Source organism: Paenibacillus sp. 01T443 (assembly GCF_056398325.1).
This window is the reverse complement of record NZ_JBFTPE010000004.1, coordinates 288,113-345,783: the sequence shown is the minus strand read 5'-3', so window position 1 is coordinate 345,783 and position 57,671 is coordinate 288,113. Positions and strand designations below refer to the sequence as shown.

Sequence of the window (57,671 nt, the reverse complement as noted above, 5' to 3'; positions counted from 1 at the left end):
AACCGTGAACCGGAATATCTTTTGGAAAAAGCGGATGCTTGCGTATTAATTTGACGCTGTGCATAACGCCTTCATCCGGGCTCGCAAAGCCTTTCAAAAATTTATCCATGCGGATACCTGAGTTTTCCAGTGTTTCTATGGCGAGCGGGTCGATCCCATGCTCAACAAATTTGCTGACCAAGCCTTCCGTATCCAAGTTGGTCATGCCGCAGCCGTGATGGCCGATCACGAACACCTCGCGTGCGCCCAGCTCATATACGGCGACAAGAATGCTGCGCATGGCGCTGCCGAAGGGCTGTGTTAGGATGGCTCCCGCATTTTTGATAAACTTGGCATCGCCGTTTTTGAAATTCAAGGCTTTGGGCAGCAATTCTACGAGCCGTGTATCCATACAGGTTAGAACAGCAACTTTCTTATCGGGGAATTTGTCAGTCAAATAAGTCTCATACTGCTTTTCCTCAACAAACTGCTTGTTAAACTCCAAAATACGTGGAACGATGGACATCTCATTTCCTCCTAGCCACTATTTATTCTATCTATCTATCTATTTATTAATATTATTCATAGAAAGCGGCTGGTAGTCAAATGATCATCTAATGAATTATACCGCTTTGCTTCGCTTTTTCCAACATTTTGGCGGTATAACGGTTGATCCATTTTTTTAACGCAAGCCCGAGCAGAAGCGCGGCGCCGGCAAACACCGCCAAAACGATCAAATCACGTGCCACAATATCCCACAAGATGCCGCCGACCGCCTCCCGCATCATGCTGATCGCATAGGTGAAGGGCAGGAACGGATGAATCGCTTGAAAAAAGGGCGGCGTCACCTGTATCGGAAACGTACCGCCGGAACCGGCGAGCTGGAGCACAAGCAGAACGATGGCCATCGCTTTGCCCACATTGCCGAATATTGACACGAGCGTATACACGATCAGCATAAACACGGTGCTTAGAATGATACCGAACAGAACGAACCATAACGGATCCGCGACATACGCCTTGAGCAGCCAAATGTCCCCAAGCGTAACAAGGAGAGACTGCACAATGGCTATCGTTAGAAAGGTGAGGTATCGGCCCAAATAAATGTGATAGCTCCGGTATGCAGTCTCAGCAGGATGAACGTCCACCGTCAGCAGTGACACAAGCAAAAGTGCTCCGACCCAAAGGGACAGCGTGGTGAAAAACGGCGACATCGCCGAACCGTAATTAGGAATCGGGAACAGGCGGTTTTCCTTTAATACGACCGGCTCCGCAAAAAAAGCCCCCTCGCGCTCCGCATCGTTTTTGAGCAGATCGATCAGCTCTTCCAAATTGCCTTCCTTCTCAAGCTCCCGTATTTGCTTGGCAAAAGCCTTGATCCTTTGCTCGGCTTCCGGCAAATTTGCTTGAATCTTTGCAAGCTCCTGACCACCTAGCTCAAGTCCCTTTGCCGCATCTTTTACTATTTTGACGACACTTGGAATGGCCTTGTTTGCTTCCGCCAGTACCGATTCAGCCTTAGACGCGGCTTGCTTCGCTTTATCAGCAGCTTGCTTGATGCCCGGCAATATCTCGCTATCATATCGGCTCAGCACATCGGTTAGATTCGCAGCTTCTTCCTTGGATAAGGCGCTTAGACGATCAATTAGCGTTTGTGCGGGCTTCTCGCCTTTTTCGATTGCAGCGCGGATTTGTTGTACAAGCGTAAGCTGCTGCTGAAATCGGCTATTCACTTGCTGAAGCTTCCCTATTGCAGACGTGAGCTGCTTGCTTGGGGCCAAATCGTTCAAGCGTTCAAGCAGATTAATCATCCCGTCTGTCACGGCTACAGCGCTGGTTAGGCGTTTCTTTGCAAGCTCGAGTGTCGTTTGGACTACTGCGGGATCCAACGAAGAATCCTGCAAAATGGCAGCGAGCTCCTCCATCGCATGAGCCGTCTTGAGCAGCAGCTGCAAATCCTGTTTGATAAGCGGACCTGCGGTATCGAGCGCCGATGTGCTTTGATCGAAAAAAAGGCCAAGCTGCTTCGTGAATGCCTCGCCATCCTTGGCAAGCTGAGCAGCCTTCGGAAGCTCTGTTTGAACGGTGCTGACGATTTTTTTTGATTTTTCGATATCCTTAGCTGCTAGGGATACCGCTTCGTTAATTTTCGGGATAAGCGTTTCCAGCTTAAACACGGTATTTCGCACTTGCTCGATTGCAGGCTGGTTCGCCTCAAGCTCCACGCCGATTTGGTTAAAGATGCGGAATATCGTTTCATTGGCGGTTTTAACGAAGCTGGCCCGAACCTCCTCAATAATGCCGCTTGCCCCCTTTTGTGCGATTTTGGGCGATACCGCGTTAATCTTTTCGTTAACAGCGTAGTCGAGCTCGGCTTGCTGCAGGTTGTCGGAGAGAACGGTGGCCATTTTGGCAGAGAAATCTGCTGGAATGGTAATGCTGGCATAATAGTCGCCATGCTTCACGCCGTCCATTGCTTGCTTCTCCTCCACAAACACCCAGCCGATCTTTTTGTTCTCCTTCAAGGAGGCAATGATTTCGTCCCCGGCATGGATGGGAGTATCACGGAGCACGGCACCTTCGTCGTTGTTGACGACAGCGATGGCGAGCGAGCTTGTCTGGCCGTAAGGGTCCCAGGATGCTTTGATATTGAACCATGCGTATAAGGAAGGCAGAAAGGCTAGACCGATTATTATGATAGCAGCAGCGCTGTTTCGAAAAATACCGCGAAGATCCTTGGCGTAAATCGCAAAGATATGCCCCATGTTTATCCGCTCCTAAAAAATGCTTGTCTTAGTATAGCTGGATTGGCTCAAATCTACACACGAAATAGATGACGCATTGGAAAGGACGTGGAAAAGGGCATAGAAAAGGCAGCAGCTTCGGCGGTTACGCGTTAGCTGCTGCCATTACATGTATACCTCGACGAAACGAGCTTTTTTCCCAAAAGGACGGATGCAGTCGTTTTCGCTTTGATTAAGGTTTTGCGGTTTAGGCGCGTTCTTCGTTAATAATTTCGGCCAGCAGCTCGAAGGAGCGAAGACGAGCGGAATGATCATAGATTTGGCTGACGACAATTAACTCATCAGCGCCTGTCTGATCGATGATCGCGTTCAGCTTTTCTTTGACGGTTGCTTTCGTGCCGGTAATCGTGAAGCTGAGCTGCTTGCGCACCATCATCTTTTCATGCTCGCTCCAGAGTCCGTCCATGCTGTCCACGGGCGGATTCAGCTGTCCCATGCGCCCGCGAATCAGATTAAGGAACGCTTGCTCCTGCGAGGTAGCGAGAAATGCGGCAGCTTCGTCTGAATCTGCGACAATGACATTCAGGCCGGCCATGGCATAAGGCATAGCGAGTACATCCGAAGGACGGAAGTTATCGCGGTACAGCTTTAAGGCCGGAAGCAGGAAGTCCGGCGCAAAATGGCTGGCAAACGCGAACGGAAGCCCATGATGCCCGGCGAGCTGAGCGCTGAAGCCGCTGGAGCCGAGCAGCCAGATTGGGACGTTGAGACCCTCGCCGGGAACCGCTCTAGGCATAACGCCTCGGGATTCCTCGCTTGGATTGAAGTAATGGCGCAGCTCGTTCAGCTGCTCCGGGAAATCCTCGCCATTGCTGCCAAGACCGCGTCGCAGCGCACGTGCTGCAACCTGGTCGGACCCCGGCGCTCTCCCAAGGCCTAGATCGATCCGGCCGGGATACATCGACTCGAGCGTGCCGAATTGCTCGGCAATAACGAGCGGAGCGTGGTTCGGGAGCATGATGCCGCCTGAGCCGACGCGGATTTTTTCTGTGCCGGCCGCCACATAGCCAATCACAACGGAAGTCGCGGAGCTGGCAATGCCGGGCATGTTATGATGCTCGGCGACCCAGTAACGCTTATAGCCCCATTTTTCGGCATGCTGGGCCAAATCAAGCGTGTTGCGGAAGGATTGAGCCGGTGTCCCGCCGGTTATAATGGGAGCGAGATCGAGTATGGAAAAGGGAATATCTTGAATAGGCATCGTAGATTAACCTCCTGAGAAATGCGTGAACAGAGGTTCTGTTCCGCAGTATAGCGGTCAATATATAAAACCCCAACGCCGGGTAAGGGCGTGGGGCTGCGAGTTAAACTTCTTATTGCGGATTTGTTGTCCAAATGCCAGCGCTTTTGATAAATACGCGGTCTGGCAGCTTCAACGCGGCGAGAACAAGCTCAGCCATATCTTCGGCCTGCATCATGCGATCCTCGTCGCCGATTTTGAGGCCGGCATTCGATGCCAGCTCGGTGTTGACAGTGCTTGGCGTCAGCGCGGTAACTCGGATATTTGACTTGCGAACCTCTTGCATAAGCGCCTCGGTCATGCCGATCACCGCAAACTTGGATGCGCAGTAAGCGGAGCCGGTTGCAAAGCCGCGCTCGCCTGCCGTCGAAGCGATGTTAATGATGCTTCCGCTGCTTTGCTCCAGCATGGTCGGAAGCGCGGCGCGCGTTACATAGTAGGTGCCAAGCACATTCGTTTGGATAATGCGCTCCCACTGCTCATGGTCCATATCAAGCAGGGTGCCGAACGTTCCGATTCCTGCATTGTTGATGAGGATATCGATAGAGCCAAGGCTCTCTTTCAGGGCGGCAATAGCTCCGTCTACTTCTGCTTTAACGGCAATATCCGCGGATGCAACGATAACCTTTACGCCATAGGTGCTTGCAAGCGAGGCTTGCAGCGATTCCAGATCAGCGCTAGTCCGAGCAATAATACCTAGATTGACGCCTTCTGCGGCTAATGCGACAGCAATAGCTTTGCCGATGCCTTTTCCGGCGCCTGTGATAATAGCAGATCTATTTTTTAATTCCAAGTTCATCTCTCCTCTGTAAGCTGTGAATTTCTTCATTCGTATGTAGCGACATCGATATGATATCCTTTAAACCAAGTATTACATACGTTGATTTAATTATTATGCTACACCATACTAAAATCAAGTAGCAACTTTATAGTAAGATAGTATCATTTTTATATTAAAGGAGTCGTTTGTCTTGGGAGATCAGCATTTTAAAGAAACGGTAGAACTAACTCTGAAGGTAATCGGAGGCAAATGGAAGCCGGTTATTCTTTGCCATCTGACCGAGGGCACACATCGATTTGGCGAGCTGAAGCGGGAGATGCCGTCCATTACCCAAAAAATGCTTACGCAGCAGCTGCGGGAGCTAGAAGAGGATGCCATCATCGATCGCAAGGTTTATGTGCAGGTGCCCCCTAAGGTGGAGTACTCTTTAACCAAGTATGGCCTATCGGTGAAAGAGCTGCTGAACGTCATGTCGCAGTGGGGTGAGCAGCATCAAGAAAGGCTTGCAAAGCTGAGTGAATAAGGCAGCAACACTCCTCATAGTACCCATTTGGGTACTACGTTCCATAAAAGTGCGTACTGTTTTTTTTAACTATGAGGATCTAGAATAGGGGCTGTCGGGAAAACAAAACCTATGAGGAGTGTTGGATACATGAAATTACAATTAGCGCTTGATTTAGTTGACATACAGGGAGCAATCGAGGTTGTGAGGCAAGTAGAGTCTTACGTAGATGTTGTAGAGATTGGTACTCCAATCGTTATTAACGAAGGTCTGCATGCGGTAAAAGCATTGAAAGATGCGTTCCCCAATATGACTGTGCTTGCCGATCTTAAAATCATGGATGCAGGCGGCTATGAAGTTATGAAAGCATCGGAGGCCGGCGCGGATATCGTTACGATTCTTGGAGTTGCCGAGGATGCGAGCATCAAGGGCGCGGTGGAAGAGGCCAAAAAACAAGGGAAACAAATTTTGGTCGATATGATTGCCGTGAAAAACTTAGCAGAACGCGCTGCGCAGGTTGATTCGTTCGGCGTCGATTACGTCTGCGTACATACAGGCTATGATCTTCAAGCGGAAGGCCAAAATTCCTTCGAGGATCTTCGTACGATCAAATCCGTTGTCAAAAATGCGAAGGTAGCCGTTGCCGGCGGGATCAAGCTAAGCACGCTCCCTGAGGTTATCGCAGCGGGCCCTGATCTTATTATTGTAGGTGGCGGCATTACCGGACAAGGCGATATTCAAGCTGCGGCCTCCGAGATGCAGCAATTGATCAAACAAGGGTAAGCGGGATGAAGGCGAACATTCCTGCGCTTTCAACAATAGTGAATGAGCTGCGGTTTGCGGCGGAGCAGCTTGATAAGGGGCAATTGGAGCATTTGGCCGATGCGATCAGCTCAGCCGGCCGCGTATTTGTAGCCGGAGCCGGCCGATCGGGGCTGATGATGCGTGCGTTCGCGATGCGCCTCATGCATCTTGGACTCGATGTGTATGTCGTGGGCGAGACGGTTACCCGCAGCTTAGGCAAAGGCGATTTGCTGCTGATCGGCTCCGGCTCGGGCGAGACGAAATCGCTTATTCCTATGGCGGAAAAGGCGAGGAGCCTTGAAGCGATAGTAGGTGCTTTAACGCTATCTCCAGCATCGACCATCGGGAGACAGGCGGATTTTGTGGTAAAGCTGCCGGGAGCGCCGAAAGAGCAATCGGAGCATGAGGCCTCGACCGTCCAGCCGATGGGCTCGTTATTTGAGCAAATGCTGCTTCTCGTATGCGACGCGGTTGTATTGAGACTGATGGATAAGCAGGAGCTGAGCGGTAAGGCGATGTACGGCAATCATGCTAATTTGGAGTAAATTGCAATAATCAACGATTATAAAAAAGGAAGAGGCAATCTCGGAGGGGCAATACGCTCCTCGTGATTGTCTCTTTTTTTGCTGCGGCTGGGGTTGCTGCTAGTGGGCTGCATTGTCGTTCGCGCACTAGAATAACATTTGATGTGTGCAGCCTGGCGTGCGTTGTAGTTTGTGCTCAATAAAGGAAGCTTGTTTCGTCTGCCGTGTCGTTTGAGCAATAGAGTAACATTTGGGTATATGTAGCTTGGTGTGCGATGTAGTTTGTGAAAGGGAATGATGCGTCAGCGGGGGCAGCAGTTGGGTGGGGTCGATGCGACTGGGGTTATTGGTGAGTCTACATAGCAGTTTGTGCAACAGAACGGGAGGAAAGCGGGGAAGTTTCGGTTTACGCTGCAGTTTGTGCAATAGAATGGGGTAGAAAAGTGGTTGAGACAAAGTTTGAAGTCGAATCTGCTGCACTTTCTGCAGCGTAGCTGGCGTGTTTGCGTAAAAGGAAGGTTCCTGATGTAGAAACTACACTGTACGCCATGAGTCTAACTGATCTAGCTGCGGATGAGGACAAAGGTTGGCTCAATAAAGGAAGCTTGCTTCGTCTGCCGTGTGTCGTATGAGCAATAGAGCAACATTCGAGTAGAAGCAAAACGGCGTGCGTTTTAGTTTGTGGAAGGGAATGATGCGTCAGCGGGTGCAGCAGCTGGGCGAGTTGCTCTGGGGTTATTCGTGAGTCTACATTGCAGTTTGTGCAACAGAACGGGAGGAATGTGGGAAAGTTTTGAGGTACGCTGCAGTTTGTGCAATAGAATGTGGTAGAAAAGTGGTTGAGACAAAGTTTGAGGTCAAATCTGCTGCACTTTCTGCAGCGTAGCTGGCGTGTTTGCGTAAAAGGAAGGTTCCTGATGTAGAAACTACACTGTACGCCATGAGTCTAGCAGCGGATAAGGACGGATAAAAACGGATAAAGACGGATAAAGACGGATAAAGACGGATAAAGACGGATAAAGATGGATAAGGACAAAGGTGAGCCCTAAGAAGGAAGCTTGCTTCGTCTGCCGTGTATCGTATGAGCAATAGAGCAACATTCGAGTAGAAGCAAAACGGCGTGCGTTTTAGTTTGTGGAAGGGAATGATGCGTCAGCGAGTGCAGCAGCTGGGGTTATTCGTGAGTCTACATTGCAGTTTGTGCAACAGAACGGGAGGAATGTGGGAAAGTTTTGAGGTACGCTGCAGTTTATGCAATAGAATGGGGTAGAAAAGTGGCTAAGACAGAGCTTGAGGCCGAATCTGCTGCACTTTCTGCAGTGTAGCTGGCGCACAGCCGAGATTGTAGGGTTTCTGTTGCAGAAACTACACTGTACGCCAACGTTTAGCTAGCTGCCTGCGCAACTCTACGCTGCCCTGCGCTGCCTATTCTCGCAAGCAAGCGTAAGCACCGAATGAGTATTAGCGGTGAGCCGCTTCGCCTCTTCCAACCCGCAGGAGCGGCTCGATGGCAAACGCGATGCGGAAGCGGAGGCTCTCTGCCGGATCTTTGAGCTTGATGCCCATCAGCTTCTCGCATTTATCAAGCCGATAGATGACCGTATTACGATGAACAAAAAGCTGCTTCGATGTCTCAACAAGCTGGCACTGCGTGTCGTAATAAACATTCAGCGTACGCATCAGCTCCTTTTGCTCGTTCTCTTCGGTCGAAGAGAAGCACTGGAACGTCTCCTCGTAAAACTGCTTCAGCTCATCGTAAGGAATCATCCGGAACAAATAGCTGATATCCTTCGACTGATACGATTGGATAAATCTCGTTTTTTTCATTTGATAACCGATTTGCAGCGCCTTGACTGCCTCGTTATACGAGAGTCCGATATCGAGCACATTTGTTACCGGATTGCCGATGCCTAGCGAGATGCTGAGCTGGGACTGCTCGTAAAGCTGGGTAGTCATCGCAGCCAGCTGCTTCAGAAATTGGGATTCCTCCCATACTTTTTCCCTAATGAAGACAAGCATGCCAAACAAATCATTTTTCGTAAACATGACAAAAACCTCGCCAAGCATGGAAAAATGGCGTTTGATAAGCTCATATTGCAAATCCCGCTCGGAAATAAGACGCTCGTCGGCTAAGGACGCAGCGTTTTTTGGCATGCCTGCCTGAACGCCGATTTGCTCGTCCTTGCGTGCGGCCAGCATCAACCATGTTCCCTGCTGCCTAAGGCCGTATTTTTTGCCGCGATGGAGCGCCTCCTGCTCGGAACCGATAAAACCGTCGATCAAATCGGAGAAAAACTCATTTTTGTAACGGCGCGAGCGTTCCTTTACCGCCTGCCGCTTCGTCATCTCCATGCCAATGACATTAGAGGCTTGCTCCAGCGTTAAACCGTATTGATTGGACGCAGCCTGCTTAGGCTGGAAAGCGATGAGATATCCCTCGTGCCTATAGGTGAATATGGGATACAGCTCCATATAGCGATAGCCGCGTAACGCAGGATCGAGCAAGCAGAGCTGCGCTGCGGCTTGTATGGCGGGAAGCCCGCTCAGCATGGTCTCGGCGGCAGAAATAAGCGGCTGCATCCGCGGCTGCTTGAAATGCTGGGATTGCGCGGTAACCTGCAGCTTGCTGCTCAGCAATAGAATGGGCGAGTTTAGCAGCTGCGTGAGCGCAGTGATAATCTCGGGAATGCCGTCTCCTTTCATAATCATCGCGGAAAATTGTTTGTGAATCGTGAGGGAGTATTGTAATTCATCATTTTTGTTATCCAAAATGACACTGGTCGAGCGCTGCAGAATTTCCCCGAGCGAATGCTCCACGGAAGAAATCTCGATGATCGGAAAGTCGATCCGATTGGCTTCTTCTATGACCTCCAGCGGTATATCAAGCGCAAAACGTTTCGTTTTGACCGCCAGCCCAGAGCATTTCAATTGATCCATTTTGGCCATCAGCTCTAGGAGGGTCTCCGGCTTTTCCTTCATAAAGTAACCGTTCGTAAGCAAAAGCTCGCCAGGTCTTAGGAAATGGATGATGTCGGGGGCATCCATGATGTTAACGGTTTGAACGGTACGTGATAAGCCGTTATGTCCAGCGATAATTTGTGATTTGGAAAAAATGGCGTTGGAAAGCAATTGCTCAAGCAGCATTCTCGTCCATCCTCTCATTTTCGTTAATGATATAAAAACTAACATCAAATTTGAAGGTTGTAAAGGGTATGTTGGACGAATAATCCAAATGTCATATGAACCTTTGGACTTATTGAACAATGACAGTGAGCACCTAAGAAGTTATGCTTCTTTCAAGGGATTCAATGTTAACTAACATTACATAAGGGGCTGCGGGCGTAACCGAATGTTTCGTCTCGCTGCACAAATGACAATGCATAAACAGAGGTGAGGCTGTTGCTTGATCTACTTCTTACAAAGGTGCGAATGCAAAATGAAGCGAGGCTTATGGATGTTGGCGTCCGGAAAGGCAGGATTGCCTATTTAGCGCCAAGCAGCGGAGAGAGTGCACCGGATGCGGTCCGTATTGAGCAGGGGGCTGGCGGTATGCTGCTGCGGGGGTTCGTGGAACCGCATATTCATCTCGAAAAGGCCTATTTACTCTCTCGGATGGAGCATGAGGCGGCATCCTTGCAGGATGCCATTCAAATGACTGCGGATATGAAGCATGGCTTTACTAGGGATGATATGCAGGCGAGATCGCTTGCTGTTATCCGGGAAGCCGTTCGCAGCGGCGTTACCCACATGCGCTGCCATGCAGAGGTTGATCCGATTCTAGGGCTTTCCGCCTTCGAGGCTGCGCTGGAGCTTAAGGAGCGGGTGAGGCCGGTGCTTGATTTGCAAATCGTTGTTTTCCCGCAGGAAGGAATTCTCAAAAGCCCCGGTACGGCAGAGCTCATGGAAGAAGCGCTGCGCCTTGGCGGTGATGTGGTGGGAGGCATTACGTACCAAGATGCGGATTTGCAAGCCCATCTGCAGCTCGTGTTCGATATGGCGGAGAAGCATGGCAAACCAATCGATTTCCATGCCGATTTCTCGGATAACCCCGAGCAGCTGGCCATTGCCGAAATTGCGGACAGAACGATTGCGTCAGGCATGCAGGGGCTTGTCTCCGCGGGGCATGTGACTTCGCTAGGATCGCTCGAGCATGGGCGAGCGGTATCCGTTGCAGAGCTGATTAAAGAAGCGGACCTGCATATTATGAGCCTTCCAGCCACGGATTTGTTCATTAACGGCAGAGGAGACCGGGAGAAAGCACGGCGCGGGCTTACGCCGGTCGGTCTGCTGCTTGAGAAGGGCGTAAATGTCGTCATCGGTGTCAACAACGTGCGCAATCCGTTTACGCCGTTTGGCAAAGCCGATCCGCTGGAAACGGCATGGCTGCTTGCAGTTACCTCGTATATGGGCGGGGATGCCGACGCCCGTCAGCTGATTCATATGCTCACAAATGGAGCGGCTAGGGCTCTCGGTTTAAGCAACGATGGACTCCAAGAAGGTTCGGAAGCGGATATGGTGCTGTTCTACGTACCGACCGAGCGCGACATTCTTCTCGATAAGCCGGAGCGCCGAACGGTATGGAAACGAGGAGTTAAGGTAGCGGATACGAAGGTCGCAAGCCAATTACATGGGCTTTTATAAAATAAAAAATAGAGGAGTGGGTTTTCGGATGAAGAAGCTATCGGGCAAAAAATGGACGCTTTGGTTACTCGTTGTAGTCATGATGTGGGTGCTGGCCGCATGCGGAGGCGGCAGCGGCAAAGAAACAGAGGCGGCAAATGCGCCTGCATCGAGCGATGGAGCGGGAAGCAAGGAACCGATTTTGATCGGTATGTCTACGGAAGCAACTGGCGATAACGCGATGAACTCGGTCAACCTTTACCAAGGCGTTCAAGTAGCGGTCGATCAAATCAATGCAAAAGGTGGTATCGATGGGCGTCTGGTCGAGCTGGTCGTACGCGATACCGAGCAAAACCCGACGCGCGGCATCAGTATTATCCGTGATTTTAGCCAAAAGGAAAAGGTACTTGCCGCAATTGGCGGTTTTCACAGCACGGTGATGCTGGCGCAGTCGCCGATCATTATGGAAGAGAAGTTCCCATTCATGGTAGCTACCTCCAACGTTCCTGCATCGGTTGAATCCGGCATGCCATGGACGTTCGGCGTTCGGATGAATGCTAATATTACGGCGCAATACGCACTTAAGTTTATTAAAGAGCATTTTAACACGACGAATATTGCAGTCCTGCACGAGAACGGCGGCTACGGCAAAGGCGCGGCAGCGGCAATGACGAAGGTGCTTGATGCCGAAGGGCTGAAGCCGGTGGCAGTCGAGTCCTTTGATAACGCGAAGGATAAAGACATGACGGCGCAGGTTAACCGGGCGAAGGAAGCGGGAGCAGAGGTTATTTATTTGTTCGGCCAAGGCGCGGCTAACGGTTATGTATTGCAAGCGATGGATAAGCTCGGCTGGAAGGTTCCGATCGTAGGCGAGAACGGCATGGCAAACAAAGGTGCGCAAGAGGTGGGCAAGGAGCTGGCAGAAGGCACGTACGCCATTCAAACAGCCAACTTCAACGTGGATCAAACGCGTGAGACAGCAAAAGTGTTTTTGGCAGACTTCACAGCGAAATTCGGACATATTCCAACGACCTTCGCTTCTGCTGCCCAAGGCTATGACGGTGCGATGATGATTTTCCAAGCGATTGAGAAAGCAGGTTTGACGGGTGATTTGGCACAGGACCGTGAGGCGGTCAAAAATACGCTCGAAACGGGACTCGGCTCGTACAGCGGCGTCATCAAGGATTGGGACCAAGCATTTACGCCTGAAAACCATGACGCGGTCGACGTAAACTCGTATCTGATGTGCGTGTGGAAGGACGGCAAGCTGGTTATTTCCGACAAGCAATAAGTCATTTATACAAAGAAAGAGGGATGGACATGTCGCTTATACTCCAGCTCGTCATTAGCGGGCTCTCGGTCGGATGTCTATATGCCTTAATTGCGCTCGGCTACAGCTTGACGTTTGTGGTGAATGGAACGCTGAATATGTCGCAAGGACAGCTGGTCATGCTTGGCGGGGTGCTCATGTTCGGTTTTGCCGAGCTGGGGCACCTGCCCTTTCTCGTTTCATTCGCGCTTGCTGCGCTAATCGTAGGGCTTCTGAGCTTAGGTATAGAGAGACTTGCGATCCGCAAGTTTGACAAGGGCGCGAATTCGATCGAATGGGTGCTCAGCACGATAGCTGTAGGCATTATTATTCAAGACGTCGCGCTTTATATTAACGGACCGGACGAAGGCGTAACCCCTTCTCCGGTGGGCGACGAGATGCTTCGTATTTTTGGCGCAGGCATCTACTGGAAGGAATTTATTTTTCTGCCGGTCGTCGGCATCCTGCTGGTGCTGCTAATCTTGTTTTACAAAAAATCGCATTGGGGCTTATGGCTGCGGGCGACGGCGGACAACCGGACCGCGGTTGAGATCATGGGCGTTAGCAGTAACAAGATCGTTGCGGTCGCTTATGTGCTGAGCGGTCTGCTGGCCGGCATCGGAGGCGCTCTAATGTCTACCAATTATGCGGTTTCGGTTGATATCGGGCTGCCGCTCGGGCTTAAGGCCATATCCGTTGCGATCTTGGCAGGCGTAAACAATCCGAAGGGGATCGTTGCCGCAGGTCTAATTTTGGGCATATCGGAGGCGTTCATCGGGCAGTACATTTCGACGGCTTTCCGGGAGATGTTTGTTTACGGCTTGGTTATTCTCGTGCTGTATTGGAAGCCGATGGGCCTCTTCAATGCACGCAAAACGATTGTAAAAGTGTAATTTCGGAACGTCAGGGGGTGCGCAGATGAATCAACTTATAGAGCGAAGCTTTGGCTACCGCACGGCCGCCGGATGGGTGGCCGGACTCGCAGCCGTAGGGCTGCTTGCAGCGGGGCCTTGGATGGTCGACACGTATTATCTAAATCTATTGTTTATGATAGGAATCTTCGTCATCACATGCACGGGCATGAATATTTTAATCGGCTACTGCGGCATTGTTTCCATCGGCCATGCGGGACTAATGGCGATTGGCGCTTACATGTCATCCTCTCTCAGCACCAAATACGGTCTCTCGTTCTGGACCGTGGCGCTGGTCGGCATGCTGGTCTCCTTAATTATCGGGAGCCTTATCGCCATTCCCACCATTCGGGCAGGCGGCGTCTACTTATCTATGATTACAATCGCCTTCGGCGTCGTTATTCATGAGGTGCTTATCCGCTGGGACAGCTTCTCAGGCGGTCCGCTCGGCATTTCTGGCATTGCGAAGCCGCAAGTTGCCGCGTATACGTTCGATCTGAAGAGCATGTATATATTCGTGTTGGCTATTGCTGTCTTTGCGCTGCTGCTTACTCGCAATCTGCGCCGCTCTTCTTGGGGAAGGGCGATGATTGCGACGAAGGAGAATGAAATTGCCGCAGCATCCCTCGGTATTCGCAAGTTTGCGGTGCAATACGCGGGGTTTGCGATCAGCTCCGTGCTAGCTGGCTTGTCGGGTGCGATCTATGCGCATACCAATAGCTTTATCAGCCCGGATACGTACAATTTTCAGACTTCCGTTCAGCTGGTGCTGATTGTTATTTTGGGCGGGGCGGGCAGAGTGCTGGGACCGGTTATCGGAGCGGCTATTATCGTGTTTTTGCCTGAGGTGCTCGACATGGAGAAGCTGCGAATGGCACTTTACGGCGGCATTATGTTCGCTGTGCTGTACTTCCTGCCGAAGGGAATTGCTGGTACGGCTGCAGGATGGCTGGCGCCGCTGCTGAGACGATTTTCCCCTAAAGGAGAAAGGTCTTCGTCCAGGAGAAACGGCGAGGAACAGCAGTTGTTTGCCGCATCGGTGCGCACAGAGAATAAACGGATGCTGGTGCTCGAAGGGATCAATAAGCATTTTGGCGGGTTGCATGCCTTGAAGGATGTGAGCCTCACGGTAGCCTCGGGTACGATCCACTCGCTGGTAGGCCCTAACGGTGCCGGAAAAACTACGCTGCTCAACGTAATATCCGGCTTGTACAGCGCCGAGCAAGGCTCGTTCGCGCTGCATGGTGAGACGCTCATTCCTAAGTCGCTGTCTTCGGTGGCTCAGCGGGGCATTGCCCGAACGTTTCAGCATTCACGGTTATTCAAGGAGCTTTCAGTGCTTGAGAATGTGATGACGGGCATGACCAAGCGGGAGCACAGCAGCTTAGGAGCATCCCTGCTCAGAACGCCGAAGCAGCTTCGCACGGAACGGCTTATGGAGGAGCGCTCGCATGCGCTGCTTGACCTCATCGGGTATGAAGGGGACAGGAGTATGCCGGCGAGCCAGCTGCCTTACGGACATCAGCGGATGGTAGAGATTGCCCGAGCATTAGCGACAGCGCCAAGCCTGCTCCTGCTGGATGAGCCTGCGGCTGGAATGACGGCTGCTGAGATTGAACAGCTGGAGCTGCTGCTGCGGGGGCTCGTTAAGCAAGGCGTGACGGTCATTTTGATCGAGCATCATATGGATTTTGTACAGCGTGTATCGGATACGGTGACGGTGCTTGATTTTGGCAAAATTATTGGAACGGGCAGTCCGGAGCAGATGCTGAGCGATCCGCGCGTCATTCAGGCGTACCTGGGCGGAGAGGAGGTGGCCGCAAGTGTTGAGCATTAAAGGTCTGGACGTTCGATATGGAGCTATCCATGCATTAAAGGGAATTGACGTGGAGCTGGACAAAGGCGAAATTGTTGCGGTCATCGGCTCAAACGGCGCGGGAAAAACGACGCTGCTGCAATCGGTGCTTGGCCTTGTTCGTCCGGGTGCAGGAGTCATTGAGCTGGAAGGCAAGCCGATTACCCATCTTTCGGCGAACAAAACCTCTAATCTCGGCGTATCTCTCGTCCCGGAAGGGCGCGAGGTATTCGGTACGCTGTCAGTCGTCGAAAATTTGCGAATGGGGCTCAAAAAGAAAATCGGATCCGTATCGAAGCAGCAATTCGATAAGGAGCTTGAGCTGGTATTCGAACGGTTTCCTCGTCTGCATGAGCGGCGAAACCAGCTCGCTTTTACGCTAAGTGGGGGCGAACAGCAAATGCTGGTCCTCTCGCGGGCGATGATCAGTAAACCAAAGCTGCTGCTCCTCGATGAACCGTCGCTCGGGCTTGCGCCCATTATCGTAAATGAAATTTTTGCCACCATAAAAGAGTTAGCCAATGACGGTACCGCGATCTTGCTAGTTGAGCAGATGGCACACAAGGCGCTGTCCATTGCGAAGCGCGGTTATGTCGTAGATAATGGAAGCATTGCGCTGCATGGCTCGTCCTCCGCTTTGCTCCATGATGACCGTATGATCAAGGCATATTTGGGCGCGCATTAACTAAATGATGAAGCAGAGGGTGACGAACGTGTCCATAACACAAATTAATCGCATTCGTATAAATGAAGGTTTGTTTGATATCTCGTTAGATTTGGAAAAGGGGATCATCTCGCGCATAACGCCGAGCCAAAACGGTTCGGCAGGCGTAAATACAGGCGGCGTAAAGGATGCCGAGGGTTTGCAATATCTACCGGCAACGACCGATATGCATATCCATTTGGATAAGCATTTTTTGGGAGAGCCGTGGAAGCCGCTGCAGCCGTTCATAACATTGCCCGGGCAATTAGCGTTCGAGAAGGCCATGCTTGCTTCGCTGCCGACGACAGTAGCGGAACGCGCCAGTCGTCTCATTGATTTGCTGCTTAGCTACGGAACGACTAAAATCAGGACTCATGTCGATGTTGATCCGCAAATCGGAATTTCGCATTTGGAAGATGTGCTTCAGGTAAGAGAGGAATACCGCGGCATAATGGAAATCGAAATCGTTGCTTTCCCGCAGCAGGGACTACTGCGCTCGGACTCTGTATCGGTTATGAAGGAAGCGCTTCGTGCGGGCGCGGAATATGTCGGCGGCGTCGATCCTGCCGGTCTGGATCGTCAGGTTGACCGGAGCTTAGATGTGACATTTGAACTGAGCGCTGAATTCAATGCGGGCGTTGATCTCCATTTGCATGATCCGGGACACCTCGGTCTGTATACGATTAGCCGCTTTGCAGATTTGACGGCACAAGCGGGCAAATGCGGCAGAACGGCAGTTAGCCATGCGTATTGCTTGGGACAGGTAACTGAGGCGGAGTCGAAAGAGCTTGCGCAGCAGCTGAAAGCAAATGATGTGGCGATTATTACGAGCGTCCCGCTCGATAGGCCGATGCCGCGCGTTGACCAGCTTGTGGCAGAGGGCGTAACCGTTCATGTCGGATCAGACAATATTCTGGATGCCTGGAGTCCGTTCGGCAACGGCGATCTGCTTGCGAGAGGCTCGAAGCTGGCTGAGAAATTCGGTTGGATACTGGATGATAAGCTGCTGCAAACCTATCCGCTTATTTCTGCGGGCCCGTTAACGCCCAAGGAGGGGGATGCTGCCAGTTTCATTCTGGTTCCGGCAGCGAATGCAATACATGCCATGGCTTCCGCTCCTCTTCGCGAAGCCGCGTTCTCCGCAGGCAAGCTTGTAGGCGGAAAATGGGCCGAAGCGGTAAAAGAAATTTCTTACCGCTAGAGGCGGGATGCTGGTCTTGTTGAGGCGGGTAAACGCTCGTTCATACTATGTTCATTATTTTTCTGTATGATTGTCCTTTCGTAATAAGCTATCGAAGAAAGGGAGAAACGTAATGAACCTATCATCTGTATCGAGCAGCAGTCAATCCGCTTACGCCTCATACTCGTCAGTATCGTCGGACACGTCAAGCCTGGAAAAGCAGCTATCGAGCCTGCAGTCCGAGCTCAAGAAAGTGAATGACAGCAAAGATGACCAAGCGGTCAAAGAGAAAAAGGCGCAGGTCATCCAGCAGCAAATCCGGCAATTGCAGCAAGAGATTGCGAAGGCAAGCTCTGCTGGCGGCGAAGGCCTGTCTGGCGTTCAAGCGAGTGTTCAAACAGCTAAACCTGCCGTAGGAGCAGTAGCGAATTCCTATCGCATGTTCGACATGCGTGTATAAGTCATACATCCATTGGATGGGCGAATGGGCTGAATGGGTTGAATCCCGAGCAGCCCATTTTGGCTTGAGAAGAATGGCTTGATATTCGTTTGGCGGGAAAGACTAGCAGAGACATCTATTCTTTCGTTTGACATAAAACCAAAAGGTGTCATATAATCGGAATGCGAAACCAAATGGTTTCGCATTTATGAGGATATAAGCTTATACTCACCTAATGGAGGTTATCAAATGGAAAACAATAATACGCAAAGCACTTTGCCGGATATCAGGCAAACGCTTGTACTGAACGCCCCGATTCAAAAGGTATGGGACGCGGTTGCTACCTCTGAAGGCATTGCTGCGTGGTTCATGCCGAACAATTTTCAAGCGGAGCTGGGCTACGAGTTTCATTTGGAGGCAGGACCTTTCGGAAATTCTCCTTGTAAGGTCACAGTGCTTGACCCTCCTAACCGTCTAACCTTCGAATGGGGCAAGGACTGGTCCTTGACGTTCGAGCTTAATGATATGGCTGGAAAAACGGAATTCACGCTTATTCATGCAGGCTGGGATGCAGATAAGGTTACTGAATTTGGCCAACCTCACGAGGAAGTGCGCGGCAAAATGTCGGGCGGCTGGGTTGGTCTCGTGGGAAATCTGCGCAAGTACGTAGAGGCCTAATATGGCTGAGCCCGCACCAAAGCATGACGTTTTTCAAGCTATTGCAGATCCAACGCGCCGTAAACTGCTGCATCTGCTAGGCGATGAGGAGCTGCCGGTCACGGTGATTAGCGGCCATTTTACGATGAGCCGGACAGCGGTATCGAAGCATTTGCGCGTGCTTGCCGATGCCGGGCTTGTGAAGGATCGGAAGGTCGGACGTGAAACGCGATACCGGCTCGATCCGGAGCCGCTGCTTGAGCTCAAACGATGGCTGGCTTATTATGAGCGCTACTGGGAAAATAAACTGTCGGCGCTTAAGCGCTTCGTGGAAACCGAAGATCCCTCGGATGCGGACTCATTTGGCCCGCTTAAGGCAGTGGATCGCGATTCCAGCGATTGAAAGCAGGAGCAGGTTGCTTTCAAAGATGAACTACAGTGTAATTTATACAGCAGAAACCCCCAAATTCCATGGAGTTTGGGGGTTTCTGTCGATTATGCTGTATAAAATGCAATGCGACCTATCGGTTATCTTAAAAGCTGCAGCATGTGTTGTATAAACTGCATTGTTCTGTGTCGATTGTTGCTGCTAGCCTGGTATCTGTCGCACTAATTGCATTAACTGTGATGCAGCAGGCTCGTTTATGCTTTACCGGCAGCCGGTGATACACAAAAGCGGGCGCGAACATTATTCGCTCATGAGTGAGCGTGTAGGCAGAATAGAGCAGAAGCTTCATGCTGGCGCCGGCCTTTATTATCTCAGCAGCGACAGGTCGAAGCTCGGCACGAGTCCTTCCTCAGCCGCACGGCCAAGCAGGGCGGTGATCGCCGCGTAACCGTCTTCGCCCAAATCGGCAGTGAACTCATTGACGTAGAGATCGATATGCGACTCAGCTACATCAGGTGAGAGCTCTTGCGCATGCATCATAATATAGGGCTTGGACTCCGCTGGGTGTGCCCAGGCGTACTTGACGGATGCGCGAATCCATTCGGTTATCGCATCGGTATCCAGCGAGCGTTTTGCAATGATGGCTCCGAGCGGGATCGGCAAGCCGGTATCGGATTCCCACCAGCTTCCAAGATCAGTCAGCATGCTCAGGCCGTAGGTAGGATAAGTGAAGCGGGCTTCATGGATGACAAGTCCAGCATCGATTTGGCCGTCGCGAACGGCGGGCATGATTTCGTGAAAGGGCATTACAATGATTTCGCCAACTCCCCCCGGAACATGCTTGGCTGCCCATAAGCGGAAAAGGAGATATGCGGTCGAGCGTTCACTGGGAACGGCTACGCGTTTACCGGACAGGGAGGCGGGATTAGGAGCTTCTCCCTCGCTGTTTTTCGTTAAAACGAGCGGACCGCAGCCTCTGCCGAGCGCGCCTCCGCAAGGAAGTAGTTTATAGTCGGACAGTACCCATGGCAAGGCTGCGTATGATATTTTCATCACCTCGGGGCCTTTGGACTGTGCGGCCCAATTGTTCGTAATATCAATATCAGCATATGTGACGTCCAGCTCTGGCGCACCTTCGATAAGGCCATGTGTCCAGGCGTGAAAGACGAATGTATCATTCGGACAGGGTGAAAAAGCGATGTTCATGATAGTACCTCCCGTATGGCTTTACTTGCTGCTTCTAATGAGGTTAATGCTTCGCCAATACGCCATGCTGCGCGATCACGCGGTCCAACCGCATTTGAAATGGCGCGTATTTCAGTGACAGGAATGCCGAACCCCGCGGCGGCAACCGCGACGCCATGGCCTTCCATGCCTTCGGCAGCCGCGCCGTTCACGCGCGCCGCAAGAGCGGCGGTGGTCGCGGCGGTGCCGGTCGCTGTCGTTACGGTGAGAATAGGGCCGATGCAAACGGTTAAGCCGGCAGAATGAATGGCGTCGAATACGCGGTTATTCCATGCTTCGCTTGCTGTAATGCGTGCCGAACCGAAGCCGAGCTCGTCCAAGCTGAGGAAGCCCTCCGGCGTCTCTGCTCCTAAATCGGCGGCGACGATAAGATCGGCCACGACAAGCGAGCCGATCTCGGCTTGTCCTACAAAGCCGCCTCCAATGCCTGCGCTAATGACTAAGCGGTATTCTGAGGCTGACGGAGCAAGGGCTGCTGCGGTTCGAGCCGCAGCAGCAGCTGTGCCCACTCCCGCAGCAATGACATCAATGCCCGGAATGCCTTGTAAGCCGCGAAGTACGGCATCGCGTTCAGCATCTACAGCCGTCACGATCAGCACTCGCTTGCACTTGGCCGTTCCGGCCGCGTTTTCTTTACCGTCATGTATAGTTGAATGTAGGGTCATGAGAACGAAAAGCTCCTTTATTAAAGCTGCTGACTCGTTGACTAGTCTATCTTTATCGTATCATCCGTCTGATAAAAGATGCAAATGGGCTGCTAGCCGATTGTGATTTTTCCTTCGGGGAAACGATATAGCTCTTTTTTTGAACGTGTATTGAGAGCAAAAGCAAGCGTGACCGGTCCAAGGCGGCCCACAAACATGAGCAATATAATAATGATTTTGCCGATTTCGCTTAAATGACTCGTTAATCCAGCAGACATGCCTACCGTACAGTAAGCAGAGGTCGCCTCAAACAAAATAGCGAGAAATGATCCGGTCTCCGTTATGGACAGAAGCATCGTCGCTCCGCAAATAATCGAGAACGCAATCATGGTGAACATGATGGCTTGATGAATTTGCTGTTTGGCAATACGGTAACGGAACAGCACGACATCATCTTTCCCGCGAATCATCGCAATGATTGATCCGATCAGAATAGCAAAGGTTGTTACCCGTATACCGCCGCCCGTTGAGCCTGGCCCCGCGCCAATGAACATGAGCAGGATGAGGAAAAACTGTGTAACCTCCCGCAGCATGCTGGGATCTATCGTACTCAGGCCTGCAGAACGCGCGGTTACGGATTGAAATGAAGCACCAAGAAATTTGCCGACTGCCGATAATGGCTGCAGCGTTTGAGGATTGGAGAATTCAAGCGCAAAAATAACAACGGCTCCAATGACCGTAAGAACTCCGGTTACCGATAGAACGACCTTGCTGTGCAGACTGAACTTTCGGTTTTTTGGATAGGTTACGAGCTCCGAAATCACGATAAACCCAATCCCTCCGAAAAAAATAAGCAGCATGGATACGATATTAACAAAAGGATCCTCCACGTAATGAATGAGGCTGCTTGCCCGCTCGGGAAATTGGGAGAATAGATCGAAGCCGGCGTTATTAAAGAAAGAGATGCTGTGGAATATGCCAAAATAAATCGACTGTCCGACAGGCATTTCCAGCATAAAATAGCTGCTGAGCATTATCGCGCCGGATAACTCGATGACGAGGGCGTAGAGCAATACTTTACGAATCATGCGCACGATGCCTTCAGTGGAGCCATAGTTCATCGATTCCTGAAGCACAAGCCGCTCTCGAAATGAAATCCGTTTGCGAAACAGCAGCGCAAATAAGGTCGCCATGGTCATAAAGCCCAGTCCGCCGACTTGGACTAGTATGATTATGACGACCTGACCGAAGGTGGAGAAGTGCGTACCGGTGTTCAGTACGGTAAGCCCTGTAACGCAGGTGGCGCTAGCCGACATAAATAAAGCATCCAAATAAGAAATAGAAATATCATTTGTGTAGGAGATCGGTCGTGACAGGAGCTGGGCGCCAATCAGAATGATCAAAATAAAGCCGAACGTCATGACTTGCGGCGGGCTTGGTCGAAAACGCAATTTGTTGCGCAGGTCAGCTGCTTTAAGCATAATTCACCCCACCTATCTCTTTCATGCTAGTATGGTTATTTTACTTGGTTTGCATGTACACCGTCCTGGTTTGAGAGATGTACAGCGTTCCGTCCGCTATGCTTCGAGCGGTAAAGGGCGATATCCGCCTCGCTTAGAAGCGCCTCCAGCGGAATATCCGCGGTACGCGCTTGCGTAATGCCAAAGCTGGCGGTGATCGTTATCGCTTTAGCTGAGCTATAGAGCGGATTACCCGCAATTTCTGCACGCAGCTGCTCAGCGGTTTGTCCGGCTTGTTCAAGTGACATATTCGGCAAGCTGATGGCAAATTCCTCGCCGCCATACCGGCCGAATAGAGCATTAGAGGGGAGTATTTGCTGACAGATCATGACGATGTGCTTGAGCGCGAAGTCTCCAACGCTGTGGCCATAACGGTCATTGATTTGTTTGAAATGATCGATATCAAGCAAGATAAAAGAGAACGGCGTCTTTGTAAGGTGGGCGGCAGTCAGCAGCTCCCTGCTTTTTTCCATGAAAAAAGTACGGTTATAAATAAACGTGAGCCCGTCAATTTCCGCGAGACGGCGCAGCTTATTTTGGAGAAGCGTGTGTTCCGTTACATCAATCATAACAATGGTTCTGCCCGCAATCTGTCCATTTGATTTAAGAAGCTTTGAGGATCGTATCCGATAGTAGGATGTTTCACCACCGCGCACCCATTTCAGTTCCTGCTCACGATCCAAGGTATCGTCTATGCCGAACGAGAAAGCACCGGTATCCACACCGCGCTTCCAAACATGATCCAGCCGTTGGCCGATCGACTTGGGCGTAAGCGCCGGAATGATTTTGGTTGCGGCTCCGTTAAAATCCATGATTTGGTTTTCTAAATTAAGCACGAGCACTCCGTCACGCATGCTCTCGAATATATGCTCCCGAGCAATAGGAGCAACGGTAAGCAGCGATGTCGAGAAAATAGATGTAACATACAAGGTTGATGTGATACACATCAATATCGGTACGGGGTCCATGCCAAGCGGAGTGAGCCCGAGTACATAAGCAAGCGCTCCCAGCATGGGTAGAGTAATGCAAATGGCGAGCGTTACGATTTGCTTGCGGTAAATTGATTTGGTCTTCCGCCAATAACGCCACAATAAAAATAAGCTGGCAAACATCGACCCGGAGGTGTAGCTGCCGTGAATGTAATACCAGATGCCAGGCACTACATCAACCATAGGGATAGCGACGTTTGGGTGCAGATACAGATCCTTATAAAACAAATGATGAAATTCATTGGTAGTAACCATGAGCAGCGTGATAGCTGGAATGACGAAAAAGATCCATGACTTCTTGAATGTGTTGAATTTTTCAATGCCGACATAATGCATGACCAGCAGCAAACTGCAGGGGGAGATGAACGGCATGCCAAGGTACTCAATATTTAACCAAAAACGGATCTCGCGAAGCGAACCGCTGGCAAGCTCGAATGCAAAGGCGAAGGTGTATACGGCGGATAAAATGGTCGACCACATAAATACTTTCATGCCTGTGAACTTTTTCTTGTTGTTGTAAGCATATATGGCAAGCAGCACGCTAAGAACGCCGGAAATAATGACAAAAGTAATATACTGGGAAATAGGGGTATCCATAGTCATCAACATAAGCGGCTCCAATGTAGCGGAATAATAGAAAGTTATAGCTTCAGCCTGGCGTTAGCAAGCGAACAGGCTACGGACACATTTTACCATATGAGCTCGTTCTTCATCAAAATAATATAAATTTCGCGATTTCAGTCTGCTAGATTAGAATAGACTGTCGAAATTTGTGAAAGTAAAACTAAGGTTTGGATAATAAGGAGCTTGAAACGAGGAAGGGGAGCAGAGAGGATCAGCAAAGAATATATTCCTCTTGATTTAAATGAAGAAAGTTGACGCCAAGCTAAACTTGGCGTCAGCTTCTTGCCTTTTGTAGTTATTTCGCTTGAATAGGCAGTGTAATCTCAACGCAGGTACCCTTGCCAATCTCGCTTCGGAAAACAATAGATCCTTTATGGGCAGCGATGATTTGTTGGCTGACCATGAGGCCAAGGCCGTTGCCGCTTGCCTTTTTCGTAAAGAAGGGCTCGCCCAAGCGTATCAAATCATCCTCAGCAATTCCGCAGCCCTGATCAATGAACTGCAATATAATCGCATTTCTATTATTGCTTTCAAGCTTGATGGAAAGCACGCCGCCTTCTGGCATGGCTTCAATTCCGTTTTTCATAATATTGACGAAAACCTGCTTAAGCTGGTTCGCCTCGCCTATAACCTCGGGCAGCTCGGCGCCGGCGAGCAAAGCATGCTGAACATTGCTCATCTTTGCTTCTGAATCGAGCAGCATCATAATATCGCCGACAAGGGTAATTAAGTTTACCGGCTGATAATGAGTGGCCTGCGGCTTAGCGAATACGAGAAACTCGCTCACGATCATATTAATCTGATCAAGCTCGCCTAGCATGACCTCGAGATGAGAAGGCGTTAAAGAGCCAGTCTGCTGCTGCAGCTGCACAAAGCCCCTCAGGGTCGTCAGCGGGTTACGCACCTCATGAGCAACGCCTGCCGCAATTTGTCCGACCACCGACAGCTTCTCGGAGCGTCGTATGATTTCTTCAGTTTGCTTACGGGACGTAATATTCCGTGAAATGGTGGCGATCGCAATAATGTCGCCCAGCTCATCGCGTATTGGAGATACTGTAATGCTTAAATCAATGAGCTGACCGGATTTGGTATATCGGACGGTTTCAAAGTCGGTTACGGAGCCGCCTCGAAGCACGTTAGCCTCCAGCTCATGCTGCGAGCTGAGATAATCGCTTGGCACATTATCTAGCGGCCTGCCAAGCGCCTCCTCCTCACTCCAGCCGTACATTTTCTCGAATGCTTTGTTCACCTGAATGACCTGGCCCGCTAAATCTGCAACATGAATCGCATCCGATGTATGATTTACGAAAGATTCCAGGTACTGCTTCGTGTTTCGCAGCTCTTCAGCCGTATCCTGGAGCTGAGTGGTATAGCTGTACAAATTATTGCCCATTGTATCGATGCGTGAAGCAAGCAGGCCTAACTCATCATTACTGCGGATTGTAATGATTTTACTGAAATTTCCTGTGGCGATCGCATTTACTTTATTCAATATTTGATTCAGGCCGCGAATCATAAAGCCAGCAATAAAATAACTCGCAAACATCGTTACCAGAACGAGACATAGTGAGATAAGCGATTGCATAATCAGCTGGCGTTTAAGCGGCTTCAAAATAGATTGATGGTCGAAGCTGATACAGATGACATAGGTCTTGTCGATGGTAATCGGAATAAAGGTTTTCATGACTTGCTTGCCCATGATATTGCTTTTCGCCGTAACCGTCTTACCGCTGTCCAGCGCTTTTTGTATATTAACGGAATCATTCTCTTGGTCTTTGTAGGTGTATTGTCCAAAGGGAATGTCGCGTACGTCCAAATTGTATACAGGAATGCCTTTTTTCATTTTTATGATTGGACTTTTTCCGAAAAACTGCGGATCGAAGCCGGTAATTTCCAGAATATCCTGCTGATCGGCAATGATCTTATTGACGATGGAATTCGTCCCGATCGAATTGTCGAAATCGAGAAGCACTTGCGCATTCACGTAAGGATTAATCATATAGTTCGTCGTTCCGTCGTAATAGTCGCCCCATTTCCTTATTTTTTTAGGGTCTGAGGTGGAGAAATTAAACGGTCCCGACCAAAAGTTTTCCAGCTTTTGCCCTTGGGGAATGGTGACGTTATGATTTTCAAAAAGTTGCAAAAATGCCCTATGCCAATAGTCCCACGTTTTGGAGCTCATATTAATCTCATTGGGGTCGGATGATTTTAAAACGATAACATCGTCATCAAAGCGTTTCCAAAGTGTAATATGATCGACGCCAAGCTTGCGGCTTAGCTCGACGAGCTGTTCGTTTTTAACTTTATCAATATCGGGATCAAGCTGCTCCTTGGCTGCAATAGCAACGTTTCTCAGCTTCTCGCCGATGGAATCCTCCATGGATTGCCGGGCGCTTTCCGATGCTGCAATCGTGAGGCTAATTTGCTTGGCAATATTGTTTACCTGCTGCTCGAGACTGGTCTGCACCTCAGCTTTGGAGGAAAAATAATAGATAGATAAGCTCAGTGCCAAAATGACGGCAACAATGATTGAAATTGAAAATGATAGTTTTGTTTTAATGGACAATTGGATATCCCCCCGGGGTTCTAAGGTGCACATACTACAATTAGACACGGGATGACAAAAATCCTGTTTATCTGCATAGAAAAAAGGAGAAACCTGTCCGGTTCTCCTTTAATTGACTTTTGTATTAGATTATTCGCGCGTGAACTGTTCCTCGAGGAGATATTCTTCTGCTTCTTCATACGTTTCAAAGGCAGATTCGAGGTTAAGATCGGCATATAAATACCATAGATCTTCTTCGAAAAGCAGCGTTAACACGGCGTTGTCCGGTCCGATCCAGCGCTGTTCCAGGGCTGGTTTTTTCTTTTTCTTCTTTTTCGATTCCGGTTTCTCCGGAGGTGCTATAGCGAGGGAGCTAATCGATTTTTCGATAATCGAGCGAAGCTCTTCCTCCGTAAAGTCCCTAATATTGACGAGGCCTTTGTCATCGGTTGCTACACCAGGCACCAGGCCGGCGAATACATAGCCGTTTCCGTTCGGATGCAGATGGTGCACGACCGACTTTTTCTCATGGGCACTTTCTTCATAGTGGAAGTTGGTGCGGCCTAGAGAGACGTCCTTCCGTACCAATTCGGGAAAGGCTTCGATAACAGCGAGCTTTTGTTCAAAAGACAGCATATGTTTCCTCCTAAAGTTTGCGAAGCAAACCACTTCGTAAGCATGGGCTTAGTTTGCGAAGCAGCTGTTGCGATGCTTGTGATTATACCACATTGCAGGAGGAAGCTGTTAGGCGTCCTTCTTCTTCATTAGAAGAAGCATGGCGCCGGCAAGAATGAATGCGATGGCGATAATCGGCTGGCTGAGCACGAATTTGTTGTAGAAGGAGCCGATTGAGAAAACTGCGAAGAAGAGGAGCGACAGCACGCTCAAAATGTTGATGGGGATAAGCAGCCATTTGTTGCGGTTTCCGAACCAATAAAATTCGAACAAGCCGACGGTAACGGCAAGAATAAAGCCTGGCCACATGTATTCCCAATTATTGAAGAGCATGGCGATTTGGCAAATGACGCCTGCGGTAAACAAAATGCCGCCAGGGATAAGCAGCCCGGTTCCTTTTCTGCCGATCATCGAGAAGTATAGCCAGTGGAAAAAAAGTCCGAGCGGAATAACGAATAACGATGGCCAGAAGTAGGCAAATATTTTGCCAGGGCCGAAGGTTTCGCCTTGGTTTAGAAATAAGCAAGCACCGAGCAGCAGGAGGACAAGCCCGCCAATTGTTCTTAAATTCATTGTTCAAAAGCACCCCTATCCACGTTTTATTAGCTGCATTCAGCATAGCATATAATGAAAATGACTGTCCTCCTGCTGTAGGTAAAATTGCAAACTGGACTAAAGTCCAGTTTCATCTACTCCGGATGGTTCGGGGTAGCCGTACCGACCTCGAACGGCGATGCAACGCCCTCGTACATGAGATGCATCGTCATGCCGGCGGCCGCATGCGTAAGGTTATGGCAGTGGTCCATCCAGATGCCGGGGTTATCCGCGCGGAAAGCGACCTCGTAAGATTCGCCCGGAGCGACATCGAGCGTATCGGACCACCAGAGGCTCCCGCTTACAGTCTCATTGTTGCGTGACAGCACCAGCATATGATGGCCGTGCAAATGCATCGGGTGCTCGACGGAGCTGCGGTTAATAATGGTTGTTTTCACAAGTTCGCCCTCCTTCACGACAAACATGGGCGTATTCGGAAAGACTTCGCCGTTAATCGTATCGTAGGCGGCAAAGCCTCCGTTATAAAAGGCAAAGCGATTGTCTAATATCATCATAAACTCGCGATCAAACTTGCTGTTTCTATTAAAAGGAGCGTCTGCTGCCGCAGTCCCGTAATGGGTGGGATCAAAGGTTGTTACAGCGGGACGCTCCGGAATGTCTCCGCTACCATCATTGCTCATTAGTATACCCAGGGAATTGCCATTCCCTACCCGTAGGAAGACAGGATGGTCAGGCATGATAAAGGTGACATCATACCGGCCGCCGGTGAGCAAGTCGAGGCTTTGGTTTTGCAGCTCTGTCGGACCAGTCAGGTCGGTGCCGTCTATCGCGGTTACTTTGAAAGGAACCCCCGTTAAAATATAGTTTTGCCGGACCCAATCATCTGTATTGATAAGGCGAAGCTTAATCGTCGTGCCGGGTGCGATTGTTTTTCGCTGCACAGCCTGTTCAGATCCGATCGACATGCCTGCGCCGCGCCAGTTGTGCGTGATAACTGTAATGTCTTCAACATCCACGGAGACCGCTTCCTGCGGTTCCACGATAAGTGCGCCGAACAGACCTTTCTCAACTGCCGTTTTGGAGTTCTGATGAGAATGATACCAGAAGGTCCCCGTCTGCTCCGCGATAAAACGATACGTAAAGGTTTCCCCGGGCATTACTGCATTTTGAGTAGCGCCGGCGACACCGTCTTCGGCATTTGGCACATCCAGGCCGTGCCAGTGCAGCGTTGCGCCGTCCTCGATATCTTTGTTTATGAGTGTAACTTCGACGAGCTCTCCTTCCCTCATACGGAGCTCAGGGCCAGGGATTTGACCGTTATAGGTCCATGCTTCTACCTGCTTGCCGGAGCGGAGAGTAATGGTCGTCTGCTCGGCAGTGAGCGTGAACTTGCGATCGGGTATGCCCGTGCGCGGTCCAGTCAGCTCAGTGACCGGAATGGAAGGGGCTGCTCCAACCTCTTTGCTGGCTTGATTCATGGCCGTATGAGGCGGGTGATCTTCAAGCGTATGTCCCTGTGAAGCGTGGCCTGCTATTCCGTAATCTGCTTTTCCTGACATCATGCTTAGTGTCTTAGGCAGCCGGCTGCTCTCCATGGCCGTAAGGAACGGAATGCTGCTGACGGCTAAAATGGCAAGGAGCATGCCGGTATGCGTCAGCCGGCGCCGCCATGGGCGGTAGACAAGCGCTGCCTCCGCTGCAAGCTGGTTGCGGCGGGATTGCAGCATCCACAGCAAGCAGGCAACGAACAATAATAGGGTAGCCGGCATGGTAATTGCTGTCCAATGGAAGGGGATGGGCGGCACGAAAGCAAAATAAAACAGCGCAACAGAGCACAATGCCGCTAGTTGAAAGGGAACGATAAATATCGGATCGGAAGCTTGGCGGCGGCGTGCGACATCAGGAGCATTTTCCGAGCGTCCCCCCGTCCGCTGCAAGAGCTTACGGAGTCTGGGGAAGGAGTAGAACCAAATGAGGAGGACAGGCAGCAAGGCAAGCGGTGTGCGAACAAGCAGCCGGTCCATCCAAAATAAAGGATGCGAAGTAGCTGCAAGAATGATATCAGCAGCAGCCATTACAGCAGCGAGCAGGCTGAGGCTGACGGACCAAAAAATAAGCTTGCGGGTTTTGCGGTAAAGCTGCTTCTCCGATGGGTTATAAATAAGCTTTGACGCTTTCCCGGCGGCGATAAAGGAAAAAATAACAAATAGCATTAAAGCGCCGAGCTCCGAATTAATGAGTAGTGAATACATCGAAATAGCCTCCTGAAGAATTGTTTTTCTGCGTTTGTGGGCTCTATAGAAGAAACCGTTTACTAGTCGTATTTCATCTTATTTAGTTCGCGAGAATTGAAAAACCGCCGTAGGTCTGAACGAAGTCCTAGACCTGTGGCGGGGGGATATTCGTCGAATGATCGCGAATGGAATCGAACGCTACAAAAAGCGGAAATACTTCTTATAAAGCGACATTTTACACCCCTTGTTTAGTTCTATGAAAGCGCTATTATTAAGGTAATAAGAAGTAGGAGGTGAATAATATGAGCCAAGAGGAAGAAGTAGTTCAAGAAGGCGCGGAAGAGACCGCAGAACTCATTTCAGAAGAGGCTCCAGCGGAAGAAGCAGTAGAAGCTGTTGAGGCTGAACTGGAAGAAGAAGCGGAAGAAGCTGCTGCTGCAGTAGAGGAAGATGCTGCAGAGGAAGCGGAAGAAGAGGCGGCTGAGGAAGAAGCTGCTGAAGAAGAGTCTGAAGAGCAATAATGATATCTATCATTTTAAATTATAAAGAGGAAGACTGTTCGGAGGCCGTTTTGACGGCTTTAGAATAGTCTTTTTTTATATATAAGACATTCTGTTTTTACTTATCAATATGCTTATATATCTCATCGAAACGAGCTTTTGCCGTCGAAAAAAGACGACTGCGGCCGTTTACGCTTGTAGATCTGAATTCTAGTTTTACAAGTATGCGTTTACATCGAAACTACCAACATTTTATTCGTGTAAAAGCACATTTCTAACGTGCAATAGCCCTCTCGATATGCTACGATACCTTGTGCTTTACTTTTCCTATTAGAAGAAGGTGACAACATGACAACGGCAGAAGCCGGTAAAGGACAAGGGCAGCAGGAGCAGAAGGGCATTAATTTGTTTTTCCTAACATGGCCTATATTTTTAGAAATCTTTTTGTTTATGCTCATGGGAATCGCGGATACGCTCATGCTTAGCGCAATTTCGGATAATGCCGTATCCGGCGTCGGGGCATCCAATCAATATTTGCATATCGCCATTTTGCTGCTGGAGGTCATCGGTAACGGGGCGTCGATCGTCGTTGCGCAATATATCGGGTCTCGAAAGTTTATAGAAGCCGCAAAAATATCAGCTCTTGCCGTAACGCTCAATCTAGCAGTCGGGCTGCTTATAAGCTTAACGTTCGTGCTGTTTGGCGGTCAATTGCTGCAGACATTGAATTTGCAGGGCGAGATCCTCGTCCATGCCAAAAGCTATCTATCGATCGTAGGCGGGATGATTTTCCTGCAAGCGATTATTAACTCCATCTCGGCGATTATTCGCGTGCATGGCTTTACGAAGGAAGCGATGCTTGTATCGCTTGGCATGAATGTCGTTCATATTATCTTTAACTATTTGCTCATATTCGGTAAGTTCGGCTTTCCGGAGATGGGCGTACAGGGTGCGGCGCTGTCATCCGTCATCAGCCGCGCGTTAGCGCTGGTCGTTTTCTTCTGGATGCTGTATCGAATTATGTCGGTGAGGGTAGAGCTGCACTACTATTTTACCTTGTCGAAGGAGTATATCGCTAAAATTTTGAAAATCGGCATACCGTCTGCTTTGGAGCAGGTGATGTACCAAGCCTGTCAGATCGTATTCTTATATTATGCGACTTATCTTGGCGCAGCCTCGCTTGCAGCCAAAAATTACGCGAATAACATTTCGATGTTTACTTATTTGTTTGCCTTTGCGATCGGCATGGGTACATCGATTATCGTCGGCCGGCTTGTCGGGGCAGGCGAGCAAACGACAGCCTATCACCGGGTTTGGAAAAGCGTACGCTGGGCAAGCGGTGTAACTTTATTCGCTGTGCTGCTCGTCATCGCGTTCCGCGAGCCGTTGATGCGAATGTTTACGGATGACGAGGAGATTATCCGGTTAGGGATAAACGTTCTGCTGCTGAGCATTGTGCTGGAGACAGGACGTACAATCAACATTGTGCTCGTCAACTCCTTGCGTGCAACGGGGGATGCCAAATATCCGCTCTGGATTGGCATGTTCTCGATGGTAGCGATGAGCCTTCCGCTCGGTTACTTTTTCATCTTTGTATTGGATTTAGGTTTGGCTGGCATTTGGCTGGCGATTGCCGCGGATGAATGGCTGCGCGCGTTTATTATGTTTTTCCGCTGGCGCAGCAGAGCGTGGGAGAAGCATGCGCTGGTCAAGCGCGAGCATAAGGATAAGCCGGCGGTTCTGCAAGGATAGACGGCTATAAGCAAAAGGGACATCAGGAAGCTGTTTTACTTCCAGGGTGTCCCTTTTTTTATTATACATCTACGCGAAATATTGCTGCAGAGTACGGCATAAGCCGCTTACGCTTGAGCAAATATGGCCTTATGGATTTACGGGGAAAACGCAAAAATATATTTGACAATTTTGTGTCTAAGCAATAATATATGATTATACATAACAAAAGTTAGTACATTGTAAAAAGTAAGTAAATTATAAAACACGTATTCATAGGAGGAGATTTAACATGGTAAAATCACAATGGATCGTTGATGCAACGCACAGCAGCATTGATTTCTCAGTAAAGCATATGATGATCGCAAAGGTAAAAGGCTCTTTTCACGCTTTCGAAGCGAATATTATTGCTGACGCCGATGATCTGACTTCTGCAGACATTCAGCTGACAATCGACCTTAATAGCGTAGACACACGCAATAAAGACCGTGACGCACATCTTCGTACACCGGATTTCTTTGACATAGAGAAACATCCGTCTCTCGTATTTACATCGACGACTATTACGAAAACAGATGACGGCGAGTATTCCGTTGTCGGCGACGTGAGCCTGCATGGCGTAACGCGCTCTGAGAAATTTGCCGTTAGCTTCGAGGGCGCGGGCAAAGATCCATGGGGCAATGAAAAAGTAGGCTTCAGCGCTACGGGCAGCTTTAAACGCAGCGATTACGGCTTAACTTATAATGCTGTATTGGAAACGGGCGGCGTCCTTATCGGCGATGAAGTGAAAGTCTCGATTGATATTGAAGCGACTCAACAAGGCTAATTTTAATTTAGCTATCATTAAATATAAGAAAGTATACCTTATACGATGCTTATATTTCACCGCGAAACGAGCTTTTGCCGCCAAGTACGGCGTAAGCCGTTTACGCTTGTAAACGGCTTATCCGGGCGATTGCTGGGATAAGCTGTTTTTTTGCTTTATTTGTCCCCTTTATACTGCTGCAATTAACGAAGAGAGCAGCGACAGCCGTTTACGCTTGCTGGAAGGCGCTTTCAGCGTTAGGATAAGGAAAGGACGAGCGAGTTAGGGGAGACATGCAAAATGGAGACTAATGCTTCAAAACATATACGAAACATCGGAATATTCGCACATGTTGACGCGGGGAAAACGACCACGACGGAGCAGATTTTATTCCACAGCGGCCGAATTCGGTCGCTTGGCAGCGTTGATGCGGGCACGTCCCAGACGGACTTTCTGGAAGTTGAACGCTCCAGGGGAATCTCAGTACGCGCTGCGGCTACCCGCTTTTCTTGGCAGGGCGTGACGATTAACCTTGTTGATACACCCGGCCATGTCGATTTTTTATCCGAGGTGGAGCGATCACTGCGCGTCATGGATGGGGCCGTCCTTATCCTTTCGGCGGTTGAAGGCGTACAGGCTCAAACGGAGGTCATTTGGCATGCCCTGCGGGAACGCAACATCCCAACGCTTATTTATGTAAACAAGATGGACCGCATTGGAGCTGACCCGCAGGGGACGTTAAAGCAAATCAGGCGTTTGCTGTCCCCTCAGGCAGCACCTGTTCAAGCGCCTCTCGGTATAGAGGACAGCTTTAGCGGCGCGCTGAGCGTGCTCGACTTAGCAGCTGACGATACGGGTGATGCGCAAGGCTATTTGCAGCTGCTGGAAGAAACGGTGGCTGAGCGGGAGGAGTCGCTGCTTCTCCATTATTTGGACAGCGGAACGCTTCCTAGGGAGGAGCTTATTCAAAAGCTGCCCTCACTGACGCAGAAGGGGGAGCTGTATCCTGTTCTTTTTGGCGCATCAAACAGAGGAATAGGGATTGAACCGCTGATGCAGGCGATGGTATCGCTCCTCCCCCCGCCGTTAACGGTCTCGAACGGCCCAGTGTCGGGCGTTGTATTCCGAATTGAACGTGATGCGGCAATGGGGCGGATCGCCTATGTGCGTTTATATAGCGGCGTTTTGCGCAATCGTGATTCCGTTCGCAATGAGACGCAGCAGCTTGAGGAGAAAATTACGCAGATCCGCAAAATCGACGGGCAGAAGGCTGAGGATGTCGGACTGCTGGAAGCAGGCGATATTGCTGCCGTTTGCGGCTGGAACCAGGCGCGTATTGGCGATATTATCGGCTGCGCGGATTATGTTCCCGGTGAGACGCGGCTGGCTGTGCCGCTGCTAACCGTTCAAGTGAAGTGGAGCAATGAGGCGGAATACCCGGCAGTCGTCGCAGCGCTGCAGGAGCTGGCGGATGAAGACCCGCTGCTGGATTTGCAGTGGCTGCAAGAGCAGCGCGAGCTGCATCTCAAGGTGATGGGTCCGATTCAGATCGAAGTTCTGACCCATCTGCTGAACAATCGGTATGGCTTGAAGGTTGAATTCGGTCAGCCCTCCGTCATTTACAAAGAAACGCCTGCCCAAATAGGCGAGGGTTTTATTGCTTATACGATGCCCAAGCCATGCTGGGCCATTCTGCGGTTCCGCATCGAGCCTGGCGAACGCGGAAGCGGGCTAACCTACAGCGCGACGGTCCGTTCGGAGCGTCTGCTCGAACGCTATCAGCATGAAGTAGCCCGCAGTGTGCCTGAAGCGCTGCAGCAAGGGCTTTTTGGCTGGGAAGTAACAGACTTAAAGGTGACTCTCATTGAAGGCGAGCATCATGTATGGCATACACATCCACTCGATTTTGCTCTGGCGACGCCGATGGGCATTATGGATGGCTTATCGCATACTGGCGTGAAGCTGCTGGAGCCGATGCTCTCGTTCCGTCTTTCAATTCCGGAGGAGACGGGCGGCAAGCTTATGAATGAATTGATTCTCATGCGAGGCGAGTTTGATACGCCGGTCGTCAGGCAGGAGAGAATGGAGATCGAAGGAACGCTGCCGGTAGCAACGTCACTTGATTTTCCCGCAAGATTCGGTTCGCTTACGAAGGGGAGAGGCGCCTTAGCGACCTTCTTCGCGGGCTATCGCGAATGTCCGCCAGATGTGAAGGCAGAGAGGGTACGACGAGGCGTAAACCCGCTGGACCAATCCAAATATATTTTAGCCTTTCGAAATGCGCTTGCCAGCAATTAGCCGCCGGCATGCGAATAACCGCTGCAAGCACAGGGGTGATCATGTTAAATCAACCACCATAATGTTTGGTGTTTACTTACTTAAACCAGTCCAAAAATGAAAAGAGAAACCCAACGTTTGAAATAACGTTGGGTTTCTCGACATTCTGAATGCCTAAATTAGAGGCATTTTTTGCTTGGTACTAACATATTTTCGATGCGGAAAGTTCCCAGATATCGAACTGAGTAGTCGACGCATGAGCCGTCTTCCCATACAGCCGCACTCCCGTGCTTTGCTCCAGCGTCGGATAAACCCTGGCTGACAAGCATGTCGTTTCATTGCAGAATACCTCAACCGTAGAATGATCGACGAAGACATGGAGCTTCAGCTGCCCCTCTTCTGCCTCGTAATTGCCGGTGATTGGCATACTGTGAGGAAGTGGCGACAAACTTGAATGGCTCCGGTCGATCGTTATTTGTTGAGCGATAGGATCAACAACAATGCGCGTCTCTTCCTGGCCGTCTTCGGAGCGCAGTACGCCAATGCCGAAAGAAGATTCTGCGCCAGTGAGGTCGAACTCTGCAATCAGCTCCAATGCCCTTCCTTCGATGCCTGTCCTCAGGCCATCGCCTTCTGCAGAGAGGTCAGCCTGTCCGGAATGCCGTCCGCGCAGCTTCTTAAATTCAGGGATGGGCCTCATTGCGAGCTTTCCTGAAGCTGTTAATTCAAGCTTCCGCGGCAGTGCCTGTACGCCCGACCAACCTGCAGCGCCTTCGAAATCTCCCCTCGCAACATCAGGCATCCACCCAAACAAGATACATCTTCCTTTATCATCTATAAGCAAATTAGGCGCATAGTAACCTTCCAAGCCTGCATGGTCGATCGTCCCCTTCGTTTCGGGAACAAACTGATAAGAATCCGTGAGTGTTCCTGTTAAGTATTTCACAACTCCGCCCGGAGAATAGATGAGAATGTACCTGTCATCCTGATGATAAACCAGAGGACATTCACACAGAGCGACCTCAGAATCTATATAAAGAAAATTTAGGAATGACCAATTAATTAGGTCGGCCGATTTGTAAATCGTGACGCAGCCTTTGCCTTCGTACGCCCCTCCGGTAACCATGAACCAGTCCGCGCCTTCCCGCCATACGAAAGGATCGCGCCATTCCCTAATAGCTGCACCACCGTGAATCCCGGACGTGATGACGGGATTTCCCGGATGCTTCTTCCAGCTCAGCAAACCATCAGTACTCGTTGCCATCCACTGTTCGGCGCCCGTGGCCGGATTTCTCTCGCCCTCGCCGATACTCGTATAGAAAATCTTGGCTTCAATCCCGTCATATAAGGCGCAGCCGGAGAAGCAATGTGTTTCGCCAAGTTCCGTAGAAGGGTAAAGCGCAATCGGAAGATGCTCCCAATTCACCAGATCCACGCTTCGAGCATGCCCCCAATGAATGGTTCCCCACTTGTCACCGTAAGGATTGTATTGATAGAACAAATGATAATGGCCCTCGTAAAAAATCGTCCCGTTCGGATCGTTCATCCAATTTCGTTCTGGCATAAAATGATATGACGGCCTATAAAGATACTTTTTCATTCTAAATTCACCTTTCCTCGGCTAAATAGCCCATAGCCACAATTAGCGTATCGAGTTTTTATCAATATTTACCTGGGAAATATATTGTGTATTATGAATGGAGTAGATGACAATATTTAGGTTTGCAAGTGGATTGTATAACTTTAAATCGAAAAATGTCAACGCTTTCATTCGCTTTTTGTGTTTGTTTCAAAAAAATATCCAGATCGTCTTGTGTCAACAAAACGTCTGGACCAATAATTTTATCCGAAATCAGCTTCGTTATGGATTCGCCTCTATCGTATCGGCACCGGATTAACGGCAATGATACCGTAAACCTGAGGCTCCTCCGCGGATGCGCCGAACCAAAGCTCACCTGATCCGACCATTACGCCTTGGTCTCGAACAAATAGATCATCGACCTTTTGGGCCGCCAATGCATCCTTTACGGATGGGGTTATGATCTGATCGTATTTTTCTATAAACTCTTCCTTGGATTTAATCGCAATTGGCGTTTCTCCGTTTACTCGCAGCGGCAGCAGGATAAGCTCTGCTACGGCAGCCTTCTCATCCGCGGCTACAGCCGCTTTTGCAATCTCGAACATTTTGATAAAAGCTGCAGGATCGTCAATGCCCGCGGCTGCGAAGGGATTTCCCTCCTCATTCATAGCATTTGCCGCTTCAGCTTCATTCGTAGGCGCGATTGTTGCGATGTCTTCATTAGTGTCGTCAGACGCCAGTTCACTCGTACCTGTTTGTCCGCAGCCAGCCAGTAATATCATGACTATGCCAAAAGCGGCAAAAGCCGTGAAACCCTTTTTCCTGCGTTTAGCATGCGGTAGTGTCGTCACTGTATTCGGCATAATGACCTCCTTCAAGATAGGCAGACTTATTCAGTCTGTCATTTCTCTTTTCACCGTATTGTAAACCAGACCTCGTATTTTCAACCATAAATCGTAAAAATTCCGCCTCAGCATCCTCGCGTGCTTTCTCTTAGGGATACTAGGTAATACTAAGTGTGACTATAATTCGAAAAGCATGAGAGTACGCTTGATAAGTGTTGGAATGCATCGAAGAAATGCAATACCGGTCGAATGCCGTCGGAATATCGTGGCGGACAAGATTCGCCATAAAATGCTGGACATTTGAAACAGATAAAAGGGCTGTGCCCTCGCTGTAAGCACGCAATTGCGCTTAAAGTGAGGGTACAGCCCTTGTTGTTGTTGTCTTGTAAGTACGCATTGGCTCTTAAGGGAATAACTGCTTAGTTAGCGGTTTTGAACACATATAGGTCTTTACAGTGAATGAAGCTGCCAAGTTAGTGGTCAGTCAGCACAAATATGCGTATGCAGCCTTAATTCGTCGACTTTAGTTACCTCTTACCCGTGCTGCTAGCTCGAGGAAGGATAGGGCTGCGCGATGGATACGGTCGTTTATCCCTTGGCCGCTTCCTTCGTAGCCGGCTAATCCGTCAGCGAGCTCGTTTCGCTGCGCGCCGCCGATGGAAACCCAATCCGGTGAGTTGATTCCGTGGAGATTCCGCACGATGGATTGCAGCTGCAGCAGCGAGCTTGTGCCGACGGCGCCTCCGGCGGAGCTCATGGACAGCACGGCTTTTCCGCGGAAGTGATCCTGTCCCAGGTAGTCCAGCGCATTTTTGAGTACGCCCGAAATGCTGCCGTGGTACTCGGGCGTTGCCAGCACTACTCCATCGGCCTGCAGCATGGCTTGCTGAAGCGACTGAACGGTTGCATGGTCGTAGCCAATTCCTTCAGGCGAATAAAAAGGCAGCGGCGTTTCAAATAAATCAAACAGCTGGACATGATGGCCTTTTTGCGAAATCAGCTGTCCCACATTTACCGCGAGACGGGTGCTGGTTGCGGATTTTCGGTTGCTTCCTGTTATGATTACGATTTTCATTAAAATCTTCCTTTCGTCATTCCCTTTGATTGACTCTATCGTATCACTTCGAATATGAAATAACGTCCATATTAGGACGGATTTTCAACCTGAAAGAGCATTCAACCATTGGTTGAATGCTCTACGACTATAGTCTTATAAGTTAAATAAGTCCCTGCTTCACCGCAAAAATAGCAGCCTGTGTGCGGTCGGTCAAGCCGAGCTTGCTCAAAACATGGCTGACATGGGTTTTTACTGTTTTTTCTGAGATAAAGAGCTCCTCCGCAATCGTACGGTTGCTTTTGCCAGATGCAATCAATCTTAATACCTCATGCTCTCTGGCTGTCAGCTCAGCCAAGGCATTATCCGCAGTGGGGGATGTTTCTTGCCCCGCCTCGGCATATTGGTTCATCAGCTGACCTGCTACGTCTGGGTGGAGCTCCACCTTGCCGTTATGAACGTTATGGATGGCGCGAACAAGCTCCTCGGGTTCGATATCCTTGAGCAGGTAGCCCTTGGCACCAGCGCGAATGGCTGGAAGCGCATGGTCCTGATCGGAAAAGGAGGTAAGGATGATGACCTTTACATGGGGCTGCAGCAGCTTGATTTGCTTCGTCGCTTCAATACCGCTCATACCTGGCATATTAATGTCCATTAATACGACATCCGGCTGCAAGACTCCAACTTGGTCCAATGCTTCTTGCCCGGTAGCCGCTTCGCCGATAAGCTGAATATCCGATTGGGTGGATAAAAAAACCTGAAGGCCTCTGCGCACCATGACGTGATCATCAGCCAAAAGCAGTTTAATCGTCATTTCTCCGTCCGCCTCTCCGTTGCATCTATTTATAGCGGGAGCACGACCTCAATCGTTGTGCCTCTTCCTGCCTTGCTGCTCAGATGAAAACGTCCGCCAAGCAATTCAGCCCGCTCTCGCATCGTTGATAATCCGAATGATTCCTTACTGGCGCCCGCGCCGCTTTTCTTAATGCCGCGGCCAAAATCCGTAATGTTCAGCCTAATTTCATAGGGGTCCGCCGCCAGCGTTACGTTAACCTTTGCCGTGCCTGCATGCTTGGAAACGTTATTCAGCGCCTCTTGGCCAATTCGCCAAAGCGCTTCCTCGGCAGCATGGGGCAGCGATGCGGCAACGGTCGTCTGTCCGTTTACTTGAAGGCCAAGCCTAATGCCGTACTCCGCCAATGCGGTTACGATTCCCTTCTCCACAGCTGCGGGTCGAAGCTGTACAATAAGCGCGCGCATTTCCTTTAAAGCGTCCCGCGACAAGTTTTGCATGTCCTTCACAGCAGCCGTGGCCGTCTCGAGGTTATTCCTGTTTAGCAGGCTCTCCACGCCCTTGGCCGTCATGCTTATAGAAAACAGCATTTGGGATACGGAATCATGCAAGTCGCGCGCCAAGCGGTTCCGCTCTTCCAGCCGCGCCAAATCGAGCCGGACGACCTCCAGCCTGGCGTTTTCAAGCGCGATAGCCAAATGCTCAGCTACGGCTTCGAGTACCGCACCGTCGACTTGATTGAGTCCGCAGCTTTCGTTATGGCCAATGACCAGCACGCCGCATGCGGCAGTGTCGCCGAACGCGACGGGGGCCGCCATAAAGGATTGAAGCGGCGAGAATAAATCCCGCTGCTCTAGGTTTTCCGTAAGGACGGATACGCTGGATGCCGTTATTTCTTGGTAGCCCTGCGCACGGCCAACCTGCCCGAGCCATTCGGCCTGAGCAAGCGATATATGCGTATTAGGCGTCAAGGATTCATGGCCAAAGCGCATGCTGCGCAAGACAAAATGGTCATCGCAGCGCTCAAGCAATGCCGCAAACGGCCAATTAAAATGAGCGCCTACCAGCTGCATGGCATATAAATTCAGCTGGCAGCCAGCATCTCCTTCGCTGAGAGCGATGGTTAAAGAACGGCTGAACCCGCCGAGCCTGGAAAAGAGCTCCGCTCGCCGCTGCTCGGCCTCATGCAGCCGGATCCGCTCGACGGCAACGCCTATTTGATAGGCTACCGCCTGCAGCAGGGCAAGCTCCTCGCTCGTGAAATGCGCCTTCCCCGGAGAGCCTACATTCAACAAGCCGAATTCCCGCTCGCCGATTCGCAGGGGAACCGTCGCATGGTGAGTCAAGCCGCAGGTATCGCCTGTTTGGGTCCTTTTGGCCGTTTCCAGCCTTTTGCAGCTTAAGATGTTAACCGCATTTTTTAGCCGGCCATCCTGATAGCGGTCCAGACACCAGCAGGAACCGCATTGCATGAGCTGCTTCTCTTTGTACAGCAAGGCAGGCGGTAAATTGCGATCCGCGACGCATACATATTCATGGTTTGAACGAATGAGAAAAATCCAGCCAGAGGCAAGCCCGGTCACCTCAAGCAGCTTCCCCAGCACCGTGTCCAGCATATCATTAAGATCATTCGACTGATTTAACGTTTCTGCTATCGTTTTGAGCGTGGTAAGCTCCTGCACATGAGGATCATTGGTCACGTTATCCACTTCTCCCATCCAGCCTTTATTGTACGTGTATTATTCGTGGGCAAGCAGAGCAAACCCTTCTCGTAAAGCATATGTATACGATAAGCCGGAAATATTATAATCCGCGCGTTTACTTGTTTTCCTTCCGAATCCTGTGCTATAGTACTATAAATTAATAATCGGATCACGCCTATGAAGAGAATCCAACTCGGAGGCGTTCTCGTCAAGGGGAGGGATGCGCCTTCCCCCTAAGTTTACCGGACCCGCCCGTTACCGCGGAACAAAGAGGATTGAACAGCAGAATCTGTTCAGTCAATTTGGGTGGCACCGCGAGTAAAAAACGCTCCTCGTCCCATAGGGATGAGGGCGTTTTTTGTATTTTCATAAAAAAGGAGCGCGGTGTCATGTTAGACATGAAATGGATTAGGCAAAATGGTGAGCAGGTTCAGACGGTGGCGGATCAGAAGGGAATTCGGCTCTCGGTTGCCGAGCTGCTGTCGCGGGATGAGAAGAAGCGATTGCTTCTTCAGGAGACGGAGGCTTTGCGGGAGACGCGCAATAAGCTTTCGCATCACATTGGTATGCTGATGCAGCAAGGAGCGGAGCAGGAGGCAGCGGAGGTAAAACAGAAGGTAAAGGATACGAATGAGAAGCTGAACGCCGTGGAAACAGAGCTTGCGAGCGTCGAGCATCATTTGGCAGAGCTGCTGGTGCTGGTTCCTAATATCGTCTCGCCTGATACGCCAATTGGACGCTCGGATGCGGATAATGTGGAGATGAGACGGCTTGGCGATGCGCCAAGCTTCGCTTTCGAGGCAAAGGACCATATGGCGCTCGGCGAGCTTCACGGTATGATCGATGTTCAGCGTGGCGTCAAGGCGGCGGGCAGCCGCAATTATTACCTCAAGGGAGCGGGCGTTCTGCTCCATCGCGCGGTTCAGCAGCTGGCTGTTGATTTGCTGCTGCAAAAGGGCTTCACGCTGCTTGATGTACCGTTAATGGTTCGTACGGATGCGATGAGCAACACCGGTTTTTTCCCGCTGGGCGAGGATCAGACCTACCGTATCGCGAACGACGATAAATGGCTGGTCGGCACCTCGGAGGTACCGATGATCACTTATTATGCCAATGAAATCGTAGAGACTGAGAAGCCAATCAAGCTTGCCGCGGCATCGACCTGCTTTCGCAGCGAGGTTGGCTCGGCAGGCAGGGATGTTCATGGCTTATACCGCGTTCACCAGTTTGCGAAGGTTGAGCAGGTTATCCTATGCGAGGCAGATCCCGAGCTGTCGGAGGCGATGCTGCAGGAAATAACGGCGAATGCCGAGGAATTGCTGCAGTGCCTGGAGCTGCCATACCGGGTTATGGCGGTTTGTACCGGTGACATGTCGCAAAAAACGTATAAGCAATATGATATCGAAACGTGGATGCCAAGCCGCGATGCGTACGGAGAGACCCATTCGTCGTCGAATTTGCATGATTTTCAAGCACGCCGCTCGAATATAAGGTACCGAGCCGGGGACGGGACATTGAAATTCTGCCATACGCTCAACAACACGGCAGTAGCCAGCCCGCGCATATTGATTCCGCTTCTCGAAAATCACCAAGAGGAGGATGGCTCGATCCATATACCGGCGGCTCTTCAGCCCTACATGAACGGTTGGAAACGGCTCGTTGTCAGCTAAGTGAATAAAAAATGCGGTAAGGAACCATGCAATAGCATGCCGTCCTTACCGTATTTTTTTTCGCGAATGGCTGTTACGCTCCGACTTTTGGCAGGGGCTTGCCGAGGGCGACGAGCCCGACGCCCTCGGCGCATACGCCGTATTTCTCCCACGGGCAGGTTGTGCATAGCCGGCTAATGTCTTCCGGCACCATGGTCTCAGCTACCCGGCTACATAGAGCTTGCCAGCTTTCCCTTGTGCCTGCAATGAGCCCAAGCTTCGATAATACCGCTTCATCCAAGCCGTAAACGGTGCCCTCGCAGTGGTAGGCTTTGTCCGGCGGGTAGGCTCGGCAAACATCGTCAGTACCGATTATAATTTCGATTTCCGTTTGAGGCTCCTGACGGAGCGTCTCATAGATAGCGGTCATATTAACGCAAAAATCATCAGAATACCCCATGCCTCGGTAACCAAGCAGACATAACAGATGATGCCCGCGTAATCGAATCGTCATCAACGTACCGCTCCTTATCTAAAAAACCTATATGTTAACCATGTTATCATAACTTATGGTTTACATATAGGTTTTATTCGCCGACAAGCGCCGCACCGGCTATTTAGTTAGATATCTTTCATGAATGATTTTCAGATGATGAAGCTCATGTCCGGCAATGATATACGCGATAGCTCTCGCGGAGACGCTGCCTCCGTTAGATATGCCGATGCGAAGCCATGCTTCGTCTGTCAAACCGCGCAATAAAGTAAGCGTGGACTTGCGAACGGATATGTAATCTTCAATGATCTGCGTTAAGCTCCAGTCCTGAAACGAAGCGGCGGCCATGAATTCATCCTGATCATAGCCGGCGAGTGGCGTCTTGTCGCCGCGTGCGGCCCGAAGCAGCCGATAAGCCATGACACGTTCATTGTCCGAGATATGGCCGATTACTTCCTTCAGCGTCCATTTCCCTTCCGCATACCGGTAATTTGCCCGCGCTTCCGGAATATCGGATAACAGCTCCGTAGTGCTTGCCAGCTGCTCTGTTAGCAATTCCGTTACATCGCCTTCAGCTACCAAGCTAATGTATTGCTCATGATAAGGAAAGTATTCTTCAGTTGACGGTCGATTTGTCATACGTCCAGCCTCCCATTCATTTTGAAGAGTATAGCATAGTATCTTCCAAATGGATTTATTATTTTACATGTTTCGCCTTTTATCGCGATATTGCCCGGGCGTAATGCCCTCCTGCTTGCGGAAGGAGCGGATGAAGTTTTGCGGATTATTGTAGCGAAGCAGCGCGGCGATGTCCTTGATGGGCATATCGCTGTCCGCAAGCCATTTCTTCGCCATTTTAAAACGATACATAGATAAATATTCGCTAAAAGAATGGCCCGTTTCCTTGCGGAATACGCTGCTCAAATAGTTGGCATTATAGTGCAGGCGCGAGGCGCATTCCTCCAGCGTCAGATCCGTATCATATTGATGCTGGACGAGATCGATAATTTTCTCCGAAATATTGTGATATTGCTCTTCCTGCCGGTCCTTGAATATTTTGATCATTGGATAGACGGCCTTTGTCCAAAACCAATCCTCAATTTCGGCTGAAGTGTGAAGCTCGAGCAGCTCTTTGAGCAGCGAGCCCTTCATCGGATGAATCTGGCTCAGGCTTACTCCTGATTCCTGCATCACAATCAGCAGATTATTGAGAAGACGGGCAAGCGGAATTTGATATTCCTGAGGGGACAGCTCGACTGCAAATACCGCCTGCAAAAAGGCGCGAAGCAGCTCCTTTGATTTATCCTTCTCTGCCAGCTTCACAGCATCCATCAGCTCATTCTCGATGTGCGCCGGATAGTTGAGATTCAAATAATGTTTACCCTCGTTCACATTATCGTACTGTATGATGATGCCCTCGCCCAATTTCATTCGGTGCTTAAGCGCCTCAAGACCTTCCCTGTACGCCATTGCCAGCGAGGAGAAGGAGTTAAAGGGCAGGCTCATGCCAATGCTGACCTTCACGTTGAGGCAGCTCGCAATTTGCTGCTGCAAATGCTCGGTAAGCGCGTATTTAGCGCTGCTAAAGGCTTCTAAGTCATGCGCTGTGCTGCCGATGATGGTCACAATGGTTTGATCCATGATAATTGGCGCAAGGCGCTGCTCGTACGGGATCAGCTCCTCGATCATATTATGAACCGCGAACAGTAGCAGCTCCAGATCATTTTTGGAATAGCGGCTGTTCTCGAGAAAGTCGATCTGCAGCGTAATCGCAGCCATCGTCTTCCATTCGGCCAGCTGTGTGCCATAACCAAACTGGATCAGCTTCTCATTCATTTCACTCTGCTTGACCTGGCCTTGAAAGGCCTTCATGAAGAAAAAGGTGCGAACCTGATGTATATGCTGCCGCAATTCCTTCTCAAGCTCGGTCTTGGATTGAAACAGATGCGTTACGCGCTCGCCTATGACTTGAAATTCATTTGTTTTCCGTTTCTGAATGTCCGTCAGCCGCTCGCCGATTTGATTCAGCAGCACTTGTATCGGTGAATACATGCGTCGCGAGCCGATCCAAGCCAGCAGCATCGAGAGCAGAAGCATGAATAAGCATACATATAGCGTATACGTCCCGATTTTATTGGATTCTTTCGTCATGCTTGCAATGGAGGTTGCGGATAAATAGATCCAGCCATTGAGCTCGGAGCGGTAATAGGTTACCGAGTATTCCTTCTGGTCGACAGTTTCCGTATATTGTCCGGAGGGCTCGGTGAACTGTCCTAAACGCAGCCCGCTTGCCGTGACAGACTTACCGACGAGCGTCTGGTCCGGGTGAAGCAGAATGCGATATTGGTCATCCAAAATCATAATCGAGGATAAGGGGTCATCATCGCGCTCTAACAGCTCCTGCAGGCTGCAAGTCGGAATGTTGGCAAGCGCCAGACCGTATTTTTCAAGTCCGTTCGTTGGAAGCCTCTTCACGAGGCTGATGCTGTAGCTGCAAGCAGCGCTCCCTGCGGATTCCTCACTATAAAACCAGCGGGAGGGATTCAGAACCCAAGAGGTGCCATCGGGCACTTGCATCAAGCCGGACAGCTCCTCATAATAAGCGTATTGCTCGAAGGGGTAGAGCCCTGAATTTTTAATCATCCAGTTATGCCGCTCGTTGATCAGCACAACATCCTCCAGCTTCGTATCGAAGGACTGCATATGCCGGATTTCATTGCGCAAATCATCGTACATCACAAATTCATTTACGGTAAGCGGCTGGTTCATCGCTTTTTTCAGCACCGTCGAGTTAATGACCTGATTCAGCGTGTGGTTGACAGTCGTCAATTTCTGCTCTACATTTGAGTTAATTTGCATAATCAGCTGCATTTTTCCTGCATTTACATTTTTCTGTATCTCATTGGATGAGGTCACGTAGGAGAAAGCGCCGATAAAAATAACCGGAAGCGTGCTGAGCAGAAAGCCGAAAATCGTCATCTTGCTTAAAAAAGTTAAGGACCGCACAGCTACCAACACCTTGTCTAGGAATGAGAGAGCATTAGCTTTATTTTAGTAAACGCATACATTTTGAGCAATAATCATCTGGCTTGCAGATAATCATTTCCTTAGATTATGGGGAGAAAAGGCTGATTAGACAAGGGGGCTGCCCATGAGCAACCGTTCACTAAGCGCAAAGCTGTCCATTAGCTGCCGTTTTATCGCAGCGTTTTTTATCCTCCTGCTGTGCGCTTCATGCGCGTCTTCGTCATCGCCAAATAAGACGGGGAACGACCATGCTGCGACAACGATCTCGATCATGGCACCGCTGCATTYCCCCCATCCGCCAAGCGCGGAAATGCTGGCCCGAATCGAGGAGCTGACAAACGTAAAGCTGGATGTAAACTGGGTTCCTGACGGCATCTATACGGACAAAATGAACACGGCGCTTTCCACCAACTCGCTAAAGAAGGCAACCTTTGTTAAGCATACTGATTATATTTTTGTCAAAAACGCGATCCGCTCCGGCTCGTTCTGGGAGATTGGGCCCTATCTCGAGAAGTTCCCAAACCTGCGGCAATTAAATGCCGACATTCTGGGACAAGCCGCTATCGACGGCCGTATTTACGGGCTATACACAGAGCGGCCGTCGTCGCGCCAGGGCATTATTATTAGGGAGGATTGGCTGGAGCATCTCCAGCTCAGCACGCCAGGAACGATCGAAGGGCTGTATGAGGTGATCAAGCAGTTTACGCTGAAGGACCCGGATCGCAATGGGCAAAACGATACCGTTGGGCTGGCTGATCGCAACGACTTAGTGTTTGGCGCCTTTAAGACGCTGAGCTCCTATTTCGGGACGCCAAATAACTGGGGTATTGTCGATAAGAAGGTCATTCCGGAATTCGAAACCGCTCCGTATATGGATACGATGAACTTTATGAAGCGGCTGTATGATGAGCAGCTGATAAACGCAGACTTTGCAGTCACGAGCAAGGATGTGCAGCGCGACAAAATCATCAGAGGCGCCGCGGGCGTTTATATCGGCAGCATGACAGACGTGCAGCGTCTGTCCGATGAAGCGGAACGAATAAATCCCGAAGCGCGCTTCACGCTGGTCAACCGTATAAATGGACCGGACGGCTACCGGGTATGGTCGATTCCTAATTATAACGGGCTGTACTTATTCTCCAAAAAAGCAATTCGGACGGAAGAGGAGCTGCTGGCGCAGCTCGCTTTCTTCGATCGTACGATGGATGAGGATGTAGCTAATCTGATGCGCTACGGAATAGAAGGCAAGCATTATCGAATGAAAGGCGAGCAGGTCGAGCTGCCTGAAGAAACGTCACAGCTTCGCGTCACCGAAGTGAATGCCCTCTATTCGCTTATGATTGCCGATCTAAGTAATCCGAACCTGCTCAAGGTGGCGGAGCAGGAGACGATGTGGGAGCTGGCGGAGCGGCTAAGCGCCGACAATGATAAATTTATCGTGAAGGATCCCACGATTGGGCTCGAATCGAAGACCTACGACGAGAAGAGCATGGAGCTGTACAAAATCATTTCGGATGCGACCTATAAATATATACTCGGGCAAATCAGCGCCCAGGGCTTCTATCAGGAGGTTGACCGTTGGAAGCACAGCGGCGGCAGCCTCATGATGAGCGAGTATACGGGGGCTTATTTTGGGAAGCAGCCCAAAGAATGAAAGAGAGCAGGTGAAGCTTAGGCTTATACCCTGCTCTTTTTTTGTTTTGTTATGGCGAGTGTCATGCGCACTGGCAGTAATCATTAGCTCAGGTACGCCTAAAACGGGCGCTCATCGATACAAATGATTGTTTCGGCACTCCAAATAGGCATGGTAGCTTGAAGGGGAAGCAACCAAAACGATATATGGAGGTCAACGCAGTATGAAGAAAAAATCGTTTTCGATTCTGATGGGCGTGGTTTTGACGTTTAGCTTATTGCTTGCAGCCTGCTCGGGCGGCAACAATGGCGGCAGCCAAAATGCATCGCCGGCACCAAGCGACGACAGCGGGGCTAAGACAGAAGAAACGGCTAAGCCGGCAGAACCGGATAAGCCAACCGAAATTACGATCATGCTTCCGCTCAACATTGCAGAGATACCGCCGGTTACGATTAAAAACGAGCTGGAGAAGCTGACCAATACGAAGCTGACGTATCAATTTTTCCCGGCAGATACGTATGAGGAGAAGCTGAACGCTTCCTTTGCAACGGAATCGCTGCCGCAGGTTACGTATTTGAAAAACCAAGCGACCTTCGTTCAAATGAAAGAAGCGATTCGCGAAGGCCAGTTCTGGGAGATTGGTCCTTATCTCAGTGAGTTTCCGAATCTAGGCAAGCTGAAGGAAGAAATTTTAAATAATACGAAAGTGGACGGCAAGCTTTATTCGGTGTATATCGGCAGGCCGCTTGCCCGCCAAGGGATGATTTACCGTAAGGACTGGGCAGATAAGCTGGGCATTGCCGCACCGGCTAACGTAGATGAGCTGTTTGCGATGATGGATAAATTCACGACCGGCGATCCGGACGGAAACGGCAAACCGGATACGATTGGCTTAGCCGATCGCAACGATCTCATTTACGGCGCCTTCAAAACCGTAGCCGCTTGGTTTGGAACGCCAAATAACTGGGGCGAGAGGGAAGGCCAGCTCGTGCCTGACTTTACGACTCCGGAATATGCGGCAACGATGGATTTTATCAAAAAAGTCCGTGATGCTAAAGCGATGAACGTCGACTTTGCGGCAACCAGCAAAACAGATCAAGTCAATATGTTCACAAGCGGCAAGGCGGGCGTGTACATCGGCTCTATGCAGGATGTGGACTCCTTGGTGAAGGATCTAGTCAAAAACGTGCCGACAGCTGTTGTCGATACGCACAGCATGGTTGCCGGACCGGACGGAAAAACGGCTTCGTGGTCCATTCCCGGTTATAACAACGTTGCTTTGTTTCCTAAATTTGCAATTAAAGACGAAGCGGAGCTCAAGAAAATTTTGGCCTTCTTCGATAAGCTGATGACGCCGGAAGTGGCGAACATGATGTATTGGGGCATCGAAGGCACGCATTACACGGTAGTGGACGGCAAAGCGAAAGCGTCCGCGGACAAAGAGCTGACAGAGCGCGAGGTCAAAGGCTTTAAGGACAGCGTCATCGGCGAGCCGGAAACGAACGGTATGTTCGAGGGCTTCCACGAGCTTCCTGCACGGATCCATGCGGAGCAGCTCATTGTGGAGAACGAGAAAATCGCCATCGCCGATCCAACGGCGCCGCTTGATTCTGCCGCTTACACCGAGAAGGGCACGGAGCTTCAAGAAATTATTAAAGATGCAACTTACAAATATATTTACGGCTCCATCGACAAAGCAGGCTTTGACAAGGCGGTCGAGGATTGGAAGAAGCGCGGCGGCGCTCAAATTATCGAGGAATACAACGCGGCCTACAAAAAATAAAAATTTGTTCATCGCCATTCGCATGATCGTGATCCTTGGAGACTGTCCGGGTAGCCCGGCGGTCTCTCAACCTCCTTTGGAAAGGAAGAAGCGCTATGCAAGAAACGGTTATTCAGCAGGCAAGGATCCCTCAGCCTAGAACAAGCGAGCTTAAGAAACGGCTTTGGAAAAATAAATGGCTCTATGTCATGCTGCTGCCGGGAGTGTTCTTTTTCATCGTTTTCAAGTATATTCCAATGTTTGGCCTTGCGATCGCCTTTCAGGACTATAAGCCGTTTAAGGGCATAGGCGGGAGCGACTGGGTGGGATTCAAGCATTTCGAGCGATTAATTACGGAGCCGGATTTTTTAACTATTTTGACCAATACGCTGCTGTTGTTCGGCATGAACTTATTATTCTTTTTTCCTGTCCCGATCCTATTAGCGCTTATGCTGAACGAAGTTCGATCGTCTTTTTTCAAAAGAACGTTTCAGACGCTCGTGTATTTGCCTCACTTTATGTCGTGGGTCATTATTGTGTCCATCAGCTTCGTCATGCTGACGTCGGACGGCGGTATCGTGAACGAGCTGCTTGCTTACTTTGGATTCGAAAAAATCAATTTCCTGCTCAGTCCCGAGTGGTTTAGACCGACATATATCATTCAAGTCATCTGGCGGGAAGCAGGTTGGGGAACGATCATATATTTGGCGGCAATCGCCTCCGTAGACCCCGGCTTGTATGAAGCGGCGCGTATGGACGGGGCCGGCCGTTTAAGGCAGGTATGGCATATTACGCTTCCTGCGATCCGCAGCGTCATCATTATTTTGCTCATTTTGAAAATTGGCGATGTGCTGGAGCTTGGCTTCGAGCATGTGTACCTGCTGCTGAACTCCATGAACCGCGATGTTGCTGAAATTATTGATACCTATGTGTATACGGCAGGGCTGAGACAAGGGCAGTTCAGCTACAGCACGGCGATCGGCTTCTTCAAATCCTTTATCGGACTCGTGCTGGTCATGGCGGCGAATAGGCTGGCGAAGAAGATGGGCGAGGAGGGCGTGTATTAAGTGACGGGCATTTGGAGGACATATTGCTACGCAAACGTTAGGGGGGCTTCCGCATGGTAGAGGACAAAACGCTCAGCGGCCGGATTTTTTCCATTGTGAACTTTACGCTTCTGGCCATTATTGCGCTCGTAACGGTGCTCCCGTTCCTGCATGTCGTTGCCGGTTCGTTCACGACCAGCGCAGAGATGGCGATGAAGAAATTCATTCTGGTGCCGACCATATGGAGCTTTGACGCCTATAAGTTTATTTTCTCGACCGATACGATTTTCCGTGCCATGGCCGTCTCGACCGGTATAACGTTATTCGGCACCTTGTTCAGCATGTTCACGACAGCCTTAATGGCGTATGGCTTGTCGCGAAGGGATTTGGACGGACGCAAGGCGATTATGTTTCTAGTCGTGTTCACTATGCTGTTTAGCGGAGGGCTTATACCGACTTTTCTTGTTGTGCGGGAGATGGGACTGATTGATACCTATGCCGCGCTCGTTATTCCGTCCGCGATAAGCGCGTTTAATTTAATTATTTTGAAAAACTTTTTTCAAAACATTCCCGAAGGTCTGGAGGAATCGGCAAAAATTGACGGCTGCAGCGATTTTGGCATTCTGTTTCGCATTGTATTGCCCTTATCGATGCCTGCGATCGCTACGATATCATTGTTCTACGCGGTGACGTACTGGAACACTTATTTGAGCGCTATCCTGTATTTGGATGACAGCGCCAAATGGCCCATCCAGGTGCTGCTCCGTCAAATCGTAGTGCTGGCAAGCGGCCTCGATTACAGCTCCGATCTGGATGCCGCGGTTCCGCCGCCGGATCAGACTGTGAAGATGGCCGTTATCGTGGTGGCAACGCTGCCGATTCTGATCGTGTATCCGTTTCTTCAAAAGCATTTTGCCAAAGGCGCGATGCTGGGATCGATAAAAGGCTAACCTTGGGGGAGATGTCCGTATGTTAATGAAAAAGCAAAAGGCTCATGAGCTGCTTATGGACATGGACGGTCTGTTCACAGAGCTTGTCAATTGGCTGAAAGGCCAGTATGACGCGGCAAGCGGAGGTTTTTATTATGCCCGCAGCTCGCGTCTGCTCCATGGACGAGTGCCGGATATTGAATCAACGGCACAAGCGCTTAATATGCTGGAACGGCTGGGTCTATTGATAGCTATGCCGGAACGGATAAAGGCGGATATGCTCCATTTCTTCCGAAGCAGGCAGGATGAGAAGACGGGCTGCTTTTATGACGCTGATCCTGCTATGCGCGAGGACGAGGTTATGGTTGCGCGGGCCTTGGGCTACAGCATGAACGCGATCCGCAAGCTGGGCGGCGAACCTGCGTACGCACTGCCCAAGGAAAGGGAGAGCGCTCCCGCATATATGCAGTCGGAGGATTCGTATTCACGATGGCTGCGCCAAATGGACCTGAGCAACAGCTGGCGCGGCTGTGACCGGCTCGCATGCTCGCATGTTTATTTGAAGCAGCTGGATCCGCTTGTTCGGGAAGGGTATATGCATACGGCATTTCGATTTTTTGAGGAGACACAGGATCAAGGCAGCGGGCTATGGGGAGAAGGTTCCCTGTATGTCCGCATCTCGGGAACGTTTAAGCTGCATACCTTTTACAACGCTTTTCAGATGCCCATGCCGCGAATGGACAGGATGTATGCCAGCATCTTGGCGGTACTGAGGCATGAGCAGGCAAGCGACATGTGCTACATTCGCAATCCGATTCATTTATTGTCTTATATAAAGCCGCAAATATCGGATGAAGAAATGTGCTTCATTCTCCAGACGACGGCCATTAACCTGAGCAGGCTGCTCCGCATGGACGGCGGCTTCTCGCGTGAGCTGGCCCGTTCGCCGTCTGCGCCGAATGCAGCCCAAATCAAGGAGGGGACAGATTACCCTGATAGGCCGAGGCCGGTTTATTTGAGCGAAGGAAAAGCTGAGGGTGACATGAATGCGGCTACGCAGGCGCTCCTTATCCGTTCCCTATGCCATAAGCTTGCGGGATTGGAGCCGCCCGCGTTGAAGGAGAAGCAGCTTAGCACCTTTTATGACTCGTTTTAATAAGAAGCACGCTGTTGTTATGAACCATATAAGGAAAATGGAGAGGGGACTTATTTGGGATGCTGAACGATGGAAGAAGGTCGCCGATGGAGTGGGCAAAAGCAGCTTGCGATTCTTTAATGGACAGCTATTTGCCGGAAGAGCTTCCGCCTGCGGGAAGATGGCACTATCATCAAGGCGTGTTTCTTTGCGGGATGGAGATGCTGTGGCAGGCGGAGCGGGACGAGCGCTATGATGCTTATATTAAGCGTTACGTAGATAAGCTCGTTGATGATAACGGCAATTTTGATTTTGCGAGAGATGAGCTGGATGCAATACAGGCTGGTTTGCTGTTGTTTAGGCTGGATGAGCGCGGGGAGGAACGCAAATATCGTATCGCGGCGGATAAGCTCCGCAGCTTGTTCGATACGCTGCATCGCACCTCAGACGGGGGCTTTTGGCACAAGGATAAATATGCCTATAACATGTGGCTCGACGGCTTATACATGGGCGGCGTATTCGCGCTGAAATATGCTAATTGTTACGGAGAGGCAGGCTTGCGCGACATGGCGCTGCATCAAGAGCGGCTGATGCGGCGTCATATGAGGGATGAAAAAACAGGCCTGCTGTATCACGCCTGGGACGAGAGCCGGCAGATGCCGTGGGCGAATGCCGAGACGGGCTGCTCGCCCGAGTTTTGGGGGCGGTCTCTCGGCTGGTACGGACTTGCCGTTGCTCAATTTCTGGACGAACTGAAAGAGGACGAAGCAGGGCGAGCGGAGCTTGAGGCCGTGCTTGCCGATTTCGCGGCAGCGCTCATTCGGTATCAGGAGGCTTCGAGCGGCTTATGGTATCAGATCGTGGATAAAGGCGAGCAAGCGGATAATTGGCTGGAAACCTCTTGTACTTGTTTGTTCGTCTACACGCTTGCGAGAGCGTATAAGCTTGGTCTCGTGGGCGATGCCGGCTTAGCCGCGGCGAAGCTCGGGTACGAGGGGCTTGTGCGCGTCGTGCAGTATGATGAGCAGGGGCGTTTTGTCTTACCGGATATTTGCATCGGCACATCGGCGGGTGATTACGAGAGCTACGTTACGAGACCGACTTGCAGCAATGATCTGCACGGCGTTGGCGCATTCGTCATGGCCTGCGTCGAGATGGAGTCGCTGCTTACTGAGCAGGAGTAGCGGGCAAAGAAAAAGCTCTGCGGCCAGGATGACCGCAGAGCTTTTTTTAAAAATATAAGAAAGTATGAAATTCAACCTTATACGTTGCTTATATTTCACCGCGAAACGAGCTTTTGCCGCCAAGGACGGCGTCAGCCGTTACGCTTGTGTTAGGCTGCTCCCTTGCAGCAGAGAGCTAGCTTTCGGTACTTCGGTTCATTCACTCACATGTGGATGTAAGAAGCCGCTGCGTACGCTGTACTTTATACAGCGAAAAAGACGAATAAAGGCCAGGCGATGAGCTGCAATGTACTTTGTACAACCTAGCAAGCGTTTGGATGCGCAAAGAGCGGCGAGTAAGCTGGATTCCCTCAAATTCGAGTGTATAAAATACAATGTAGAATCTACCGTCAGGCTAAAATTAAGCTTTCTGCTGCAGAAGCTGCATTGTACGACGAAAGGTTGGTGCTGGGATTGCTACTCGAGAGTGGAGTGACCAGCTGGATAGATCGCCAACAAGCCACCCCTTAGCAGTTGAGGCTAATGCCAATCCTGCCGGCCCCGCTCTTTCTTGTCCTAAAGCACTTGCTCCAGAAACCGGGCTGCACGCTCGCTTTGCGGCTTCGTGAAAAATTGCTCGGGCTCCGTACGCTCAACAAGCTTGCCGTCGTCGAGGAAATAAATCGTATCCGCGGCTTCGCGGGCAAATTTCATCTCATGCGTGACGATCAGCATGGTCATGCCGCTGTCAGCCAAACTACGGATAACGGTGAGCACTTCCTTGACCATCTCAGGATCAAGCGCCGAAGTCGGCTCATCGAACAGCATAATGTCGGGCTCCATCGCAAGGCTGCGGGCGATGGCCACGCGCTGCTTCTGCCCGCCTGACAAGCGAGAAGGATAGCTGTCCGCTTTGTCTGCAAGACCAACGCGGGCGAGCAGCTCCTTTGCTTTGGAACGAGCGGCATCGACCGATAGTCCTTTAACCTGAATGGGCGCAAACGTGATATTATCGATTACGGTCATATGCGGAAAAAGATGAAAATGCTGAAACACCATGCCGATCCGCTGGCGTACGCGCGCGATATCGGTTTTGGGATCGGTAATAGGCGTACCTTCGATGGTAATCGTGCCGGAGGTCGGTGTCTCCAGCATATTGATGCAGCGAAGAAAGGTGGACTTGCCTGAGCCGGAAGGCCCGATAAGCGCGACGACCTCTCCTCGTTCTACTGTCGTTGTGATGCCCTTCAGTACTTGGTTTTTGCCGAAGGCTTTTGTTAAGTCGGTTATATTAATCACTGCGGCGCAGCCTCCTTTCAAGCATACGGGCAAACGAGGTTAAGATGAGCACGAGCACGTAATAAATAGCGGCTATAAATAATAAAACTTCGATGGACCGGAAGGTGTCCGAGCGGACAACGTCTGCGCGGCGCATCAAATCAGATACCCCAATGACCGATACAAGCGACGATTCCTTGAGCAAAGCAACACATTCATTCACGAGCGCCGGCAAAATCGTACGGAGCGCCTGCGGGAAAATAATGCGAATCATCATCTTCCGATATGGAACGCCGAGCGCAATGGCCGCTTCCCGTTGGCCCTTGTCGACAGCCATGATGCCGCCGCGAATCGTCTCGGACAAATAAGCGGCGGAGTTGAGACCAAACGCCAGCCCGGCCGCCATTAGCGCAGGAATATCATAGTTGAACAGCTGCGGGGTCGCGTAATAAATAATGGTGAGCTGGACCAGCAGCGGCGTACCCCGGAATACGGATGTATAGGCGGTTGCGAACCACTCTAGCGGCTTGATGCCGGAAATTTTGAACAGCGACAAAATGGTTCCCCACACCAGTCCGAACAAGGCGGAGACGAGCGTGAAGAGAAGTGTGACATAAACGCCTTTCAAAATGTAAGGGATATAGCCATTGAGCGTACTAAAATCGATATTTAAGCCAAGCAGCGAACGGGACTCGTTCTCCTCCTCGGCAAACCATTGTTGGACGATTTCATCAAGCTTTCCGTTGTCCTTCATTTCTGCGAGGACTCCGTTAAACTCAGCTACGATGGAGGATTGCTTGGGAAAGGCAATCGCATAACCGTTGTCCGCGGACTCGGCAGGCAGGAAGTTCATCACCAGCTCTGGATTAGAGCTCGTCATTTCCACCGCCACGGCATCTTCAACAATGGCTGCATCGATGCGGCCGGAGTTCAGCTCCTGAATAAGATCAGGGATTTTATTGAGCTTCTTAAGAACGGCGCCTTCGATCGTGGCAGCATAAAGATCCTGGGTGGAGCCAAGCTGAGTTCCGACCCTTTTCCCTGAAAGCGATGCTTCCGTCTCGAGCGGCGCGCCTTTCTTGGATACGATGGTATTGCGTGCTGCGTAATAGGTGTCGGAAAAATCAATGCTCTGCTTCCGCTCATCTGTAGCGGACATTGCGGACATTACGAAGTCAACGCGGCCTGTCTGGAGCGCAGCGATAAGCCCATTGAAATCCATGTTCGCGATTTCCAGTTCATAACCGAGCTGGCTGGTGATATACTTGGCTACATCGATATCTAAGCCGACGATCTCGCCGCTGCCCTTGGCATCTACGCTTTCGTAGGGCGGGTAATCGGCGGACGTACCCATGACGAGCTTCTTTTTCTGGCCAGAAGCAGGGGCATTAGCCGCGCTTTCTGCGCTTACGGAATAAGAGCTTTGTTTTCCCATCGGAAAGGCTTGTCCAAGTGCAACAAGCAGAACCGTAAAGGTAATGAGCGATAGGTAAATGATTTTGAGTCTTTTTCGATTCATGTTGTCCTCTTTCCTTAAGTTGATCTCTAGACTATGGATAGGTTGCAGCGTAATATAGTTGTCTGTATCTGCAACTTAAAAATTATATGGTGTTCACTGTTCATTTGTAAATAACCAAGAAGAACGGATTTGTAACATTTTCGTGATTTCAGCTGTCGTAATTGGTTCAGATTTACTGTTATAATATCCAGATAGAATGAAATCTATTTTGCATCGGAATCCATTCCGGGTGAAACGGTTATTTGAGCAAGTCGTATAGGAAGAAACGAGTTAATGACGAGTTAATGAAAGGGGGTGAATACATTGTTCGAGTTTGAACTGCATGACGTCATACCGTATCTCATTTCCATCAGCCTTCTTTGTTCCTTAGCTTTTGCCTATGCTTCGCATTTGCACTCGGGGGCATACGAATACTGGGAGCGGGACCAAGTTGTAAAGATTTTGTTTATTTCTATGCCTCAGGTGCTGATTCGCACCGTGCCGCTGCATCATTGGCTGGCGAGAAAGGTAAAGCGGAAGGAATCGCCCGATGACGATATAGCAGATTGCGACGCCTCGTTTGTTGCGCTATTTTCAAACAAACGAGGAGGATTTTTATGCAAACGAACAATGTATTCCCTTCATTAAAATATGGACGACTATTCATAATCGGCATGATGCTGACAGGCTTGCTTTTGGTAAGCGGCTGCAGCACGGCCAGCGGTACGATCGATGGGGATACACCCGGTTTATTCAATCATTATATTATTTATCCGCTTTCCGCAACGCTTCAATATTTAGCGGATATGTTTGGCGGTAACTACGGTTTTGCGATAATTGGCATTACGCTCATTATTCGGCTTGTGCTGTTTCCGCTCATGATGCGTCAATACCGTTCCCAAAATCAAATGAAAACAAAGATGGCGGCACTTCAGCCAGAGCTTAAACAGCTTCAAGAAAAATACAAGAATAAATCGGATGCAGCTTCCAAGCAGAAGCTTCAGCAGGAAACGATGCAGCTGTACCAGAAGCATCAAGTGAATC

47 protein-coding genes and 1 pseudogene (2 of these 48 running past the window's edge) are annotated in these 57,671 nt (G+C 50.3%); 25 read left to right on the top strand and 23 right to left on the bottom strand.

Going from position 1 to position 57,671, the window contains the following annotated elements:
* The 4 genes from AC1DLI_RS07680 to AC1DLI_RS07665 form a co-directional block, all read right to left on the bottom strand.
* Positions 1-505, bottom strand: the 5' portion of a protein-coding gene (locus tag AC1DLI_RS07680) for a beta-class carbonic anhydrase (RefSeq protein ID WP_477601147.1). It extends 62 nt beyond the left edge of the window; 505 of the gene's 567 nt are visible here — the first part of the coding sequence; its start codon is at positions 503-505; its stop codon lies off the left edge, out of view.
* Between the two features lie 88 nt (positions 506-593).
* Positions 594-2,744 carry a YhgE/Pip domain-containing protein gene (locus AC1DLI_RS07675; protein WP_477601145.1) on the bottom strand — a complete coding sequence of 717 codons (2,151 nt, stop codon included), beginning with the start codon at positions 2,742-2,744 and terminating at the stop codon, positions 594-596.
* Positions 2,745-2,970: 226 nt separating this feature from the next.
* Positions 2,971-3,984, bottom strand: coding sequence for an LLM class flavin-dependent oxidoreductase (locus tag AC1DLI_RS07670; protein ID WP_477601143.1), 1,014 nt, complete (start codon positions 3,982-3,984; stop codon positions 2,971-2,973).
* A gap of 112 nt (positions 3,985-4,096) precedes the next feature.
* Entirely contained in the window at positions 4,097-4,816 is a 720-nt protein-coding gene (locus tag AC1DLI_RS07665) for a 3-ketoacyl-ACP reductase (RefSeq protein WP_477601141.1), read from the bottom strand.
* Positions 4,817-4,994: 178 nt separating this feature from the next.
* Between AC1DLI_RS07665 and AC1DLI_RS07660 the strand changes: the two genes are divergently transcribed.
* From AC1DLI_RS07660 to hxlB, 3 genes are all read left to right on the top strand, one after another.
* Positions 4,995-5,327: a winged helix-turn-helix transcriptional regulator gene (locus AC1DLI_RS07660; protein ID WP_477601139.1), complete on the top strand. Its 333-nt coding sequence runs from the start codon at positions 4,995-4,997 to the stop codon at positions 5,325-5,327.
* A gap of 129 nt (positions 5,328-5,456) precedes the next feature.
* Positions 5,457-6,089 carry a 3-hexulose-6-phosphate synthase gene (hxlA, locus tag AC1DLI_RS07655; RefSeq protein ID WP_477601137.1) on the top strand — a complete coding sequence of 211 codons (633 nt, stop codon included), beginning with the start codon at positions 5,457-5,459 and terminating at the stop codon, positions 6,087-6,089.
* A 5-nt stretch (positions 6,090-6,094) separates the two neighbouring features.
* A complete protein-coding gene (gene hxlB, locus AC1DLI_RS07650; protein ID WP_477601135.1) occupies positions 6,095-6,655 on the top strand; it encodes a 6-phospho-3-hexuloisomerase in 561 nt (186 codons plus the stop codon).
* 1,440 nt (positions 6,656-8,095) lie between these two features.
* Here the strand turns inward: hxlB and AC1DLI_RS07645 are convergent.
* Positions 8,096-9,778 (bottom strand): PucR family transcriptional regulator, encoded by a 1,683-nt coding sequence (locus AC1DLI_RS07645; RefSeq protein ID WP_477601133.1) that lies wholly within the window; start codon positions 9,776-9,778, stop codon positions 8,096-8,098.
* Positions 9,779-10,033: 255 nt separating this feature from the next.
* Between AC1DLI_RS07645 and AC1DLI_RS07640 the strand changes: the two genes are divergently transcribed.
* From AC1DLI_RS07640 to AC1DLI_RS07600, 9 genes are all read left to right on the top strand, one after another.
* Positions 10,034-11,275 (top strand): amidohydrolase family protein, encoded by a 1,242-nt coding sequence (locus AC1DLI_RS07640; RefSeq protein WP_477601131.1) that lies wholly within the window; start codon positions 10,034-10,036, stop codon positions 11,273-11,275.
* A 28-nt stretch (positions 11,276-11,303) separates the two neighbouring features.
* The gene (locus AC1DLI_RS07635; protein ID WP_477601129.1) at positions 11,304-12,545 is read left to right on the top strand and encodes an ABC transporter substrate-binding protein; all 1,242 of its coding nucleotides are present in this window, start codon (positions 11,304-11,306) and stop codon (positions 12,543-12,545) included.
* Positions 12,546-12,574: 29 nt separating this feature from the next.
* Entirely contained in the window at positions 12,575-13,456 is an 882-nt protein-coding gene (locus AC1DLI_RS07630; RefSeq protein ID WP_477601127.1) for a branched-chain amino acid ABC transporter permease, read from the top strand.
* Between the two features lie 25 nt (positions 13,457-13,481).
* A complete protein-coding gene (locus AC1DLI_RS07625) occupies positions 13,482-15,311 on the top strand; it encodes a branched-chain amino acid ABC transporter ATP-binding protein/permease (RefSeq protein ID WP_477601125.1) in 1,830 nt (609 codons plus the stop codon).
* On the top strand, positions 15,298-16,014 hold the full coding sequence (locus AC1DLI_RS07620; protein ID WP_477601123.1) for an ABC transporter ATP-binding protein: 717 nt from the start codon (positions 15,298-15,300) through the stop codon (positions 16,012-16,014). The genes AC1DLI_RS07625 and AC1DLI_RS07620 overlap by 14 nt, the downstream gene beginning before the upstream one ends.
* 28 nt (positions 16,015-16,042) lie before the next feature.
* Complete coding sequence (locus AC1DLI_RS07615; RefSeq protein WP_477601121.1) at positions 16,043-17,233, top strand: amidohydrolase family protein; 1,191 nt, start codon at positions 16,043-16,045, stop codon at positions 17,231-17,233.
* Positions 17,234-17,345: 112 nt separating this feature from the next.
* Positions 17,346-17,672, top strand: a complete 327-nt coding sequence (locus AC1DLI_RS07610) for a FlxA-like family protein (protein ID WP_477601119.1) — start codon at positions 17,346-17,348, stop codon at positions 17,670-17,672.
* Positions 17,673-17,900: 228 nt separating this feature from the next.
* A complete protein-coding gene (locus tag AC1DLI_RS07605) occupies positions 17,901-18,329 on the top strand; it encodes an SRPBCC family protein (RefSeq protein ID WP_477601118.1) in 429 nt (142 codons plus the stop codon).
* A gap of 1 nt (position 18,330) precedes the next feature.
* The gene (locus AC1DLI_RS07600; protein WP_477601117.1) at positions 18,331-18,711 is read left to right on the top strand and encodes an ArsR/SmtB family transcription factor; all 381 of its coding nucleotides are present in this window, start codon (positions 18,331-18,333) and stop codon (positions 18,709-18,711) included.
* 351 nt (positions 18,712-19,062) lie between these two features.
* Here the strand turns inward: AC1DLI_RS07600 and AC1DLI_RS07595 are convergent, their stop codons facing one another.
* The 8 genes from AC1DLI_RS07595 to AC1DLI_RS07560 form a co-directional block, all read right to left on the bottom strand.
* Complete coding sequence (locus AC1DLI_RS07595; RefSeq protein ID WP_477601115.1) at positions 19,063-19,902, bottom strand: 1,4-dihydroxy-6-naphthoate synthase; 840 nt, start codon at positions 19,900-19,902, stop codon at positions 19,063-19,065.
* Positions 19,899-20,606 carry a futalosine hydrolase gene (locus AC1DLI_RS07590; RefSeq protein ID WP_477601113.1) on the bottom strand — a complete coding sequence of 236 codons (708 nt, stop codon included), beginning with the start codon at positions 20,604-20,606 and terminating at the stop codon, positions 19,899-19,901. The genes AC1DLI_RS07595 and AC1DLI_RS07590 overlap by 4 nt, the downstream gene beginning before the upstream one ends.
* A gap of 92 nt (positions 20,607-20,698) precedes the next feature.
* Positions 20,699-22,066: a TrkH family potassium uptake protein gene (locus AC1DLI_RS07585; RefSeq protein ID WP_477601111.1), complete on the bottom strand. Its 1,368-nt coding sequence runs from the start codon at positions 22,064-22,066 to the stop codon at positions 20,699-20,701.
* A gap of 35 nt (positions 22,067-22,101) precedes the next feature.
* Complete coding sequence (locus tag AC1DLI_RS07580) at positions 22,102-23,697, bottom strand: histidine kinase N-terminal 7TM domain-containing diguanylate cyclase (RefSeq protein WP_477601109.1); 1,596 nt, start codon at positions 23,695-23,697, stop codon at positions 22,102-22,104.
* Positions 23,698-24,013: 316 nt separating this feature from the next.
* Positions 24,014-26,284 (bottom strand): PAS domain S-box protein, encoded by a 2,271-nt coding sequence (locus AC1DLI_RS07575; RefSeq protein WP_477601107.1) that lies wholly within the window; start codon positions 26,282-26,284, stop codon positions 24,014-24,016.
* A gap of 129 nt (positions 26,285-26,413) precedes the next feature.
* On the bottom strand, positions 26,414-26,899 hold the full coding sequence (locus AC1DLI_RS07570; RefSeq protein WP_308998053.1) for a hypothetical protein: 486 nt from the start codon (positions 26,897-26,899) through the stop codon (positions 26,414-26,416).
* Between the two features lie 108 nt (positions 26,900-27,007).
* Positions 27,008-27,511 carry a hypothetical protein gene (locus tag AC1DLI_RS07565; RefSeq protein ID WP_477601105.1) on the bottom strand — a complete coding sequence of 168 codons (504 nt, stop codon included), beginning with the start codon at positions 27,509-27,511 and terminating at the stop codon, positions 27,008-27,010.
* Positions 27,512-27,627: 116 nt separating this feature from the next.
* Entirely contained in the window at positions 27,628-29,745 is a 2,118-nt protein-coding gene (locus tag AC1DLI_RS07560; protein ID WP_477601103.1) for a multicopper oxidase family protein, read from the bottom strand.
* Positions 29,746-30,029: 284 nt separating this feature from the next.
* On the opposite strand from AC1DLI_RS07560, the gene AC1DLI_RS07555 reads away from it, so the two are divergent.
* The 4 genes and pseudogenes from AC1DLI_RS07555 to AC1DLI_RS07540 all read left to right on the top strand — a co-directional run bounded on the left by AC1DLI_RS07555 (position 30,030) and on the right by AC1DLI_RS07540 (position 35,061).
* On the top strand, positions 30,030-30,248 hold the full coding sequence (locus tag AC1DLI_RS07555; protein ID WP_477601101.1) for a hypothetical protein: 219 nt from the start codon (positions 30,030-30,032) through the stop codon (positions 30,246-30,248).
* A 277-nt stretch (positions 30,249-30,525) separates the two neighbouring features.
* Positions 30,526-31,979 (top strand): annotated as a pseudogene (locus tag AC1DLI_RS07550) (MATE family efflux transporter).
* A 271-nt stretch (positions 31,980-32,250) separates the two neighbouring features.
* The gene (locus tag AC1DLI_RS07545) at positions 32,251-32,784 is read left to right on the top strand and encodes a YceI family protein (RefSeq protein WP_477601099.1); all 534 of its coding nucleotides are present in this window, start codon (positions 32,251-32,253) and stop codon (positions 32,782-32,784) included.
* Positions 32,785-33,063: 279 nt separating this feature from the next.
* Complete coding sequence (locus tag AC1DLI_RS07540; protein ID WP_477601097.1) at positions 33,064-35,061, top strand: GTP-binding protein; 1,998 nt, start codon at positions 33,064-33,066, stop codon at positions 35,059-35,061.
* A gap of 181 nt (positions 35,062-35,242) precedes the next feature.
* Here AC1DLI_RS07540 and AC1DLI_RS07535 read toward each other — a convergent pair whose 3' ends face one another.
* From AC1DLI_RS07535 to AC1DLI_RS07515, 5 genes are all read right to left on the bottom strand, one after another.
* Entirely contained in the window at positions 35,243-36,640 is a 1,398-nt protein-coding gene (locus AC1DLI_RS07535) for a glycoside hydrolase family 32 protein (protein WP_477601095.1), read from the bottom strand.
* Positions 36,641-36,915: 275 nt separating this feature from the next.
* Positions 36,916-37,482, bottom strand: a complete 567-nt coding sequence (locus AC1DLI_RS07530) for a hypothetical protein (protein WP_477601093.1) — start codon at positions 37,480-37,482, stop codon at positions 36,916-36,918.
* Between the two features lie 505 nt (positions 37,483-37,987).
* The gene (locus AC1DLI_RS07525; RefSeq protein WP_308998044.1) at positions 37,988-38,539 is read right to left on the bottom strand and encodes an NADPH-dependent FMN reductase; all 552 of its coding nucleotides are present in this window, start codon (positions 38,537-38,539) and stop codon (positions 37,988-37,990) included.
* Between the two features lie 142 nt (positions 38,540-38,681).
* Positions 38,682-39,332 carry a response regulator gene (locus AC1DLI_RS07520; RefSeq protein WP_477601090.1) on the bottom strand — a complete coding sequence of 217 codons (651 nt, stop codon included), beginning with the start codon at positions 39,330-39,332 and terminating at the stop codon, positions 38,682-38,684.
* A gap of 29 nt (positions 39,333-39,361) precedes the next feature.
* The gene (locus tag AC1DLI_RS07515; protein ID WP_477601088.1) at positions 39,362-41,011 is read right to left on the bottom strand and encodes a GAF domain-containing sensor histidine kinase; all 1,650 of its coding nucleotides are present in this window, start codon (positions 41,009-41,011) and stop codon (positions 39,362-39,364) included.
* 392 nt (positions 41,012-41,403) lie between these two features.
* Between AC1DLI_RS07515 and serS the strand changes: the two genes are divergently transcribed.
* On the top strand, positions 41,404-42,684 hold the full coding sequence (gene serS / locus AC1DLI_RS07510; protein WP_477601086.1) for a serine--tRNA ligase: 1,281 nt from the start codon (positions 41,404-41,406) through the stop codon (positions 42,682-42,684).
* A gap of 73 nt (positions 42,685-42,757) precedes the next feature.
* Here serS and AC1DLI_RS07505 read toward each other — a convergent pair whose 3' ends face one another.
* The 3 genes from AC1DLI_RS07505 to AC1DLI_RS07495 form a co-directional block, all read right to left on the bottom strand.
* Positions 42,758-43,177: a DUF1284 domain-containing protein gene (locus AC1DLI_RS07505; RefSeq protein ID WP_477601084.1), complete on the bottom strand. Its 420-nt coding sequence runs from the start codon at positions 43,175-43,177 to the stop codon at positions 42,758-42,760.
* A gap of 99 nt (positions 43,178-43,276) precedes the next feature.
* A complete protein-coding gene (locus AC1DLI_RS07500) occupies positions 43,277-43,795 on the bottom strand; it encodes a DinB family protein (RefSeq protein ID WP_477601082.1) in 519 nt (172 codons plus the stop codon).
* A gap of 63 nt (positions 43,796-43,858) precedes the next feature.
* Positions 43,859-46,162 carry a helix-turn-helix domain-containing protein gene (locus tag AC1DLI_RS07495; RefSeq protein WP_477601080.1) on the bottom strand — a complete coding sequence of 768 codons (2,304 nt, stop codon included), beginning with the start codon at positions 46,160-46,162 and terminating at the stop codon, positions 43,859-43,861.
* A 145-nt stretch (positions 46,163-46,307) separates the two neighbouring features.
* Between AC1DLI_RS07495 and AC1DLI_RS07490 the strand changes: the two genes are divergently transcribed.
* From AC1DLI_RS07490 to AC1DLI_RS07465, 6 genes are all read left to right on the top strand, one after another.
* Positions 46,308-47,837 carry an extracellular solute-binding protein gene (locus tag AC1DLI_RS07490; RefSeq protein WP_477601078.1) on the top strand — a complete coding sequence of 510 codons (1,530 nt, stop codon included), beginning with the start codon at positions 46,308-46,310 and terminating at the stop codon, positions 47,835-47,837.
* 202 nt (positions 47,838-48,039) lie between these two features.
* On the top strand, positions 48,040-49,599 hold the full coding sequence (locus AC1DLI_RS07485; RefSeq protein ID WP_477601076.1) for an extracellular solute-binding protein: 1,560 nt from the start codon (positions 48,040-48,042) through the stop codon (positions 49,597-49,599).
* A 95-nt stretch (positions 49,600-49,694) separates the two neighbouring features.
* On the top strand, positions 49,695-50,645 hold the full coding sequence (locus tag AC1DLI_RS07480; protein ID WP_308998035.1) for an ABC transporter permease: 951 nt from the start codon (positions 49,695-49,697) through the stop codon (positions 50,643-50,645).
* 53 nt (positions 50,646-50,698) lie between these two features.
* On the top strand, positions 50,699-51,574 hold the full coding sequence (locus AC1DLI_RS07475) for a carbohydrate ABC transporter permease (RefSeq protein WP_308998034.1): 876 nt from the start codon (positions 50,699-50,701) through the stop codon (positions 51,572-51,574).
* Positions 51,575-51,593: 19 nt separating this feature from the next.
* A complete protein-coding gene (locus tag AC1DLI_RS07470; protein ID WP_477601073.1) occupies positions 51,594-52,709 on the top strand; it encodes a hypothetical protein in 1,116 nt (371 codons plus the stop codon).
* Between the two features lie 59 nt (positions 52,710-52,768).
* Positions 52,769-53,872, top strand: coding sequence for a glycoside hydrolase family 88/105 protein (locus AC1DLI_RS07465; protein ID WP_477601071.1), 1,104 nt, complete (start codon positions 52,769-52,771; stop codon positions 53,870-53,872).
* Between the two features lie 555 nt (positions 53,873-54,427).
* On the opposite strand, the gene AC1DLI_RS07460 is transcribed toward AC1DLI_RS07465, so the two are convergent.
* Positions 54,428-55,150, bottom strand: a complete 723-nt coding sequence (locus AC1DLI_RS07460; protein WP_308998029.1) for an amino acid ABC transporter ATP-binding protein — start codon at positions 55,148-55,150, stop codon at positions 54,428-54,430.
* Positions 55,143-56,564, bottom strand: a complete 1,422-nt coding sequence (locus AC1DLI_RS07455; RefSeq protein WP_477601192.1) for an ABC transporter substrate-binding protein/permease — start codon at positions 56,562-56,564, stop codon at positions 55,143-55,145. The genes AC1DLI_RS07460 and AC1DLI_RS07455 overlap by 8 nt, the downstream gene beginning before the upstream one ends.
* Positions 56,565-56,951: 387 nt before the next feature.
* On the opposite strand from AC1DLI_RS07455, the gene AC1DLI_RS07450 reads away from it, so the two are divergent.
* Together AC1DLI_RS07450 and yidC are read left to right on the top strand one after the other, a co-directional pair.
* Positions 56,952-57,275, top strand: coding sequence for a hypothetical protein (locus tag AC1DLI_RS07450; RefSeq protein WP_477601068.1), 324 nt, complete (start codon positions 56,952-56,954; stop codon positions 57,273-57,275).
* A protein-coding gene (yidC, locus tag AC1DLI_RS07445; RefSeq protein WP_477601066.1) for a membrane protein insertase YidC crosses the window boundary here: on the top strand, positions 57,245-57,671 show its 5' portion. Its footprint extends 398 nt past the window's final position; only the first 427 of its 825 coding nucleotides appear in the window; the start codon lies at positions 57,245-57,247; its stop codon lies beyond the right edge, outside the window. The genes AC1DLI_RS07450 and yidC overlap by 31 nt, the downstream gene beginning before the upstream one ends.

Coding starts and splice junctions, on each gene's coding strand:
- AC1DLI_RS07675 (WP_477601145.1), bottom strand. CDS start 2,744: ATGGGGCATATCTTTGCGATTTACGCCAAGGATCTTCGCGGTATTTTT.
- AC1DLI_RS07670 (WP_477601143.1), bottom strand. CDS start 3,984: ATGCCTATTCAAGATATTCCCTTTTCCATACTCGATCTCGCTCCCATT.
- hxlA (WP_477601137.1), top strand. CDS start 5,457: ATGAAATTACAATTAGCGCTTGATTTAGTTGACATACAGGGAGCAATC.
- hxlB (WP_477601135.1), top strand. CDS start 6,095: ATGAAGGCGAACATTCCTGCGCTTTCAACAATAGTGAATGAGCTGCGG.
- AC1DLI_RS07645 (WP_477601133.1), bottom strand. CDS start 9,778: ATGCTGCTTGAGCAATTGCTTTCCAACGCCATTTTTTCCAAATCACAA.
- AC1DLI_RS07635 (WP_477601129.1), top strand. CDS start 11,304: ATGAAGAAGCTATCGGGCAAAAAATGGACGCTTTGGTTACTCGTTGTA.
- AC1DLI_RS07630 (WP_477601127.1), top strand. CDS start 12,575: ATGTCGCTTATACTCCAGCTCGTCATTAGCGGGCTCTCGGTCGGATGT.
- AC1DLI_RS07625 (WP_477601125.1), top strand. CDS start 13,482: ATGAATCAACTTATAGAGCGAAGCTTTGGCTACCGCACGGCCGCCGGA.
- AC1DLI_RS07610 (WP_477601119.1), top strand. CDS start 17,346: ATGAACCTATCATCTGTATCGAGCAGCAGTCAATCCGCTTACGCCTCA.
- AC1DLI_RS07605 (WP_477601118.1), top strand. CDS start 17,901: ATGGAAAACAATAATACGCAAAGCACTTTGCCGGATATCAGGCAAACG.
- AC1DLI_RS07600 (WP_477601117.1), top strand. CDS start 18,331: ATGGCTGAGCCCGCACCAAAGCATGACGTTTTTCAAGCTATTGCAGAT.
- AC1DLI_RS07595 (WP_477601115.1), bottom strand. CDS start 19,902: ATGAACATCGCTTTTTCACCCTGTCCGAATGATACATTCGTCTTTCAC.
- AC1DLI_RS07590 (WP_477601113.1), bottom strand. CDS start 20,606: ATGACCCTACATTCAACTATACATGACGGTAAAGAAAACGCGGCCGGA.
- AC1DLI_RS07585 (WP_477601111.1), bottom strand. CDS start 22,066: ATGCTTAAAGCAGCTGACCTGCGCAACAAATTGCGTTTTCGACCAAGC.
- AC1DLI_RS07580 (WP_477601109.1), bottom strand. CDS start 23,697: ATGACTATGGATACCCCTATTTCCCAGTATATTACTTTTGTCATTATT.
- AC1DLI_RS07570 (WP_308998053.1), bottom strand. CDS start 26,899: ATGCTGTCTTTTGAACAAAAGCTCGCTGTTATCGAAGCCTTTCCCGAA.
- AC1DLI_RS07565 (WP_477601105.1), bottom strand. CDS start 27,511: ATGAATTTAAGAACAATTGGCGGGCTTGTCCTCCTGCTGCTCGGTGCT.
- AC1DLI_RS07560 (WP_477601103.1), bottom strand. CDS start 29,745: ATGTATTCACTACTCATTAATTCGGAGCTCGGCGCTTTAATGCTATTT.
- AC1DLI_RS07555 (WP_477601101.1), top strand. CDS start 30,030: ATGAGCCAAGAGGAAGAAGTAGTTCAAGAAGGCGCGGAAGAGACCGCA.
- AC1DLI_RS07545 (WP_477601099.1), top strand. CDS start 32,251: ATGGTAAAATCACAATGGATCGTTGATGCAACGCACAGCAGCATTGAT.
- AC1DLI_RS07540 (WP_477601097.1), top strand. CDS start 33,064: ATGGAGACTAATGCTTCAAAACATATACGAAACATCGGAATATTCGCA.
- AC1DLI_RS07535 (WP_477601095.1), bottom strand. CDS start 36,640: ATGAAAAAGTATCTTTATAGGCCGTCATATCATTTTATGCCAGAACGA.
- AC1DLI_RS07530 (WP_477601093.1), bottom strand. CDS start 37,482: ATGCCGAATACAGTGACGACACTACCGCATGCTAAACGCAGGAAAAAG.
- AC1DLI_RS07525 (WP_308998044.1), bottom strand. CDS start 38,539: ATGAAAATCGTAATCATAACAGGAAGCAACCGAAAATCCGCAACCAGC.
- AC1DLI_RS07520 (WP_477601090.1), bottom strand. CDS start 39,332: ATGACGATTAAACTGCTTTTGGCTGATGATCACGTCATGGTGCGCAGA.
- serS (WP_477601086.1), top strand. CDS start 41,404: ATGTTAGACATGAAATGGATTAGGCAAAATGGTGAGCAGGTTCAGACG.
- AC1DLI_RS07505 (WP_477601084.1), bottom strand. CDS start 43,177: ATGACGATTCGATTACGCGGGCATCATCTGTTATGTCTGCTTGGTTAC.
- AC1DLI_RS07500 (WP_477601082.1), bottom strand. CDS start 43,795: ATGACAAATCGACCGTCAACTGAAGAATACTTTCCTTATCATGAGCAA.
- AC1DLI_RS07485 (WP_477601076.1), top strand. CDS start 48,040: ATGAAGAAAAAATCGTTTTCGATTCTGATGGGCGTGGTTTTGACGTTT.
- AC1DLI_RS07480 (WP_308998035.1), top strand. CDS start 49,695: ATGCAAGAAACGGTTATTCAGCAGGCAAGGATCCCTCAGCCTAGAACA.
- AC1DLI_RS07475 (WP_308998034.1), top strand. CDS start 50,699: ATGGTAGAGGACAAAACGCTCAGCGGCCGGATTTTTTCCATTGTGAAC.
- AC1DLI_RS07470 (WP_477601073.1), top strand. CDS start 51,594: ATGTTAATGAAAAAGCAAAAGGCTCATGAGCTGCTTATGGACATGGAC.
- AC1DLI_RS07465 (WP_477601071.1), top strand. CDS start 52,769: ATGCTGAACGATGGAAGAAGGTCGCCGATGGAGTGGGCAAAAGCAGCT.
- AC1DLI_RS07455 (WP_477601192.1), bottom strand. CDS start 56,564: ATGGGAAAACAAAGCTCTTATTCCGTAAGCGCAGAAAGCGCGGCTAAT.